Annotated in this window: 45 protein-coding genes and 1 tRNA gene; 15 read left to right on the forward strand and 31 right to left on the reverse strand. The window is 68.9% G+C overall.

The genetic code is table 11. The annotated features are described in order from the left end of the window. Positions 1-77 precede the first annotated feature (77 nt). Both MTBUT4_RS08155 and MTBUT4_RS08160 read right to left on the reverse strand, forming a co-directional pair. On the reverse strand, positions 78-299 hold the full coding sequence (locus MTBUT4_RS08155; RefSeq protein ID WP_173979182.1) for a ribbon-helix-helix domain-containing protein: 222 nt from the start codon (positions 297-299) through the stop codon (positions 78-80). A 50-nt stretch (positions 300-349) separates the two neighbouring features. Beyond that, positions 350-1,738: a lyase family protein gene (locus MTBUT4_RS08160; RefSeq protein ID WP_173979183.1), complete on the reverse strand. Its 1,389-nt coding sequence runs from the start codon at positions 1,736-1,738 to the stop codon at positions 350-352. 232 nt (positions 1,739-1,970) lie between these two features. On the opposite strand from MTBUT4_RS08160, the gene MTBUT4_RS08165 reads away from it, so the two are divergent. Then, entirely contained in the window at positions 1,971-2,402 is a 432-nt protein-coding gene (locus MTBUT4_RS08165) for a DUF2934 domain-containing protein (protein WP_173979184.1), read from the forward strand. Here the strand turns inward: MTBUT4_RS08165 and rodA are convergent. The 6 genes from rodA to MTBUT4_RS08195 form a co-directional block, all read right to left on the reverse strand. Next, complete coding sequence (rodA, locus tag MTBUT4_RS08170; protein ID WP_173979185.1) at positions 2,390-3,553, reverse strand: rod shape-determining protein RodA; 1,164 nt, start codon at positions 3,551-3,553, stop codon at positions 2,390-2,392. The two genes, MTBUT4_RS08165 and rodA, sit on opposite strands and share 13 nt — an antisense overlap. Continuing rightward, entirely contained in the window at positions 3,550-5,412 is a 1,863-nt protein-coding gene (mrdA, locus tag MTBUT4_RS08175) for a penicillin-binding protein 2 (RefSeq protein WP_173979186.1), read from the reverse strand. The genes rodA and mrdA overlap by 4 nt, the downstream gene beginning before the upstream one ends. Positions 5,413-5,419: 7 nt before the next feature. Further along, positions 5,420-5,935 (reverse strand): rod shape-determining protein MreD, encoded by a 516-nt coding sequence (gene mreD, locus MTBUT4_RS08180; RefSeq protein ID WP_173979187.1) that lies wholly within the window; start codon positions 5,933-5,935, stop codon positions 5,420-5,422. After that, positions 5,935-6,843: a rod shape-determining protein MreC gene (mreC, locus tag MTBUT4_RS08185; RefSeq protein ID WP_173979188.1), complete on the reverse strand. Its 909-nt coding sequence runs from the start codon at positions 6,841-6,843 to the stop codon at positions 5,935-5,937. Before mreC ends, mreD begins: the two co-directional genes overlap by 1 nt. 91 nt (positions 6,844-6,934) lie before the next feature. Then, positions 6,935-7,975 carry a rod shape-determining protein gene (locus MTBUT4_RS08190; protein WP_173979189.1) on the reverse strand — a complete coding sequence of 347 codons (1,041 nt, stop codon included), beginning with the start codon at positions 7,973-7,975 and terminating at the stop codon, positions 6,935-6,937. 55 nt (positions 7,976-8,030) lie between these two features. Beyond that, a complete protein-coding gene (locus MTBUT4_RS08195; protein WP_173979190.1) occupies positions 8,031-9,575 on the reverse strand; it encodes a 2-isopropylmalate synthase in 1,545 nt (514 codons plus the stop codon). A gap of 252 nt (positions 9,576-9,827) precedes the next feature. Between MTBUT4_RS08195 and MTBUT4_RS08200 the strand changes: the two genes are divergently transcribed. The 4 genes from MTBUT4_RS08200 (at position 9,828) to MTBUT4_RS08215 (ending at position 11,873) form a co-directional block, all read left to right on the forward strand. Then, complete coding sequence (locus tag MTBUT4_RS08200) at positions 9,828-10,412, forward strand: hypothetical protein (RefSeq protein ID WP_173979191.1); 585 nt, start codon at positions 9,828-9,830, stop codon at positions 10,410-10,412. 95 nt (positions 10,413-10,507) lie between these two features. After that, positions 10,508-11,047 carry a tyrosine phosphatase family protein gene (locus MTBUT4_RS08205; protein WP_173979192.1) on the forward strand — a complete coding sequence of 180 codons (540 nt, stop codon included), beginning with the start codon at positions 10,508-10,510 and terminating at the stop codon, positions 11,045-11,047. Positions 11,048-11,135: 88 nt separating this feature from the next. After that, the gene (locus tag MTBUT4_RS08210) at positions 11,136-11,561 is read left to right on the forward strand and encodes an NUDIX hydrolase (RefSeq protein ID WP_173979193.1); all 426 of its coding nucleotides are present in this window, start codon (positions 11,136-11,138) and stop codon (positions 11,559-11,561) included. Between the two features lie 120 nt (positions 11,562-11,681). Further along, the gene (locus MTBUT4_RS08215; protein ID WP_173979194.1) at positions 11,682-11,873 is read left to right on the forward strand and encodes a DUF1059 domain-containing protein; all 192 of its coding nucleotides are present in this window, start codon (positions 11,682-11,684) and stop codon (positions 11,871-11,873) included. A 289-nt stretch (positions 11,874-12,162) separates the two neighbouring features. Here MTBUT4_RS08215 and MTBUT4_RS08220 read toward each other — a convergent pair whose 3' ends face one another. Further along, the gene (locus tag MTBUT4_RS08220) at positions 12,163-13,521 is read right to left on the reverse strand and encodes a TrpB-like pyridoxal phosphate-dependent enzyme (protein ID WP_173979195.1); all 1,359 of its coding nucleotides are present in this window, start codon (positions 13,519-13,521) and stop codon (positions 12,163-12,165) included. Positions 13,522-13,713: 192 nt separating this feature from the next. Between MTBUT4_RS08220 and MTBUT4_RS08225 the strand changes: the two genes are divergently transcribed. Continuing rightward, a tRNA-Lys gene (locus MTBUT4_RS08225) sits at positions 13,714-13,789 on the forward strand. 80 nt (positions 13,790-13,869) lie between these two features. On the opposite strand, the gene MTBUT4_RS08230 is transcribed toward MTBUT4_RS08225, so the two are convergent. Then, positions 13,870-15,717, reverse strand: a complete 1,848-nt coding sequence (locus MTBUT4_RS08230; RefSeq protein WP_173979196.1) for an ATP-binding protein — start codon at positions 15,715-15,717, stop codon at positions 13,870-13,872. A gap of 134 nt (positions 15,718-15,851) precedes the next feature. Between MTBUT4_RS08230 and MTBUT4_RS08235 the strand changes: the two genes are divergently transcribed. The 4 genes from MTBUT4_RS08235 (at position 15,852) to MTBUT4_RS08250 (ending at position 21,738) form a co-directional block, all read left to right on the forward strand. Further along, positions 15,852-17,225 carry a sigma-54 dependent transcriptional regulator gene (locus tag MTBUT4_RS08235; protein ID WP_173979197.1) on the forward strand — a complete coding sequence of 458 codons (1,374 nt, stop codon included), beginning with the start codon at positions 15,852-15,854 and terminating at the stop codon, positions 17,223-17,225. Positions 17,226-17,315: 90 nt separating this feature from the next. Next, positions 17,316-20,102 (forward strand): molybdopterin-dependent oxidoreductase, encoded by a 2,787-nt coding sequence (locus MTBUT4_RS08240; RefSeq protein ID WP_173979198.1) that lies wholly within the window; start codon positions 17,316-17,318, stop codon positions 20,100-20,102. Between the two features lie 8 nt (positions 20,103-20,110). Continuing rightward, positions 20,111-21,118 carry a 4Fe-4S dicluster domain-containing protein gene (locus MTBUT4_RS08245; RefSeq protein WP_173979199.1) on the forward strand — a complete coding sequence of 336 codons (1,008 nt, stop codon included), beginning with the start codon at positions 20,111-20,113 and terminating at the stop codon, positions 21,116-21,118. A 2-nt stretch (positions 21,119-21,120) separates the two neighbouring features. Next, entirely contained in the window at positions 21,121-21,738 is a 618-nt protein-coding gene (locus tag MTBUT4_RS08250; protein ID WP_173979200.1) for a molecular chaperone TorD family protein, read from the forward strand. A gap of 48 nt (positions 21,739-21,786) precedes the next feature. Here the strand turns inward: MTBUT4_RS08250 and MTBUT4_RS08255 are convergent, their stop codons facing one another. The 7 genes from MTBUT4_RS08255 to moaA form a co-directional block, all read right to left on the reverse strand. Next, the gene (locus tag MTBUT4_RS08255; protein ID WP_173979201.1) at positions 21,787-22,644 is read right to left on the reverse strand and encodes a chlorite dismutase family protein; all 858 of its coding nucleotides are present in this window, start codon (positions 22,642-22,644) and stop codon (positions 21,787-21,789) included. A 29-nt stretch (positions 22,645-22,673) separates the two neighbouring features. Beyond that, the gene (locus MTBUT4_RS08260) at positions 22,674-23,255 is read right to left on the reverse strand and encodes a NapC/NirT family cytochrome c (protein ID WP_173979202.1); all 582 of its coding nucleotides are present in this window, start codon (positions 23,253-23,255) and stop codon (positions 22,674-22,676) included. Next, positions 23,252-23,929, reverse strand: a complete 678-nt coding sequence (locus tag MTBUT4_RS08265) for a molecular chaperone TorD family protein (RefSeq protein ID WP_173979203.1) — start codon at positions 23,927-23,929, stop codon at positions 23,252-23,254. Before MTBUT4_RS08265 ends, MTBUT4_RS08260 begins: the two co-directional genes overlap by 4 nt. Continuing rightward, positions 23,926-24,621 carry a cytochrome c family protein gene (locus MTBUT4_RS08270; RefSeq protein ID WP_173979204.1) on the reverse strand — a complete coding sequence of 232 codons (696 nt, stop codon included), beginning with the start codon at positions 24,619-24,621 and terminating at the stop codon, positions 23,926-23,928. Before MTBUT4_RS08270 ends, MTBUT4_RS08265 begins: the two co-directional genes overlap by 4 nt. Positions 24,622-24,632: 11 nt before the next feature. Further along, positions 24,633-25,637, reverse strand: a complete 1,005-nt coding sequence (locus tag MTBUT4_RS08275) for a 4Fe-4S dicluster domain-containing protein (protein ID WP_217424133.1) — start codon at positions 25,635-25,637, stop codon at positions 24,633-24,635. Positions 25,638-25,696: 59 nt separating this feature from the next. Continuing rightward, positions 25,697-28,492 carry a molybdopterin-dependent oxidoreductase gene (locus MTBUT4_RS08280; RefSeq protein ID WP_173979205.1) on the reverse strand — a complete coding sequence of 932 codons (2,796 nt, stop codon included), beginning with the start codon at positions 28,490-28,492 and terminating at the stop codon, positions 25,697-25,699. Positions 28,493-28,796: 304 nt separating this feature from the next. Continuing rightward, positions 28,797-29,783, reverse strand: coding sequence for a GTP 3',8-cyclase MoaA (moaA, locus tag MTBUT4_RS08285; protein ID WP_173979206.1), 987 nt, complete (start codon positions 29,781-29,783; stop codon positions 28,797-28,799). Positions 29,784-29,971: 188 nt separating this feature from the next. On the opposite strand from moaA, the gene MTBUT4_RS08290 reads away from it, so the two are divergent. After that, complete coding sequence (locus MTBUT4_RS08290; RefSeq protein ID WP_173979207.1) at positions 29,972-31,717, forward strand: DEAD/DEAH box helicase; 1,746 nt, start codon at positions 29,972-29,974, stop codon at positions 31,715-31,717. A gap of 114 nt (positions 31,718-31,831) precedes the next feature. Beyond that, positions 31,832-34,255: an EAL domain-containing protein gene (locus MTBUT4_RS08295; protein ID WP_173979208.1), complete on the forward strand. Its 2,424-nt coding sequence runs from the start codon at positions 31,832-31,834 to the stop codon at positions 34,253-34,255. Here MTBUT4_RS08295 and MTBUT4_RS08300 read toward each other — a convergent pair. The 7 genes from MTBUT4_RS08300 to MTBUT4_RS08330 form a co-directional block, all read right to left on the reverse strand. Continuing rightward, a complete protein-coding gene (locus tag MTBUT4_RS08300; RefSeq protein ID WP_173979209.1) occupies positions 34,252-34,776 on the reverse strand; it encodes a PleD family two-component system response regulator in 525 nt (174 codons plus the stop codon). The two genes, MTBUT4_RS08295 and MTBUT4_RS08300, sit on opposite strands and share 4 nt — an antisense overlap. A 52-nt stretch (positions 34,777-34,828) precedes the next feature. Beyond that, positions 34,829-35,212 (reverse strand): hemerythrin domain-containing protein, encoded by a 384-nt coding sequence (locus MTBUT4_RS08305; RefSeq protein ID WP_173979210.1) that lies wholly within the window; start codon positions 35,210-35,212, stop codon positions 34,829-34,831. An 88-nt stretch (positions 35,213-35,300) separates the two neighbouring features. Then, entirely contained in the window at positions 35,301-36,044 is a 744-nt protein-coding gene (locus MTBUT4_RS08310; protein WP_173979211.1) for an SDR family NAD(P)-dependent oxidoreductase, read from the reverse strand. Continuing rightward, positions 36,041-37,813, reverse strand: coding sequence for a signal peptide peptidase SppA (gene sppA / locus MTBUT4_RS08315; RefSeq protein WP_173979212.1), 1,773 nt, complete (start codon positions 37,811-37,813; stop codon positions 36,041-36,043). The genes MTBUT4_RS08310 and sppA overlap by 4 nt, the downstream gene beginning before the upstream one ends. A gap of 82 nt (positions 37,814-37,895) precedes the next feature. Continuing rightward, complete coding sequence (locus MTBUT4_RS08320) at positions 37,896-38,189, reverse strand: HigA family addiction module antitoxin (RefSeq protein WP_173979213.1); 294 nt, start codon at positions 38,187-38,189, stop codon at positions 37,896-37,898. 165 nt (positions 38,190-38,354) lie between these two features. Beyond that, positions 38,355-38,690 carry a rhodanese-like domain-containing protein gene (locus MTBUT4_RS08325; RefSeq protein WP_173979214.1) on the reverse strand — a complete coding sequence of 112 codons (336 nt, stop codon included), beginning with the start codon at positions 38,688-38,690 and terminating at the stop codon, positions 38,355-38,357. A gap of 728 nt (positions 38,691-39,418) precedes the next feature. Further along, positions 39,419-39,622 carry a DUF2892 domain-containing protein gene (locus MTBUT4_RS08330; protein ID WP_173979215.1) on the reverse strand — a complete coding sequence of 68 codons (204 nt, stop codon included), beginning with the start codon at positions 39,620-39,622 and terminating at the stop codon, positions 39,419-39,421. A 105-nt stretch (positions 39,623-39,727) separates the two neighbouring features. On the opposite strand from MTBUT4_RS08330, the gene MTBUT4_RS08335 reads away from it, so the two are divergent. After that, positions 39,728-40,687 (forward strand): efflux RND transporter periplasmic adaptor subunit, encoded by a 960-nt coding sequence (locus tag MTBUT4_RS08335; protein WP_173979216.1) that lies wholly within the window; start codon positions 39,728-39,730, stop codon positions 40,685-40,687. A 1-nt stretch (position 40,688) separates the two neighbouring features. After that, entirely contained in the window at positions 40,689-43,889 is a 3,201-nt protein-coding gene (locus MTBUT4_RS08340) for an efflux RND transporter permease subunit (RefSeq protein WP_173979217.1), read from the forward strand. 210 nt (positions 43,890-44,099) lie between these two features. Here MTBUT4_RS08340 and MTBUT4_RS08345 read toward each other — a convergent pair whose 3' ends face one another. From MTBUT4_RS08345 to MTBUT4_RS08355, 3 genes are all read right to left on the reverse strand, one after another. Further along, on the reverse strand, positions 44,100-44,915 hold the full coding sequence (locus MTBUT4_RS08345) for a S49 family peptidase (protein ID WP_173979218.1): 816 nt from the start codon (positions 44,913-44,915) through the stop codon (positions 44,100-44,102). Positions 44,916-44,979: 64 nt separating this feature from the next. Then, entirely contained in the window at positions 44,980-45,336 is a 357-nt protein-coding gene (locus tag MTBUT4_RS08350) for a DUF2795 domain-containing protein (protein WP_173979219.1), read from the reverse strand. Between the two features lie 61 nt (positions 45,337-45,397). Beyond that, a complete protein-coding gene (locus MTBUT4_RS08355; protein ID WP_173979220.1) occupies positions 45,398-46,150 on the reverse strand; it encodes a tRNA1(Val) (adenine(37)-N6)-methyltransferase in 753 nt (250 codons plus the stop codon). Between the two features lie 115 nt (positions 46,151-46,265). Between MTBUT4_RS08355 and MTBUT4_RS08360 the strand changes: the two genes are divergently transcribed. Continuing rightward, positions 46,266-47,285: a polyprenyl synthetase family protein gene (locus MTBUT4_RS08360; RefSeq protein ID WP_173979221.1), complete on the forward strand. Its 1,020-nt coding sequence runs from the start codon at positions 46,266-46,268 to the stop codon at positions 47,283-47,285. 135 nt (positions 47,286-47,420) lie between these two features. On the opposite strand, the gene ppdK is transcribed toward MTBUT4_RS08360, so the two are convergent. The 4 genes from ppdK to MTBUT4_RS08380 all read right to left on the reverse strand — a co-directional run bounded on the left by ppdK (position 47,421) and on the right by MTBUT4_RS08380 (position 54,859). Next, complete coding sequence (ppdK, locus tag MTBUT4_RS08365) at positions 47,421-50,105, reverse strand: pyruvate, phosphate dikinase (RefSeq protein ID WP_173979222.1); 2,685 nt, start codon at positions 50,103-50,105, stop codon at positions 47,421-47,423. A gap of 95 nt (positions 50,106-50,200) precedes the next feature. Beyond that, complete coding sequence (gene glyS / locus MTBUT4_RS08370) at positions 50,201-52,279, reverse strand: glycine--tRNA ligase subunit beta (protein ID WP_173979223.1); 2,079 nt, start codon at positions 52,277-52,279, stop codon at positions 50,201-50,203. 3 nt (positions 52,280-52,282) lie between these two features. After that, on the reverse strand, positions 52,283-53,203 hold the full coding sequence (locus tag MTBUT4_RS08375; protein WP_173979224.1) for a glycine--tRNA ligase subunit alpha: 921 nt from the start codon (positions 53,201-53,203) through the stop codon (positions 52,283-52,285). 66 nt (positions 53,204-53,269) lie between these two features. Next, the gene (locus MTBUT4_RS08380; RefSeq protein ID WP_173979225.1) at positions 53,270-54,859 is read right to left on the reverse strand and encodes a sensor histidine kinase; all 1,590 of its coding nucleotides are present in this window, start codon (positions 54,857-54,859) and stop codon (positions 53,270-53,272) included. Positions 54,860-54,914: the final 55 nt, after the last annotated feature.

A 54,914-nucleotide genomic window follows, 5' to 3' on the forward strand; every position in this document is an offset into this window, starting at 1 on the left:
AAAATTAAACCGGACAGCCGTGGATCAAGTCCGGGCATGACGAAAGTGGGGATGGCGCAAATATATAGCTCGGCGTTCTATTTCCCGCGCAGCTGCGCCAGCACGAACACCCGGATCGCCGAGGACAGGTTGCCCCGGCGGCTGCGGTCGATGTCCTCGATCAGCCGGTTGAGCGAAGTGCCGCGCGCCTCGGCCACACCCTTCAGTTCCTCCCAGAACGCCTCCTCCAGCGACACGCTGGTGGCGTGGCCGGCAATGGTGATTGAGCGCTTCCTGATCTCGCTGCCGGGAATGGTCATCAAACTCCTCCGTCCCGGCAATTGGCAGCCTTGAGCCACCGGCGTCAACGTCATTTCGGCCCCAGCATGTCCTCGGGCCTGACCCAGGCGTCGAAATCGGCGGCGTCGATGCCTGACGCGGTCGCCGCCTGACGCAGCGAGGTGCCTTCGGCGTGAGCCTTCTTGGCGATGGCGGCGGCCCGGTCATAGCCGATGCGGGGGGCCAGCGCGGTGACCAGCATCAGCGACCGCTCGACCGCCTCTTCCAGCCGCCGGGCATCGGCGGCCATGCCGTCGATGCAGCGGGCGGCGAAGCTGTCGCAGGCATCGGCCAGCAACCGCACCGATCCCAGCAGATTGACCGCAATCACCGGCTTCGAGACGTTGAGCTGCAACTGGCCCTGGGACCCGGCCACGGTGATGGCGACGTGATTGCCCATCACCTGGCAGCACACCATGGCCAGCGCCTCGGCCTGGGTCGGGTTGACCTTGCCCGGCATGATCGACGAGCCCGGCTCGTTGGCCGGCAGCACCAGTTCGCCCAGCCCGCTGCGCGGCCCCGAGGCCAGCAGGCGCACGTCGCCGGCGATCTTGGTCAGCGCCACCGCCAGGGTGTTGAGTGTTCCCGACACCGCCACCAGCGCGTCATGGGCGGCCAGAACGGCGAACTTGTCGTCGGCGGGGCGGAAGGCCAATCCGGTGAGGCCGGACAGCTCCTCGGCGAAGGCGACGTCGAAGCCGGGGGCGGTGTTGAGCCCGGTTCCCACCGCGGTGCCGCCCTGGGCCACGTCGAGAAGCTCGACGGCGGCGGCGGCGATGCGGGCGCGGCCCGCCCGCACCTGGGTGGCCCAGGCCCCGACCTCGTCGCCCAGACTGAGCGGAACCGCGTCCTGCAGATGGGTGCGGCCGATCTTGACCAGCCCCGCGAACTCCGCCGCCTTGACCGTCAGGGAACGGCCCAGGCGGTCGAGGACAGGCAGCAGGCGGTGGTGGATCTGCTCGGCGGCGGAAACGTGCATGGCGGTGGGGAAGCTGTCGTTGGACGACTGGCCCATGTTGACGTGATCGTTGGGATGGACCGGCGCCTTGGCTCCCGGCGCCGCCCCCAGCATCTGGTTGGCGCGGTTGGCGATCACCTCGTTGGCGTTCATGTTGCTCTGGGTGCCCGAGCCGGTCTGCCACGGCACCAGCGGGAAATGGGCCGACAGCCGCAGATCCGCCACCTCGGCGGCGGCGGCGGCGATGGTATCGGCAAGATTCGAATCGAGGCGCCCGAGCCGGCGGTTGGCCAGCGCCGCCGCCTGCTTGACCAGGCCCAGCGCGCGGATCAGAGGCGCCGGCAGGGTGTGCTCGCCGATCGGGAAGTTCTCCAGGCTGCGCTGGGTCTGCGCCCCCCACAGGCGATCGGCCGCAACCCGCACTTCGCCTGACGAATCACTCTCCAAACGGTATGCATCCATGATCGGGCCTCCTTACCGCGTCCCGCCGCCCCATATGGTGGAGATGTTGCGCCAAACCATCGCGACGCTTCCATGACAGCGCCATATCCATTTGGACTTATTACGTTTTTCCCACCAGGCCTTCAGAAAACAATAACCGTTGGACCGTTGCGCACCATTCGTCGCATCCATACCATGCCCGACGGTCGGAATGGTGGCGGACGAACAGCCTAAACCGACGCAGGAGAACGTCATGGCCCGCTTGGACAGCAGCTTGAGCCTCGCCGAGAGCAGTGCTCTCGCGCTTCACGAGGCCGCCCACCAGCTCGACCGGGCGGCCGATGCCGATACCTTCCTGCGCGCCCTCGAGCGCAACCGCGCGGTGTGGCAGACCCTCCGGGCGGTGGCCGACCGCGAGAACTGGCGGGTGCCCAGCCGCCGCCTCGCCGATTACGCCCTGGCCACCGCGCGCAAGATGGGCCGCGGCTGCGGCGACGACACGGTGACGACGCTGATCGACATCAACCGCCAGGTCTCGGCCGAACTGGCCGGCGGCGACATCGAGCACATCCGCCAGCGCGCCTATTTCATCTGGGAGAATTCCGGCCGGCCGCCGGGCCAGGATCTCGACCACTGGCTGATGGCCGAGATGGATCTCGGCTCGGGCGGCGTTCAGTCCTCGTAGGAGCCGCGCCGGCCGATGGGGTGGTCGCGGTGGATGTAGGTGCTCATCACCAGGCCCCAGCCGAACAGCAGTGACAGCATGGCGGTGCCGCCGTAGGAAATCAGCGGCAGCGGCACCCCCACCACCGGCACCAGCCCCATCACCATGGCCGTGTTGATGAAGAAATACAGGAAGAAGGTGGTGGTGATGCCCAGCCCGACCAGGCGGCCGAACTGGCTGCGGCAGCGCAGCGCGATGGCGTAGCCGTAGGCGATCAGCAGCACGTAGAGGCCCAGCAGGAACAGCCCCCCCATCATGCCCCATTCCTCGGCGAACATGGTGAAGATGAAGTCGGTCTGCTTCTCGGGCAGGAAGTTCAGGCCGGACTGGGTGCCCATCATGTAGCCCTTGCCGAACACCCCGCCCGAGCCCAGCGCGATCTTCGACTGGGTGATGTGATAGCCGGCCCCCAGCGGATCGGAATCCGGGCTGAGAAAGATCATCACCCGCTTCTTCTGGTAATCGTGCAGGAACTGCCAGGCCACCGGGATGGCGCCCAGGCCGGCGCCGATCAGCACGCCGAACTTCCACAGCCGCACGCCGGCCATGAAGAAGATGGCGCCCGAACTCATCAGCAGCATCATGGCGGTGCCCAGATCGGGCTGCTTCAGCACCAGGCCCACCGGCGCCAGCACCATGGCCAGCGGCGGCAGCAGGAAGACCGGCCGCCCGACATCCTGCAAGGTGGCGCCGTGGAAATAGCGGGCCAGCGACAGGATCAGCGCGATCTTCATGATCTCGGACGGCTGCAGCTGGATGAAGCCGAGATCGATCCAGCGCTGGGCGCCCATGCCGATGGTGCCCTTCACCTCGACCAGCACCAGCAGAACCATCGAGACCAGGTACAGCAGATAGGCATGGCGCATCCACACCCGCAGGTCGATCACCGCCACGCCGATCAGGATGCAGATCCCTAAGCCGAAGCGGATCATCTGCTTGACCGCCCAAGGCTCCAGCGAGCCGCCGGCGGCGGAATAGAGGTTGAGGAAGCCGACCGACGCAATGGCGGCGAGCAGCGCGATGAGCGTCCAGTTGATGTGCCAGAGCTTCTCGCGCCAGTTCATCTCGGTGCGGTTCAGGCGCGACGACAGGCGTTGCGTGGGTCGCATCATCCCTCCCGGCCTCCGGCGCTGCCGGCAACCCGGGCGCGCTCGCGCTTCTGCACTTCAATCATGATGTCGCGGGCGATGGGCGCGGCCACCGCCGAGCCGCCGCCGCCGTGCTCGACCACCACGGCGATGGCGAAGCGGGGATTCTCCTCGGGAGCATAGGCGACGAACAGCGCGTGGTCGCGTTCCTTCCACGGCAATTCCTCGTTCTTCTTCACCCCGGTCTCGCGCTCGCGCATGGTGATGCGCCGCACCTGTGCGGTGCCGGTCTTGCCCGACAGCCACATCCCCTCCTGGTCGATGCGGGCGCGGAAGGCGGTGCCGCCGGGTTCGTTGGAGACGGCGTTCATGCCCTTGCGGATCAGCGCCAGGTTCTTCTGCTGCACCCCGCAGGACGGCCAGTTGGGCGCCGAACGCGAAGTGGCGTCCTTGCCGTCGATGTGATCGCGGGCGACATGGGGCACCACCGCCAGCCCGCCATTGGCGATGCGGGCGGTCATGGTCGCCAGTTGCAGCGGCGTCGCCAGGCAATAGCCCTGGCCGATGCCGTTGATCAGGGTCTCGCCGGGATGCCAGGGCTGCTTCAGCGCCTTGCGCTTCCAGTCGCGGTCGGGCATCAGGCCGTTGCGCTCGTTGGGCAGGTCGATGCCGGTGGGCACCCCCAGCCCGAAGCGGCGCGCCACCTCGGCGATCTTGTCGATGCCGACGCGCCGGGCCACTTCGTAGAAATAGACGTCGCAGGAATGTTTGATGCCGGCGATCAGGTCGACCGAACCGTGGCCGCCCTTCTTCCAGCAATGGAACTTGATCGAGCCCATTTCGGTGTGGCCCTTGCAGAACACCGTCTGCGCCGGGTTGATCTGGCCGCTTTCCAGCGCCGCCAGGGCGACGATCAGCTTGAAGGTGGAGCCCGGCGCGAAGGTCCCCGAGATGGCCTTGTTCTGCAGCGGCGCGCGTGGATTGTTGATGAGGTCCTTCCACTCGTCGGGGGTCAGGCCGCGGTTGAAGGCATTGGGGTCGAAGGACGGCGTCGAGGCCATCACGATGACCTCGCCGCTATGGATGTCCATCACCACCGCCGCCGCCGATTCGTCGCCCAGGCGCTGGGCGGCGTATTCCTGCAGCCGGATGTCGAGGGTGAGCGTCAGGTCCACTCCGGGCTCGCCCTCCCTGCGCTCCAACTCGCGGATGACGCGGCCGACCGCGTTGACCTCCACCGAACTGGTGCCGCCGGCGCCGCGCAGGGCCAGGTCGTAGATCTTCTCGACGCCGGCCTTGCCGACCCGGAAGCCGGGCAGTTCCTCAAGCGGATCGTTGGTCAGGTCGGCCTCGGACACCGCCGCCACGTAGCCCAGGATGTGGGCGCCCAGGCTTTCCAGCGGATAGAACCGGCTTTGGCCGACGTCGATCAGCACCCCGGGCAAATCGGGGGCGTTGACCTCGATGCGGGCCACATCCTCCCACGACAGGTTCTCGCGCACGGTGATCGGCACGAACGAGCGCCGCCGCCGCGTCTCCTTGTGGATGCGGGCGCGGTCGTGGTCGGTCAGGGTGATGATCCGGGACAGGGCATCCAGGGTGTAGTCCAGCGACGGGCTCGCCTCGGCCACCACCAGCACCCGGTAATTGTGCTGGTTGATCGCCATGGCGATGCCGTTGCGGTCGAGGATGGGACCGCGCGGCGGCGCCAGCAGGCGCAAGCTGACCCGGTTGTCCTCGGCCAGCATGGTGTACTTGTCGCTTTCCACCACCTGCAGGTAGTACATGCGCCCGGCCAGCGCGCTGACCAGCGCCGCCTTGCCGCCGGCCAGCATCATGGCGCGGCGGCTGAAGGTCTTGGAGCGGTCGTTGTCGTGGTACATGCGGGCCTCAGACGTCCTTCAGGAAGGCCATCTGCGTGCGCGCCAGGGTCCACGTCATCAGCGGGAACAGGGCCAGCATGAGCAGGTATTCGAAGATCACCGGGCCGGCATCCGCCGCCCGCCCGTTCAGCACGGTGACCAGGACCCAGGTCAGTCCGGTGGCGCCCCCCGCCAGCAGCCCGAAGGCCCACCAGGTGACGATGAACGACTTGCCCAGGAAGAACTTGCGCTGGCTGGCGGCCACACCCTGGACCAGCAGCAGCACCAGCGCCACCGCGCCCAGCGGCGTGCCGGCGATGACGTCGTAAAGCAGCCCGATCAGGAACGCCGCCCACGCCGGCAGCAGGTCGGGCCGGTAGATGGCCCAGTAATAGACCCCCATCAGCGGCAGCATCGGCGCCACCGCGCCGAAGCCGGGCAGGTGGGTGGGCACCGCGGTCAGCAGCAGCAGCACCAAAGTGACGCCGAACGGCACCAGATGGCGCACCCAGGCATCCAGGCGAACCCAGACCGAGGGCTTCATCAATTCTCGGCCCCGGCGGCAGCGGCAACGGGGGCGCCGCGACGGCGGCGCTCGGGGACCGGAGGCTTGTCGAAGGGCAGGATGCCGCCCAGGCCGTAATCGACCACGGTGACGAACTCCAGTTCATGGCGCCGCACGAAGGGCTCGACGCGGATGATGCCGTCGGTGACGGAGCCGACCACGCCGATGGGGATGCCGGGGGGGAACGCCGCGCCCGAGGACGAGGTCACCACCCGGTCGCCCGCCGCGACCGGCGCACCGGCAAGGTAGTTGAGCTTGGGCCTCTCGCGGTTGTCGCCGGCCAGGATTGCGCGGGTGCGCGACGCCTCCAGCATCACCGGGATGCGGGCATTGATGTCGGTCAGGAGCAGCAGGCGCGAGGAGCGCTCGCCCACCTCGGCGACGTGACCGACCAGCACCTCGCCCGACAGCACCGCCAGGCCCTTGCGCACCCCGTCGCGGTTGCCGGCGCCCAGCAGCATGGAATGGCCGAAGGCCGAGCCGACGTCGCCGATCACCCGGGCGGTGACGAAGGACGGGTCGGGATCGGGAATGACGTTCAGCTGGTCGTGCAGCACCGACGTCTCGGCCTCCAGCCGGCGGGCCACCGTCTGCCAGTGCATCAGCCGCGCGTTCTCGGCCCTGAGGCGGACGTTCTCGGCGCGCAGGGAGGCCAGCTCACGCACGCTGTCCACCACCTCGGCGATGGAGGCGGCGGGACGGCTCATGACGTCGAGGACGGGGGCCAGCGCGTCGGCCACCAGGGTCCGGGTGCGCTCGACCAGCAGCACGTCGGCCTTGCCGACGATCATCAGGGCGACCGCGGCCACCACCAGGGAGACGAAGGCGAAACGCTGGGCCAGCAGCCGCAGCGTGGCAAAACGTCCGACCGCACCGGACTGTTTCACGAAGGCCCCCTCCGTTCCCGAATTGCCGCGGCACCGCCAAACCCCTGGCGGGCCGCGCTGGGCAAACCTACAACATCTGGACGCACCAATACTAGTACATGCTGGTCAGCACGTTCTTCAGCTTGGGCATCTCCTCCAGCGCGCGCCCGGTCCCCAGCGCCACGCAGGACAGCGGGTCGTCGGCGATGGACACCGGCAGGCCGGTGGCGTGGCGCAGCACGTAATCCAGGTTGGAGAGCAGGGCGCCGCCGCCGGTGAGCACGATGCCCTTGTCGACGATGTCGGCGGCCAGTTCCGGCGCGGTGTGCTCGAGCGCCACCTTGACCGCCTCGATGATGGCACCGACCGGCTCGGCCAGGCTCTCGGCGATCTGGCGTTCGGAGACGATGAGTTCCTTCGGCACGCCGTTCATCAGGTCGCGACCCTTGATCTCCATGGTGCGGCCCTCGCCGTCCTCGGGCGGGCAGGCGGAGCCGATCTCCTTCTTGATGCGCTCGGCCGAGCCTTCGCCGATCAGCAGGTTATGGTTGCGCCGGATATAGGCGATGATGGCTTCGTCCATCTTGTCGCCGCCGACGCGCACGCTGCGAGAATAGACGATGCCGCCCAGCGAAAGAACAGCCACCTCGGTGGTACCACCGCCGATATCGACCACCATGGAGCCGGTCGGCTCGGTGACCGGCAGGCCGGCGCCGATGGCCGCCGCCATCGGCTCCTCGATCAGGAACACCCGGCGGGCGCCGGCGCTTTCCGCCGATTCCTGAATGGCGCGGCGTTCCACCGCGGTCGAGCCCGAGGGGACGCAGACGATCACCAGCGGGCTGGCGAAGGAACGGCGGTTGTGCACCTTGCGGATGAAGTGCTTGATCATCTCCTCGGCGACTTCGAAGTCGGCGATGACGCCGTCGCGCAAGGGGCGGATGGCCTGGATGTAGCCGGGGGTGCGCCCCAGCATCATCTTGGCCTCGTCGCCGACGGCGAGCACCTTCTTCTTGCCCTTCTCCTCGGCGATGGCGACCACCGACGGTTCGTTCAGGACGATGCCGCGGCCCTTGACGTAGACCAGAGTATTGGCGGTCCCCAGATCGATCGCCATGTCGGCCGACATCCAACCCGTCAGTTTCGAAAACATAATCCCTCGCTCGAAAGGTCTCTCGTTGCCGTAAGGGGCGCTTGCCCGCTTTATATCAGGCCGTCAGCGCTGCCGGAGCGGTTTTTTGCCGCTTCACCAAAAGTTTGTTCAGGGCATTCACATATGCGCGGGCCGAAGCCACCATGGTGTCGGTGTCCGCACCCTGCCCGTTGACAGTCTTGCCATCTTCTTCCAAACGAACCGTTACCTCGGCCTGGGCATCGGTGCCCTGGGTCACCGCATGCACCTGGTACAACAGCAGCCGCGCCTCGTGCGGGACCAGCGCCTTGATGGCATTGAAGGTGGCGTCGACGGGGCCGTCGCCGGTGGCCTTCACGTTTCGCACCACGCCGTCGATCTCCAGGTCCAGTTCCGCCTTGGGCGGGTTGTGGCGGGTGCCGCACAGAACCTCCAGCCCGTGGAAGCGGATGCGGTCGTTCTCGCGGTACACAGCTTCGTCGATCAGAGCGACGATATCTTCGTCGAATATGTCCTTTTTGCGGTCGGCGAGGTCCTTGAAGCGGACGAAGGCGTCCTCGACGGCGGAATCGGCCAGGTCGTAGCCCAGATGCTTCAGCTTGTCCCTGAAGGCGGCGCGGCCCGAATGCTTGCCCATCACCAGGTTGGAGCGGGTCAGCCCGACCGATTCAGGTGTCATGATCTCGTAGGTCTGGGCGCATTTCAGCACGCCGTCCTGGTGGATGCCCGATTCGTGGGCGAAGGCGTTCTTGCCGACGATGGCCTTGTTGGGCTGCACCACGAAGCCGGTCACCGCCGAGACCAGGCGCGAGGCCCGGGTGATCTGCTCGGTCTTGATACCGGTGGTGAAGGGCATGCGGTCGGGGCGCGTCCGCAGGCTCATCACGATCTCTTCCATGGCGGCGTTGCCGGCGCGCTCGCCCAGGCCGTTGACGGTGCATTCGATCTGGCGGGCGCCGGCGGCCACCGCGGCCAGCGAATTGGCCACCGCCAGGCCGAGGTCGTTGTGGCAATGCACCGACAGGATCGCCTTGTCGATGTTGGGCACCCGGTTGACCAGCATGGCGATCAGCGCCGCGTATTCGTCGGGCACCGCATAGCCGACGGTGTCGGGAATGTTGATGGTGCGCGCCCCGGCATCGATGGCGGCCTCGACGCAACGGCACAGGAAGTCGTGCTCGGTGCGCGAGCCGTCCTCGGCCGACCATTCCACGTCGTCCACCAGGGTGCGGGCGAAGCTAACCGAATCCTTCACCTTCTGCAGCACCGCCTCGGGCTCCATCTGCAGCTTGTATTTCATGTGCAGCGGGCTGGTGGACAGGAAGGTGTGGATGCGGTGCCGGGGCGCGTCCCTGACCGCCTGGTGGCAGCGTTCGATGTCGCCCTTGGTGGCGCGGGCGAGGCCGGCGATTGTGGCGGTCTTGACCCGCCTGGCCACCGCGTTGACCGCCTCGAAGTCGCCGTTGGAGGCGATGGGGAACCCGGCCTCGATGACGTCGACGCCCATCTCTTCCAGCACCAGGGCGATCTTGACCTTCTCCTCCAGGTTCATGGAGGCGCCGGGCGACTGCTCGCCGTCGCGCAACGTGGTGTCGAAGATGATGACCCTGTTGTTGTCCATGCCTGTCGCCACTCGCAATCGGTAAACGGGCGCCCTGCCCCGGGTTCACGCCCGATGGCGCCCCGCCTTCGCGAGCCGGTTCAATCGCGGGCCGAAACAAGGGGAATCCGGGCGGGAGGCTGGCCGCCCACACACACCATAGGAAGTATGAGTCGCCCAGGCTTGTCAACAGGATCGTGGACCGATGGCGGCCTATCCATCGGCCGGGGGGCATGCTATGGAGTACTTTACGGTTTTCTGATGGAGGCCCGGATGAGCGAGCCGGTCAATGAAGTCGCCATGCTTGAGGCGGCGCTGGAACAGGGACTGCAGTTGCGCCGCGCCGGCGCCGGCGACGCGGCACTGGAAATGCTGGACCTGATCGTCTCGCATTTCGAGACCGCCGACCACCCCGTCGCCCATTTCGCGGTCAGCCGCGCCATGCTGGGCCGCGCCATGGCGCTGGTCGATCTCGACCGCGAGCCCGACGCGCTGGAGGCGCTGGACGGCCTGCTGGCCCGCATCCGCGGCTTCGACGACCAGGAATACCGCGAGCTGCGCATCCTTGCCGCCTACGAGGCGGCGATGCTGCTGGGCGGCCAGGGCGACCACGAAGGGGCGGCCGAGGGGCTCGCCTTCGCCATCGCCCAGGCGCTGGGCGACGAACCGGCCAAGGTGCAGCACATCCTCGCCGCCGCCCACGTCAAGCTGGCGGTGGCGCGCCTCAACCTGGACGACGGCGACGGCGCCAGGCGGGCGCTGGACCAGGTGCGGACCCGCTGGGGCGGCAGCGACGACCCGTCCCTGCGCCACTGGGTCGACGAGGCGGCGAAGATGCGCGACGGGATGGCCGGATAGGCGGCCGCGGCCACGCGCAGCGATCGGGTGATGCACGCGGCGGCGCCATGCTTTAGCCTGCGCGCCAGGATCCAACACGGAGCGGCGAAGTGTCCATGGTCCCCTACAAGATCACCATCTGCGGCCTGACCGAATTGTGCCTGCACGGCGAGGCCGGGATCACCCACGTCCTCACCATCCTTGATCCCGACCATCCCGATCCCGACGATTTCCGCGCCTATCCGCCCCACCGCCGCACGGTCTGGCGCTACCACGACATCGTCGCCGAGAAGGACGAGATGGTGGCGCCGCAGGCGGCCGACGTGTCGGCCATCCTGGCCTTCGGCGCGCAGACCTCCGGCATAGACCACCTGCTGATCCACTGCCACATGGGCATCTCCCGCTCCACCGCCACCGCGGTCATATTGATGGCGCAGAGCAACCCGGGGCAGGAGGAGGCCGCCTTCGCCGAGCTGCGCCGCATCCGTCCGCGCAGTTGGCCCAACAGCCGCATGATCGGCTTCGCCGACCGCCTGCTCGAGCGGAACGGGGCACTGGTGGCGGCGATGAAGGGCCATCACGCGACGGTCGCCGCCGCCGAGCCCGGGCTCGCCGATCTGTTGCGCCAGTCCGAACGGGCCGGCGAGGTTCCGTGACCCGAGGTTCCGTCACTGGAATCCTTGACTCCCGTCACAGTACTGTCACATTCCATTGGTTCTAAACCATGGACCGCGCGCCAGGGACATGCCCAGCCCCAAGACCCGTCTCCAGTTCGCGGCGTTTCCCTACCGTGTGGTCGATGGCCAGCCCATGGTGGCGCTGGTCACCTCGCGCGAGACCAGGCGCTGGATCCTGCCCAAGGGCCAGCCCGAGAAGCGCCTGAAGCCGCATCAGGTGGCCGAGGTCGAGGCCTATGAGGAGGCCGGGCTGATCGGCCGCATCGTGGAACGGCCGCTGTGTGCCTTCCCCAGCCTCAAGCGCCTGCGCAGCGGCCGCGAGGTCCCCACCGAGGTGGTGGTCTTCCTGCTTGAGGTCCAGCACGAACTGGATAATTGGCCGGAACGCCGCCAGCGCCAGCGGCGCTGGATGAGTCCGGGCGAGGCCGCGGCGGTGACCGGCGAGGCCGGCCTGGTGCCGGTGCTGCTGGAATTCGAGGCGCTGTGGGTGTGATATTGGCCGACGCACGCCTTGCGCCGTCGCCGTCAGGCCCCATGTGACACGCAAACCATAGGTTTGCGCCCGGCGAGGGGCAGACAGAACCTGCACAATTCCGCCACCCCGGAGGGTTCCATGGCGCGCAAATATATCGACTGCCGCGACTATCCCGGATCGCAATGCTCGGTAGCGCTGTCCGCCGACAACGAGGATGAACTGGTGGAGGCCGCGGTCGAGCACGGCGTCAAGGTCCACGGCTACCAGGACAGCCCGGACTTCCGCCGCCAGTTGAGGGAGCAGGCGAAAGAGGGCAATCCGCCTGCGTGAAGCGGGCGGCCGCGCGGATGCCCGAGTCAACTCCGGCGCCGTCCGGTTCCTTTCCCATCCGCTCCAACAGTAGCCTCATCCTGAGGAGCGGCCCGTCCGGGACGCGTCTCGAAGGACGAGGCGGGCCAAGGACGTGCGACGGGGGAGCGAGGGTGCGACGGGCCAGGCCCTTCGAGACGGCCGCTGGCGCGGCCTCCTCAGGGTGAGGCCCGAATGAGGCGTCGGACCGGGTTCCCGGGAACCCGGCCCGCAGCGACAATGGCCGCGCGGCACCGGCCGCGCCAACACCTCACACCTTGGGCAGCGCCGCCAGGGCGGTCTGCAGGTCGGCCTCGCCGTAATCCAGGTCCTGCAGCTTGCCGCCGAAATAGTCGGTATAGGCCTGCATGTCGAAATGGCCGTGGCCCGACAGGTTGAACAGGATCGAGCGGGCCTTGCCCTCGGCCTTGGCGGCCAGCGCCTCGTCCACCGCCGCCTTGACCGCATGCGAGGATTCGGGGGCCGGCACGATGCCCTCGGCGCGGGCGAAGGCCACCGCCGCCTTGAAGCACTCGGTCTGGGCGTAGGAGCGGGCCTCGATCAGGCCCAGTTCCTTGACGTGGCTGACCATGGGCGCCATGCCGTGGTACCTGAGGCCGCCGGCATGGGAGCCCGGCGGCATGAAGGTCGATCCCAGGGTGTGCATCTTGACCAGCGGCGTCAGGTGGCCGGTGTCGCCGAAATCGTAGGCGTAGGTGCCCTTGGTCAGGGTCGGGCACGACGACGGCTCGACCGCCACCACCCGCACCTGCTGGCCCTTCAGCTTCTCGCGGATATAGGGGAAGGCCAGGCCGGCGAAGTTGGAGCCGCCGCCGGTGCAGGCGATGACCACGTCGGGGGCGTCGTTGGCCATGGCCATCTGGGCCATGGCCTCCTCGCCGATCACCGTCTGGTGCAGGCAGACGTGGTTGAGCACGCTGCCCAGGGCGTATTTGGTGTCGTCGCGGGTGGCGGCGACCTCGACCGCCTCGGAGATGGCGATGCCCAGCGAGCCGTTGCTGTCGGGGTCCTTCTCCAGGATGGTGCGCCCGGCGTTGGTCAAAGTCGACGGCGAGGCGACGCATCGGGCGCCGTAGGTCTCCATCAGGGCGCGGCGATAGGGTTTCTGGTTGTACGAGATCTTGACCATGAAGACCTCGACCTCGAGCCCGAACAGCGAGCCGGCGAAGGCCAGGGACGAGCCCCACTGCCCCGCCCCGGTCTCGGTGGACAGCCGCTTCACCCCTTCCTGCTTGTTGTAGAAGGCCTGCGGCACCGCGGTGTTGGGCTTGTGGCTGCCGGCCGGCGAGACGCCCTCGTACTTGAAGTAGATGCGCGCCGGGGTGTCCAGCGCCTTCTCCAGCCCGCGGGCGCGGACCAGCGGGCTGGGCCGCCACAGACGGTAGATCTGGCGCACCGGCTCGGGGATGTCGACCCAGCGCTCGGACGTCATCTCCTGGGCGATCACCGCCATCGGGAAGATGGGGGCGAGGTCGTCGGGGCCGCAGGGCTGGCCGGTGCCCGGATGCAAGGGCGGCGGCGGCGGTGCCGGCAGATCGGCGGCCAGGTTGTACCAGGCCTTGGGCAACTGATCCTCGGGCAGCAGGTACTTGACGGTGTCGGAGCTCATCGGACGGGTCCCCCTTGGTGGCGGATCGGGTTGTTTCCCGGATGCGGCCCCTTTTGTAACCCCGCTGCAACCGAACGCCAAGCCCGCCCTCCCCGCCGCCCCGCCCCGGCGCCACGATTTTTCCCCTTGCCAGCCCAGGCCTATCCGACTATAAAGCCGGCCTCTCAGCCGGGGAGACCCGGATGACCCTGAGGGCGCTTAGCTCAGTTGGTAGAGCAGCTGACTCTTAATCAGCGGGCCGTAGGTTCGAATCCTACAGCGCCCACCAAGATTTTGGTGGACAAGACCCCCGGGAAGCCAGGCTTCCCGGGGGTTTTTGCTGGGTGGTGGCGGATCGCCGCTCCGCCCCTATTGCTCATCCTCCCAGTCGGCCGGCGACAGCGGCAGGATGACGCGGGCGACGGTGCCGCCCTCGGCGCCGGCTTCGAGGCGGATGTCGCCGCCGTGATCGACCACGATGCGGCGCACGATGGTCAGGCCCAGGCCCGTGCCCTTGGTGCGGGTGGTGAAGAACGGCTCGAACACCTTGGCCAGAACGTCCTCGGATATTCCGGGTCCGTTATCGGTGATCGCCACCTCGACCGCCGGGCGCGACCGGTGCAACGTCGATGAGGCGTCGATGCTGAGATGGCCGCCCTCGCCCATGGCCTGGATGGCGTTGGCCATCAGGTTCTGGAACACCTGGATCAGCCGGGTGCGGTCGCCGAACACCTTGGGCAGGCGCTCGTGCGATTGGCACAGGACGATGGACTTCTCGGAAATGTCCGGCAGCATGGACAGCGTGGCGATGCGGATGGCCTCGTCCAAATCCACCCAGTCCATCACCAGGCCGTTGGGCCGCGCGAAATCCAGCATGTCGGTGAGGATGTTCTCCATGTAGCCGATCTGCTCGAGGGCGATCTCGCAGCCCTCGGCCAGCTTGTCCTGCCCCCGGGTATGGTGGGTGTGCAGGATCTTCACGTTCATCTTCACCGAGGACAGCGCGTTGCGCACGTCATGGGCGATCATGGTGGCCATGCGGCCCATGGCGGCCTGCTCCTCGTTCTTGGCCGAATCGCGCAGGGCATCGAGCATGCGCATGATGGCGCGGGCCAGGACCCCGAACTCGTCACGGCGGCCGACCGACGCCGAGGTGAGGTTGCGTTCGCCGGCGGCGATGCGGTCGGCCACCTGGGTGAGGTCCTGGATCGGCCGCGTCAGGTGGTTGGTCGCCAGCGCCAGCGCCAGCGCCACCAGGGCACCGACGCCCAGGGCGGCCCCCACCAGCTGGGTGCGGTAGGCGCGGATCTCCGCCTCGATGTCGGCCAGCGAAGCCATGCCGCCGACGGCGATGACCTGGGTTCCGTCCTCTGCCAGGGGATCGGCCAGCAGCACCCGTTCCACCGCCACCGACAGCTTCCGCCCGGCATCGTCGAAGCGCAGCTGCGGGTCGCCGCCGCCCAGCCAGCGCCGCCAGCGCTCGCCCAGGCCGAACTCGGCGACCAGATCGTTGCTGCGGGCGACGTCTCCTTCCCCCTGCAGGACCGAGGGACGGTAGATGTAGCGGCCGTCGCGGTCGCCGAGAAAGAACGCGATGTCGTTGCGCGGCCGGCCGAAGCCGGTGATCAGCGCGTCGAAATCGATGGCGACCACGAAAAGGCCGCCGCCGCGCCCGTCCTCGCGCGGGGCGATGGCGGTGGCGGCCTGGATGACCCGGATGCGGGGACGATAGGCATCGGGGCCGTTGCGCTCGATCAGCTGCGAGAAATGCACGTTGCCGGGCCACAGTCCGCGCGCCAGCTCCCGCAAGCTTCCGGCGTTCAGGTTGGCCGTGGGCACCGGACGCACCCCCAGATCCGCCTGCTCGAAGGCCAGGACCCGGCCATCGGGCCCGGCCACCCGCACCTCGGCGGTGACGTAGGCCGGCTGCTTGCGCATCAGCATGGCCACCGCCTCGGTCACCTCGGCCTGGCCCGCCCCGCTCCGCGGGTCGATTCCGCGCCCGGCCTGCTCGGCCAGCATCCGCAGGTCGCTTTTCACCACGTCGAACAGGGTGCTGATGATGCGGGCCTCGCGGCTGACGCTTTCCTGCAGACGCTGCCGGGCCAGATCGTGCAGGGTGGCGTTGGTGCGCGCCAGCGTCAGCGTCGCCATGCCGGCGATGGCGATGCTGGAGATGAGGAACGTGATGGCGAATATCTTCCTTGAGATCTTCATTCCGGCGGCGCCCCCCTTTCGCGCGCGGGTCCGGTCTTCGAGGCCACATCGATGCAAGGCTCATGCTATCATGGCCATGGGCATGGCCGAGGTTTTGCAGGACATCGGCCGGCCACTGATTTCCGGGAAGGACCATGGCGCACATCCTGCTTGTCGATGACGACCGCGCGATCTGCCGCACGCTCAATCACCACTTCCAGCAGAGCGGCCACCGGGTCACGCTGGGCTATACGGCGGAAGAGGCGGTCGATCTGGCCGCCGGTCCCGACGTGGACGTGGTGGTGTCCGACGTGCGCCTGCCCGGCCGCGACGGCATGTGGCTGCTGTCCGAGATCAAGGCCGGGCGGCCCACCCTTCCGGTCATCATGATCACCGCCTTCCACGATTTCGAGACCACGGTGGCGGCCATGCAGGGCGGCGCGGTGGACTACGTCGCCAAGCCCATCGACCTGGACGAGCTGAACGCCGCCATCGAGCGCGCTCTCAGCCACGATTCGCAGGAAGAAGGCCTGGTCATCGGCCCGCCGGGCGGCGTCACCACCCAGATCGTCGGCCAGTCCACCGGCATGAAGCAGGTGTTCAAGAGCATCGGCCTGGTGGCGCAAAGCCGCATCACCGTGCTGGTGCTGGGCGAATCGGGTACCGGCAAGGAGCTGGTGGCCCGCGCCGTCCACAATGCCAGCCCAGACCGCCATCACCCCTTCGTCGCCGTCAATTGCGCCGCCCTGGTCGAGACCCTGCTGGAAAGCGAGATGTTCGGCCACGAGCGCGGCGCCTTCACCGGTGCCGTCACCGCCCACAAAGGCAAGGTCGAGCAGGTCGGCGAAGGCACCCTGTTCCTCGACGAGATCGCCGAGCTGTCGCCGCGCATGCAGTCCAAGCTGCTGCGCATCCTCGAGGAGCGCGAGTACAGCCCGGTCGGCAGCACCCAGGTCAAGCGGAGCAAGGCCCGCTTCATCACCGCCACCAACGTCGACCTGCGCGAGCGCGTGGCCAGCGGCCAGTTCCGCGAAGACCTGTACTACCGCCTCAACGTCGCCACCATCATGCTGCCGCCGCTGCGCACCCGCGCCTGCGACGTTCCGCTGCTGGTGGACTTCCTGCTCAGGAAGATCAACAAGGACCTGCGCAAGACCATCCGCCGGGTGTCGAGCGAGGCCATGGAATGCCTGCTGTCCTACGACTGGCCGGGCAATGTCCGCGAATTGGAGAACGTGCTGATGAAGTCGGCGGTGCTGGAGCGCGGCGATGCCCTGACCGTGGACAGCCTGCCGCTCGAGATCCGCCAGCTTCCCAAGGCCCCCAAGGCGCTGTTCGAATACGAATGCGACCGCCCCCTGTGTTCCCTGCGCGAGCTGGAGCGCCAGCACATCCAGCGCGTGCTGACCGGCACCAACTGGCACAAGGGCAAGACCTGCGACATCCTCGGCATTTCGCGTCCGCGCCTGGAGCGGCGTATCCGCGAATTCGGCCTGGTGCCGCCCCGGGACGAGAGGTCGATTGAATGAAACGTTCACATCGGCCACGGAGCGGACTGAACGAAACGTTCAATCGGCCGCCCCCCGGCGACGGTGCCGGCTCGGGAAGGAGGTCGCCCCATGGGCGCACCGAATAGGCGTAAATTCCTGAAGGGCGTGGCCGCAATCGCCGCGGCTCCGGTGCTCGGCAGCGGCCTGTCGCTGCGCAGCCTGGCCGCCGATCCCGCCATCAGGCCGGATTATCCCGGCTGGCAGGACCTGGTCCGGCGCGGCTGGACATGGGACCGGCGCACCCGCGGCGCCCATCTGGTCGGCTGCACCGGCGGCTGCCCGCACTGGGTCTACAGCCGCGACGGCATCGTCCTGCGCGACGAGCAATCGGGCGATCTGCCGGCGCTACCCGGCCTTCCCGACCCCAATCCGCGCGGCTGCGCCAAGGGCAGCTGCGCCATCGACTACATGTACGGCCCGTACCGGCTGAAACACCCGCTGATCCGCATGGGCGAGCGCGGCGACGGCAAATGGCGGCGGGCCAGTTGGGACGAGGCGCTGCAACTGATCGCCGACCGGGTGGTCGATGCCATGGTCCGCCACGGCCCCGACAGCGTCAGCGTGTTCTCGCCGGCCCCGGCGGTGGCGCCGGTGTCCTATGCCGCCGGCCACCGCTTCGCCCATCTGACCGGCGCCCATGCCCATACCTTCTTCGACTGGTACGGCGACCATGCGCCCGGCCAGACCCAGACCCTGGGGGTGCAGTGCGATGCCGCCGAGACCTCGGACTGGTTCAACGCCCGGCTGATCCTGCTGTGGGGCGCCAACCCGGTGCAGACCCGCATTCCCGACAGCCATTACCTGACCGAGGCGGCCCTCAACGGCACGCGGGTGGTGACCATCGCCCCCGATTACAGCAGCAGCGCCGCCAAGTCCGACCAGTGGCTGCATCCCAGGCCGGGAACCGACGCCGCCCTGGCGCTGGCCCTGGCCCATGTGATCGTCGAGGAGCGGCTGTTCGATGCCGCCTTCGTCGCCGAGCAGACCGACCTTCCGCTGCTGGTGCGCAGCGACACCAGGCGCTTCCTGCGCGAGGCCGACCTGGTCGAGGGCGGGGCCGAGGACCGCTTCTTCGCCCATGACCAGGCCAGCGGCCGGCCGGTGGCCATGCGCGGTTGCTGGGCCGACCAGCCCGACACCCGGGCCGCCCCGCGCCATGCCTATCTCGGCCGCGACACGCTGTCGTTTCCCGAGGGAACGCTGGCCCTGGGCGATCTCCGCCCGGCCCTGGAGGGCAGCTTCCGCGTCCGCACCAGGGACGGCGGCGACGTCGAGGTGCGCCCGGTCCTGGAGCTGCTGCGCCGGACCCTGGCCGATCATTCCCCGCGCAAGGCGGCGCGGATCACCGGGATACCGGCGGCCACCATCACCGCCCTGGCCCGCGAGCTGGCCGCCACCCGGCCGGCCACCATCATCACCGGCGCCGGCATCAATCACTGGTTCCACAGCGACGTGCTGTTCCGCGCGCTGCACCTGCTGATGGCCCTGACCGGCAATGTCGGCCGCCACGGCGGCGGCGTGAACCACTACGTCGGGCAATGGAAGCCGGTGCCCTCGGCCGGCATCAACGCCCTGGCCTTCCCCCGCGGCGTCTCCCGCCAGCGGTTCTGCCAGACCACCATCTGGACCTACCTGCATGCCGAGGCCCGGGACGGCATCGAGGGCATGGACATCCCCCGCCGCCTGCGCGATTCGCTGACCAGCGGCCAGATGCCGCTGTACCCGCGCGGCGGCCGCTCGCCCAAGGTCTTCATCTGCTATCGCGGCAACTACCTGAACCAGACCAAGAGCCAGGGCGACGTGCTGCGCACCCTGTGGCCGAAGCTGGACCTGGTGGTGAACATCAACATCCGCATGGACACCACGGCGCTCTATTCGGACGTGGTGCTGCCCTCGGCCCATTGGTACGAGAAGACCGACCTCAACTTCACCGAGGAACACACCTGGATCCACATGACCGAGCCGGCCATCCCGCCCATGTACGAGGCGCGCTCGGACTGGCGGATCTTCGTCGATCTGGCCGCCAAGGTGGAGGAGACGGCACGGCGGCGCGGCGTGACCACGCTGCACGACGACGAGTTCGGCTGGCACCGCGACCTCGGCCGCCTGCACGCCGAGATGACCGCCGACGGCCGCCTCGCCCGTGACGAGGACGCCGCCCAGTTCATCCTGGACAATGCGCCGGAGACCAAGGGCATGACCCTGGACGCCATACGCCGCAAGGGTCCCCAGCGGGTGGTGTCGAACTGGACCTCGCCCATGGAGGAGGGCGTTCCCTACACCCCGTTCCGCCACTTCACCCACGGCCGCAAGCCGTGGCCGACCCTGACCGGGCGGCAGCAATTCTACATCGACCACAGCCTGTTCCTGGAGCTGAGCCAGGAATTGCCGGCCTATCGCCCGCCGCTGGACTCGGACCAGTTCCCGTTGCGCTTCAACACCCCGCATTCGCGCCACGCCGTCCATTCCACCTTCAAGGACAACGACCTGATGCTGCGGCTGCAGCGCGGCGGCCCGGTGCTGGAAATGGCCCCCGCCGACGGGCGCCAGCGCGGCCTGGCCGACAACGACTGGGCCGAATTGTGGAACGACCACGGCCGGTTGATCTGCCGGGTCAAGCTGCGTCCCGGCGAACCGGCCGGCCGGGTGACCATGCACCACGCCCCCGAGCTGTACCAGGACCTGATCCAGGGCGGCTCGCAGAGCGTCTGCCCGATCCGCATCACCCCCACCCACCTGGTGGGCGATTACGGCCACCTGGTGTTCCGCCCCAATTATTACGGCCCTGGCGGCAGCCAGCGCGACGTGCGGGTCGAGGTGCGGCGCTACACCGGCCCCGTGCCGGCGGGCTTGTAGGTGCGGCCATGACCTCTTCCACCCGCCACCGCCAGATGGCCTTCGTCATCGACCTCAACAAATGCATCGGCTGCCAGGGCTGCACCATCGCCTGCAAGCGGCTGTGGACCACCGCCCCGGGCCTGGAGGCGGCCTACTGGATGAACGTCGAGACGGTGCCGGGCAGGGGCTATCCCCGCGACTGGGCCGGGCGCGGCGGCGGCTTCGACAAGGGACGGCCGAAGCCGGGGCGCGAGCCGACGCCCGAGGAATACGGCATCCCCTTCGAGTTCGACTACAGCGCCCGCCTGTTCTCGGGCAAGCGCGACCGCGGCCGCCCGCGCGCGGCGGCCGATTGGGCGCCGAACTGGGAAGAGGACCAGGGCGCCGGCGCCTATCCCAACACCTACTTCTTCTACCTGCCGCGCATGTGCAACCACTGCGACCGGCCGGCCTGCGCCGAGGCCTGCGAAGCCGGGGCGATCCGCAAGCGCCCCGAGGACGGGCTGGTGCTGCTGGACCCCGACCGCTGCGACGGCAGTCGCGCCTGCGTCGCCGCCTGCCCCTATGCCAAGACTTTCTTCGACGCCGCCAAGGCCAAGGCCCACAAGTGCCACGGCTGCTTTCCCCGTCTCGAGGCCGGCCTGGCCCCGGCCTGCGTCGCCCAGTGCACCGGCCGGGCCATGCATGTGGGCTTCCTCGACGACGGCGCCGCCTCGGTCCACAAGCTGGTGCGGCAGTGGGGGGTGGCGTTGCCGCTGATGGACGGCTTCGGCACCGGCCCCAACGTGTTCTACATCCCGCCCTTCATCGGTCCCGCCGTCGAGGGACCGGACGGCACCGCCGGCGCCGCCGCCAGGATTCCCGACAATTACCTGGCATCGCTGTTCGGTCCGGACGTGCGCACCGCGCTGCGCGTCCTGCGCGCCGAACGCCGGAAGCGCGGCAGGGGCGAGCCGTCCGAGCTGATGGACCTGCTGATCGGCCGCGACGCCCGCGCCCTGCTGGGCCACCTGCAGCCCCACCCCTCGCGCTGACCATGGCCCTCGCCGCCGCCCGCAGCCGCGCCTACACTCTGCTGGCCGCCGCGACCGCCTATCCCGACGAGGCCCTGTGGGAAACGCTGGCCGATGGCCGCTTCGCCGCGGCGCTGGCCGAGTCCATGGCCGAGGCCACCGGCGAGCCGGCGGTCGTCGCCGCCCCCGCCGGCAGCCTCGCCGAACTGCAGGCGGAGTATGTGGCGGCCTTCGACCTCGGGCGGGGCGGCCCCGGCCGCTCGCTGCACGAGGGCGACCATCGGCCGGCCGAGACGCGGCCGGACCTGCTGGTCGAACTGGCGGCGTTCTATCGCTGCTTCGGCCTGGGAACCCAGCATTGCACCGCCGGACTCGACCACCTGTCGGTCGCGCTGGAATTCATGCACTTCCTGGCCTTCCACGAAGCCGGCGGCGCTGCCGGTTCCGCCCCCTACCGCCACGCCCAGCGCGACTTCGTCGCCCGGCACCTTGCCGACTGGGTCCCGGCCGTGGCCGCCGCCCATGGCGAAAGCGGCTTCCACGGGTCGGTCCTGGCCGCCGCCGCCCGGCTGGTGGCGGCGGATGCGGGCCGGTATGAAACGGAACCCGCCGCCCCCGGGGGAGTGGGAGCGGCGGGGTAAACCCCGGACGGGGAGGACAGGGACGAGACTCGTCCGGGGGGGAGTGCGTCACATGCCAGACAGGGTCTTCACCAGCGACTCGGGGGTCTGGATGGTGCCCAGGACGGTGGGGTTGCCCCAGCGGGTGTGGTGCTTGTTCTCGGGCACCTTGGCCAGCGAGATCAGCAGGTTGTTGAAGGCGCCCAGGTCAGCGGTCTCGAAATAGGTGATGAAGTCGGTGTCGGCCAGGCCGGTCGAGTGATAGAGCTTGCGCTTCACGTTGACCAGGTACTGCAGCGTGGGAACGGTGTGGACCTCGATCTCCTTCAGGCGCTGCTCGTCCGACATGTTCCACCACGCGGCGTCCTTCTTCACCGGGATGACGATGGCGTAGCGCGGGGCCGGATCGGAGTAGGTGGCCGAGGTCAGGCCGGCGTTCAGGTCGGCCGACTTGTCCTTGGTGATGTAGTTCAGCGCCTTGGTGATGCCGACCAGGTTCTCGCCCACATCCGAGTGCATGCCGAGCCGGGTGGCCCGCCAGTCGAGCAGGAAGGCCTGCGTCGCCGCCATGTCGGTGGAGTGCACGCGCAGCAGATAGTCGCTGCTGGCGCCCAGGCCGCGGGTCAGGTAGGTATCGACGATCACCTTCTCCTTGTGCTTGTCGATGACCATGTGGGCCTCCGCCACGGCGGCCTTGCGCTCGGCGGCGCTCAGCTTCATGTAGTCGGGCCGCACCTTGTAGATGGAGAAGTTGCCGAACACGCCGGGCTGGGTCAGCAGCTTGGCGCGATCCGCCATCATCGGCGCCGCCATGGGCGCCTTCTGGTCCATCATCGGCGCCTGCTGGGCCGAGGCGGCACCGACGCCGCCGATCATCAGCGCCCCGATGGCGGCGCACAGAACCCGCTTGGTAACGAACTTAGACATCTTTCGCTCTCCTCTTTCAGACAACTCGGTTAATTCCCGTCCGTCGGCTCTTCCTCTTCGTGGAAGGCCGAGACGTCCTTGTGGGCGATGCCCTTGTGACAGTCGATGCAGGTCTTGCCCTTGGCGGCGGCGTTGGAATGCTGCCGCCATGCCGTCGCCTTCTGGGCGTCCTTGCTCATGGCGTCGAGGGTGTGGCAGTTGCGGCATTCGCGGGAATCGGTGGCCTTCATGGACGCCCACACCCGCTTGGCCAGTTCGACCCGCTTGGCCTCGAACTTCTCCGGGGTGTCCACCGTCCCCATCACCTTATGGTAGAGCTCGCCGCTGGCCTGGATCTTGCGCTGCAGCTTGTAGACCCACGGATGGGGCACGTGGCAGTCCGCGCACACCGCCCGCACCCCGCTGCGATTGGCGAAGTGCACGGTCTCGGTGTACTCCTTGTAGACGGTGTCCTTCATCTCGTGGCAGGTGATGCAGAAGCCCAGGGTGTTGGTGGCTTCCATGGCGGTGTTGAAGCCGCCCCAGAACACGATGCCGGTGACGAAGAAGACCACCGCCGCCAGCAGCGAGCTGCCCAGCAGCCAGGTCCGGGGCCGGGACAGCCGGATCATGGCGCGGCCTCTTCCGCGGGGGGGCAGACCGCGCCATGGTGGGCGGCGACGAAGCCGTTGGCCAGCCACGCCAGCGACCGGTAGAAATCGCTGTCCAGGTTGGCGGTGGCGGCGGTGAAGCGCGGCAGCCACCGGGCCAGGTGGCGGGACAGGAAGTCGCGCTGGGCCCGCAGATAGGGGCCGGCATCGGCGCCCTCGCTTTCGGCCAGCGCCTGCTTGGCGGTCAGGAACTGCATGAATTCCAGTTCGGCCGCCAGGTGGTCCTCGGCCTCGCGCATCTCGGCCGGCATGGACAGGCCGAAATGCTGGTAGAAGGCCTTCACCTCCAGCAGCACCTGGGCGCGGTCGCTGCCGCCGCCGTAGGACCCTTCGTAGAGCGACACCGGCGACGCCGGAAGGTCGAGCTCGAAGGCGGCCAGATACTGGCTTTCCAGTTCCCGCCGTTCGACTCCCTGGAAGGCGCCGCTCCACTGGGCGGCGATTTCGGCGAGGGCGGGCGAGGCCGCCCGGGACGCGGCCGCCATCTCGTCGCGGAACGCGCCCGAGGCGACGGCGTCGGCCAATTCGGCGCCGGGATAGGCGAAGGCGATGGCCAGCAGCTGGTAGCAGCGGGCCGCCGCATCGGCCGAGAACGCGGCCGCAGGGGCGGTGGCGGATGAGGTCACGGCGTTCATTCCGCGCCCTCCTTCGCCGTGCTCTGGAACTCGGCCCGCAGGCGGTGCACCGGCTGGCCCGAGAACACCCCGATCAGCTTGAAGTGGTCGTGGACGCCCTTGCCCTTGCCGGTGGTCCGCACCGCCTTGTCGAACTCGAAGGCGTATTTGGGATCGACCAGGGCGTTGAACGGGCTGCCGGGCTTGTTGGTGCCCACGCCGTGGCACTTCACGCAGGCCTTCTCGTAGTCGAAGGTCTGCCCGGCCTCGACCAGCACCTTGCGGTCGGTGGTGGCGCCGCCCTTCTTGAAGCGCCCCTCGGCGTCGCCGTGCTCCTTCTTGAACTGGCTGCCGGGGCCGTGGCACGACTCGCAGCCGACCCCGGCCAGGGCCTTGGCCTGGGCCGGCGGCATGGCGGGATCATAGCCGCCCGGCTCGCCATAGCCGGTGGTGTGGCAGCCCAGGCAGCCGGGATCGGCGGTGTAGTCCTTGTTGGGATCGACCTTGGCCTTGACCTTGGCCTCGGCGCGCTGGCCGGGCTTCAGGATGTCGAACGCCTTGGCGTGGCTGGTGGCCTGCCAGGCCTCCGCCTGCAGGTCGTGGCACTTGGCGCAGACCTTGAAGCCCTCGTAGGTCGCCTTGTCCGCCGCCTGGGCGGCGGACAAGGCCCACAACACCGAAAGGACCGAAAGAAACGGGAGGAAAATGTTCATTTCGGCCCCCTTCAGGTGAGCGGCGAGATCATCATGTCGGCCGAGCGGTGGCCGATCAGCGTGTCCATCAGTTCGGACGCGCTGCCGGCCATCCTGCGGCCGCGCTCGGCACGCAGAAGCGCCAGCGCCGCCCCCACCTCGGAACCGAACATCTTCTCGAGCAGGGCCTGCGGCAGCTTGGGCTTGCCGGTGGACAGACCCTGGGCATCCTCCTCCATCGGGCCGAAGGCCGGCGGCACGTAGAAGACGTTGGGCTTGGTCCCCAGCTCGGGATAAAGCGGCAGGGCCACCTTGAACACGTTGACCAGCTTGAACACCGAGCTGGCCTTGTCGTCGAGGAAGCCCACATGCATGGCGCGGCCGACGCACTGGGCGACGCAGGCCGAGGCCACGCCCTTCTCGATGCGCGGATAGCAGCCGATGCACTTGTTGCCCTTGAGGTCGTTGGCGTTGAAGAACGCCTTGCCGTAGGGGCAGGCCTCGACGCAGGCCGCCGTCCCCTTGCACTTGTCCAGGTTGATGACGTTGATGCCGTCCTGCAGACGCCGGTAGATGGCGTCGTTGGGGCAGGCCTCCAGGCAGGCCGGATTGCTGCAGTGGTTGCACATCCGGGGCATGAAGAAGAAGTGGTTGTTGGGATAGGCGCCGGCGCCCTGCTCCTCGTCCCAGTTGGGGGCGTTGCGGGGGGACGGGCTGGGGCGAACGCGGCCGGCCTTGCCCTCGAACAGACGGCCTTCGTAGTCGAACTCGAAGGGGATGCCGTAATCGGCCTCGGTGGGGCGCTTGCCCTTCTGCAGGTCGCCGTTCTTGTAGCCGCCGCCCTTGGCCGTCCAGTTGCGCGGATAGCCCTGGCCCGGCGCCGTCTCCACATTGCGCCAGTACATGAAGGCCTGGCCGGGATGCCCGGTCCACAGCCGCTTGCAGGCCACGGTGCAGGTCTGGCACCCGATGCACTTGTTGAGGTCCACGACAAAGGCGATCTGCCGCGACGGAACCGCCATCTTGCTGGTCGTCATAACGTAACTCCCGTTCTGTCAGAGGCGGCCGCCGGCGCTCCGGCGGCCGCCGGTTCCGTTCACAGCGGCGTCGGCACCGCGCCGGTGTACTTGCGCATCTCGACGCGGGTGTCGCGCTGGCTGCCGCCCGGCCCGTAATAGTTGGGCCGGAACAGCAGGTGGCCGTAATTGCCGACCAGGTGCGTCGGCGTGATGCGGATCGGGCAGACGCTCTGGGTGCTGCCCTCGATCAGGTCCATATACAACTCGGGCGTGTGATACATGGAGATGCGGCCGGGCTGCTCGCCGGGCTTGATGCGGATGCGGACGATGACGCGGCCGTGGTCGTTGAAGATCTCGGCCCAGTCGTTGTCCTTCAGCCCGCGGGCTTCGGCCTCGACCGGCGGCACCTCGACGATGGGGCCGCCGCGCTGCAGCCGGAGCATCAGCGGGTTGTCCTTGAAGGTCGAGTGGACGGAATGCCGGCTGTGCGGGGTGTTGAAGCGCAGCGGATACTTGTCGGCGTCGATGGGCGCCTTGTAGACCGGCAGCTCGACACCCATCTCGAAGAACACCGGATGGTCGATGTAGAACTGCTGGCGGCCGGTCAGGGTCGGCCACGGGCGCTTGTTGACGGCGAAGAACTGGAACGGCGTGTAGGGCACGCCCTCCTTCATCGGCGAGGTCCAGTTGGACTTGTAGCGCCGCGGCTTCTCGCGCAGCTCGGCCAGGGTGATGCCCTTGCTCTGCGGCGCGGTGTCGAGGATGAACTGGGCCGCCGCCTCCTCGTTGTCGAACTTGCCGTTGTCGGTGAACTGCGCCGACAGCGTCGATAGGTCGCGGTTCCACTTGAACTGGTCGTCGTAGAAGCGCGGGTAGCCCTTGGCCACCGCCGCCTCCTCCACCTTCTTGGCCAGGGCGCGGAAGATCTGCCAGTCGGTCTTGGACTCGAACATCGGCGGCACCGCCGGTTCGGTCATGTTGATGAAGGTGTGTTCCTCGGTGACGTTGAGGTCCAGCTTCTCGTACCAGTGGGCCGAGGGCAGGACGATGTCGGAATACAGCGCCTGGCTGTCCATGCGGATGTTGGCGGTGACGATCAGGTCCAGCTTCGGCCACAGGTTGCGCAGCATGTACTTCTGACCCTTGGCCTGGTTCAGGAAGTTGCCGCGGTAGACGATGAAGATCTTCGGGTCGCGGCCGTTGCGCGGGTAGAGCGGGAACTGCTTGCTGTCGAGCGCGTGGCGCAGGTACTTGCCGGTGTCGATGCCCACCTTGTCCATGCCGTCATAGGCCTCGGAATGGACGTAGCTCCAGATGGTGGTCTGGCAGAACCGCTGCTTGCCGGCGCCCTGGGGGAAGGACAGGGCGGCGACGCCGGGCACGAAGACCGGCTTCCACTGGCCGATGTAGTGGTTGACGCCGCCGCCCTGCTTGCCCTCGTTGGCGGTCAGCGACGACAGGAAGTGGAACACCCGCATCAGGATGTCGCTGTAGAACCAGTGGCCGGTGCCGCCGCCGGTGATGATCATCGCCGGCCTGGCCTTGGCGTAGTCCCGGGCGGTCTGGGCGATCAGCCCGGCATTGACGCCGGTGACCGCCGCCACCTTCTCGGGCGTGTATTCGGCCATGATGCGCTCGCGGTAGAGCTCGAACACCGGCCGGCATTCGACCATGGTGCCGTCCAGCAGCTTGACCCGGTAGCGGCCCTCGAGCGCCGGGTCCAGGTTGCCCAGGTCCAGCGTGCCGTCGGCGAAGGTCAGGGTGTTGCGGGCCAGGAACGGCGGCTGCACCGCCGGCTTGACGCCGGGCTCGTCGCCCCAGCTGCCGCGCATCAGAACCGGCCGCCCGGTCTTCAGGTCCCAGGCGTAGAAGCGGTTCTTCGAGCCGCCCTCGACCAGGTCGGATTCGCGCAGGAACAGCTTGTTGTCGCCGCGCACCAGCAGCGGCATGTCGGTCTGTTCCTTGAGATTGTGCGCGTCGAACAGGTTCTCCTTGATGATGACGTGGGCGAAGCCCAGGCCCAGGGCGACGTCGGTGCCCGGCTTGGGGTGCAGCCACGAATCGGCCTTGATGGTGGACGAGTTGTAGTCGGGCGCGATGCTGACGATCTTCGTCCCGTTCAGCTGCGCTTCCGAGATGTAGTGGGCGTCGGGGATGCGGGTCTGCGCCGGATTGGCGCCCCACAGCACGATGTAGCGGGCATTGTACCAGTCGGCGCTCTCGCAGGTTTCGCCCTGGACGCCGCAGGTCTGGGTCTGGCCGGGAGGCTGGTCGCCGTACCAGTCGAAGAAGGTGTGGGCATGGGCGCCGATCAGGTGGGCGAAGCGATGGCCGGCCGAGAACGACACCGGGGCGACCGCCGGCACCGGCGAATAGACGCTGATGGTGTCCGGGCCTTCGGTCCTCAGGGTATCGACGATCTTGTCGGCGATGATGCCCAGCGCCTCGTCCCAGCTGGCGCGCCGCCACTTGCCCTCGCCGCGCTCGCCGACCCGGATCAGCGGGTACTTCAGGCGGGTGGGGCTGTAGACGTAGTCGGTGCCGCACTCACCCTTGTTGCAGCCGCGCGGGTTCTGCTCCGGCACGCCGTTCAGCATGGGGGCGTCCTTGGACTGCTCCTCGCGCAGGATGACGCCGTTCTTGGAATAGACGAAGTGCGGGCAGGCGCCGGTGCAGTTGACCAGGTGGGCGCCGCGAGTCTTCCTGTCCCAGCTCCACTGGTCGCGGTGGAACTGCTCCCAGCTGGTGTAGTCGTAGGCCTTGCCGGGATCGGTGGCGGCCAGCGTCCGGAATGAAAACGGGCCGGCCAGGCCCACCCCCACGGAGGCGGCTCCGGCCGCCTTCAGGAAGTTGCGGCGGGATTGTCTTGCCATCATGCGCTCCCTTCTCTCTGGCGCCCGGGGCGGCGCCCATGCGTGTCCTATGCGGCAGAGAGAAAGGCAACAGCCGTGCCAACCCGAAGGAAGTAGCCGGAAATGCACAAAACCCTATATGGGGTGAGGGTTTGGCCCATTCCTTCGGTTTTACTAATTCACGCTCCCTTGGCGTCGTTTCGTTAAAGGACGAAGACATGCTGAACGAAACGTTCAATATGCGGCGCAGCGGCAAATGCGGCTTGGAATTCGTCTATTATTATGCCGTGACACAGTTCTTTGCTTGTCCATGGATCGGCCGCACTCAACCGCCGGTGACACTCATGGCGCGCGCCGGGGAGGCGGCGCTGCAGCCGGCGGCGAAGGCATGGTGGGCCGGCTTCAAGGCGATGCCGTCGCTCAGGTGGCGGTCCAGGTCGGAATCGCCGGCGCCGCTGCGCAGCACCGGCCGCAGGTCATGGGCGACCTCGCGGCCCAGGCAGGGATAGAGCAGGCCGGTGCAGGACATCCGCACCCGGTTGCATTCGTGGCAGAAGCCGTGGCCTTCGGGCGCGATGAAGCCGATGCGGCCGCCGGTTTCGGCGACCTGGACGTAGCGCGCCGGGCCGCCGCTGCGATAGGGACTGTCGGCCAGCGTCCAGCGCCGCTCCAGCAGGCCGCGCAATTCGGCCAGGGGCAGGCTGGCGGCATCCTGGACCGCCCGCCCCTCGCCCAGCGGCATCACCTCGATGAAGCAGAGGTCGAAGCCCTGGCCGTGGCACCATTCCACCAGCGCCGGGCCGTCCCGGTCGGTGACGCCGCGCAGGGCGACGGCATTGACGCGCACCCGCAATCCCGCGGCCCGGGCCGCCGCCAGGCCCTCCAGCACCCGCTCCAGCCGCCCGCCGCGGGTGAGCGCGGCGAAGCGTTCAGGGTCCAGGGTGTCCAGCGACACGTTGATGCGGCGGATGCCGGCGGCGGCCAGGTGGCCGGCGAATTCGGCCAGCCGGGTGCCGTTGGTGGTCAGGGTCAGCTCGCCCAGCCGGCCGTCGCGCACCCATTCGCCGAGAATGCCGATCAGGTGCAAGGCGTTGCGCCGCACCAGCGGCTCGCCGCCGGTCAGGCGGATCTTGCGCACCCCCAGGCGGATGAAGGCCGCGCAGACGCGTTCGATCTCCTCCAGCGACAGAATCTGGTCGTGGGGTTCGAAGCGCATCCGCTCCGACATGCAGTAGACGCAGCGAAGGTCGCAGCGGTCGGTGAGCGACAGCCGCAGATACTCGATGGGGCGCTTGAATGAATCGATCAACATGAGGGGTGTTTCCCGCGGTTGCCGACCAGGGATCAGCAAGAAGCGGGCCGGAATGGCCGACCCCAGTGGGGCCGGCGACCGGGACGCATGGGAGCACCCGCCCGGAAAGCCTTGCTTTCCGGGGGATTTTACTGGCCTTTGGGGGGCGATCCCGCCCTGCACGAGACCGAGAAGAAGCAACGCCCCCGATGGAACTCTTTTCCCCCAGCCACCCCCTCACCCGCGCCCTGACCGAGCGCGGCTATGCCGACCTCACCTCCGTCCAGTCGGCCGTGCTCGATCCACAGGCCGCCGAGCGCGACCTGCTGGTTTCCGCGCAGACCGGCTCGGGCAAAACGGTGGCCTATGGTCTGGCCATGGCCGACACCCTGCTGGGCGAGGCGCCGGCGCTGGAGCCGGCGGGCGAGCCGCTGGCCCTGGTGGTCGCCCCCACCCGCGAACTGGCGCTGCAGGTCCACGGCGAGCTTGGCTGGCTGTACCGCCATGCCGGCGGCCAGGTGGTGTCCTGCGTCGGCGGCATGGACCCGCGCGCCGAGGAGCGCCTGCTGGGCCGCGGCTGCCATATCGTCGTCGGCACCCCGGGCCGCCTGCGCGACCATCTCGAGCGCGGCGCCCTGCGCACCGGCAAACTGCGGGTGGCGGTGCTGGACGAGGCCGACGAGATGCTGGACATGGGCTTCCGCGAGGATCTGGAATTCATCCTCGAGGCCACCCCGCAGGACCGACGCACCCTGCTGTTCTCGGCCACCCTGCCGCACGAGATCACCGCCATGGCCCGGCGCTACCAGCGCGATGCCTGGCGCATCGCCCTGTCCGCCGGCCGCCAGGGCCACGCCGACATCGACCACCGGGCGGTCCGAGTCGCCCCCAACGAGATCGAGCACGCGGTGGTCAACCTGCTGCGCTACTTCGATTCGCCCACCGCCATGGTGTTCTGCGGCACCCGCGAGGCGGTCCGCCACCTGCAGGCCAGCCTGCTGGAACGCGGCTTCGGCGTGGTGGCGCTGTCGGGCGAGCTGAGCCAGAACGAGCGCAACCACGCGCTTCAGGCGCTGCGCGACGGCCGGGCGCGGGTCTGCGTCGCCACCGACGTGGCGGCCCGCGGCATCGACCTGCCCAGCCTGGACCTGGTCATCCATGCCGAGCTGCCGCGCACGGCGGAAACCCTGCAGCACCGCAGCGGTCGCACCGGCCGCGCCGGCCGCAAGGGGGTCAGCGTCCTGCTGGCGCCGCTGTCGCGCCGGCGCAAGGCCGAGCACCTGCTGCAGGCGGCCGGGCTGAAGGTGGAGTGGACCAGCGCCCCCAGCGCCGACGACATCGCCAGGCTGGACCAGCAGCGCCTGCTGCAGCACCCGGTGCTGACCGAGGAGACCACCGACGACGAGCGCGCCATGGCCCGCACCCTGCTGGAAAGCCGCGCGCCGGAAGAGATCGCCGCCGCCCTGGTGCGGCTGTACCGCGCCCAGCTGCCCGCCGCCGAGGAGGTGTTCGATCCCGGCTCCGGCCTGCCGGCGCGCGAGCCGCGCGACCGCGGCGAGCCGCGCCATCCGCGCGAGGCCGGGGGCGATCGCCAGGCCCGCCCCTCGGTGTGGTTCCGCCTCAATATCGGCCGCCTGAAGAACGCCGACCCGCGCTGGCTGATCCCGCTGATCTGCCGCCAGGGCAGGATCACCAAGCAGGAGATCGGTGCCATCCGCATCATGGAGCGCGAAACCCGCTTCGAGATCGACGCCGCCGCCGCCGAACGGTTCCAGGCCTCCCTCAGCCAGATCGACCGCCCGGAAGGCCGCATCGAGCCGCTGGGCGACGCGCCGCCCGGCGGCGACAGGCACGGCCCGACGGCCGACGCGTCCTCCCCGCGTTCCAAGAACAAGCCCGGCACCAAGCCCCACGCAAACGGCAAGTTTGCCGGCAAGGCGCGGCCGCGCCCATAGGAACGGCGGCGGCGACCGCCATTTCAACCGGGTGGAGAACGGTTGCTTGGTGGAATGACATACCCATGACATAGTCGCCCGGCACCCCCATCGGCCGGGCCGGACAGACATTTCATGGCATTCGAAGACCATTCGCACATCCTCGACCTGGCCCCGGTCCTGATCTGGCGGGCGAATACCTCGGGGGCCTGCGACTGGTTCAACCGCGCCTGGCTCGACTTCACCGGGCGGCCGCTGCAGGACGAGCTCGGCGAGGGATGGTTCGAGGGCGTACACGGCGACGACGCCACCTACGTCCTCGAGACCTACCGCGACGCCTTCGACCGGCGCCTGCCGTTCTCCATGCAGTACCGGCTGCGCCACCGCGACGGCGGCTTCCGCCCCATCGTCGACAACGGCTTTCCCCTGGTCGGCAGTGACGGCCGGTTCTCCGGCTATGTCGGCTACTGCTTCGACATCAGCGACCTGGCCTCGGCCCGCGAGGAGGCCGACGAGGGCCGGCGCCGGTTCGAGGACATGTTCGAGCAGTCCCCCGACCCCACCCTGATCGTCGATGACGGCCGTTTCACCGCCTGCAACGCGGCGGCGCTCCGGCAATTGGGCTGCTCGGCCAAGGAGCAGGTGCTGGGCCGGCACCCATGGGATCTGTCGCCCGGGCGCCAGCCCGGCGGCGAGCTGTCGTCGCTCCTCGCCGAGCGCATGATGGCGACCGCCCAGGACGCTGGCGTCCTTCGGTTCGAATGGGTCCACCAGCGGGCGGACGGATCGACCTTTCCGGCCGAGATCACCCTGTCGCCCATCCTCATGCAGGGGCGGCGGGTGCTGTACTGCACCTGGCGCGACATTTCCGAGCGCAAGCGCATCGAGGCGGAGATGCGCCTGGCCGCCAACGTGGTGCGCAACACCAGCGAGGGCGTGGTGGTCACCAACGGCGACGGCATCATCCTGTCGGTGAACCCCGCGTTCACCGACATCACCGGTTATCTGGAGAGCGAGGCCATCGGCCAGACCCCGCGCATCCTGCGCTCGGACCTGCACGAGGACGGGTTCTATGCGGACATGTGGAAATGCCTGAAGGAGGCCGGCGAGTGGCAGGGCGAAGTGTGGAACCGCCGCAAGAGCGGCGAGGTCTACGCCCAGTGGCTCACCATCAGTCCCATCCCCGGCGCCAATGGCCGTCCCGAGCAGTTCGTCGGGCTGTTCTCGGACCTCACCGAGCTGCGGCGCAAGGACGAGCAGATCCGCCACTACGCCTATCACGATCCGCTGACCGGCCTGCCCAACCGCCTGCTGCTGCAGGATCGCCTGTCCCACGCCATCGAGGTGGCGAAGCGCGAACGCACGCGGCTCGCGGTGCTGTTCATCGACCTCGACCGCTTCAAGATCGTCAACGACAGCCTGGGCCATGACGCCGGCGACACCCTGCTGGTCGAGATCACCGGCCGGCTCAAGGACGGGCTGCGGCGCAGCGACACCATCGCGCGCCTGGGCGGCGACGAATTCGTGGTCATCCTCACCGGCTTCACCAATGCCGCCGAGATCGCCGACATCGCCGCCAAGATCATCTCGTCGGTGGAGCGCCCGGTCGCCGTCAAGGGCCACAGCGTCAATGTCGGCGCCAGCATCGGCATCAGCCTGTACCCCCAGGACGGCGAGGACGGCGCCATCCTGATGCGCAGCGCCGACACCGCCATGTACGGGGCCAAGAACGCCGGACGCAGCACCTTCTCGTTCTTCGACGCCTCCATGAACGGCGCCGCGCTGGAGCGCCTCGAACTCGAGGAGGCGTTGCGGCGGGCGATCGAGCGCGGCGAGTTCGCGCTGCACTACCAGCCCAAGATCAACCTCGACGCCGGGCTGGCCGTCGGCGCCGAGGCGCTGATCCGCTGGCACACGCCGGACGGCCGGACGGTGCCGCCGACCCAGTTCATCCCCATCGCCGAGGAGACCGGCCTGATCGAGCACATCGGCGAATGGGTCATCGAAGAGGCGGTACGCCAGATCGCCGATTGGCGCCGCCGCGGACTGGGAGAGCTGAAGGTCGCCGTCAACGTGTCGGCCCGCCAGTTCCACAACGGCCTGCTGCCGGACCGCATCTCCGCCGTCCTCGACAAGCACGGCGTCCCCCCGTCGGCGCTGGAAGTGGAACTGACCGAATCCACGGTGATGGCCGATCCCGACAGCACCATCCGCCAGATGGGCCGGTTGCGCACCATCGGCATCGAAGTGTCCATCGACGATTTCGGCGTGGGCTATTCCAACCTGTCCAACCTGAAGATCCTGCCGCTGGGAACCGTCAAGATCGACCGCTCCTTCGTCACCGGCGTCGCCACCCATCCCCACAACGCCGCCATCGTCGAAGCCATCATCGGGCTGGCCGGAGCCCTGGGAATGAAGGTGGTGGCCGAAGGCGTCGAGAGCGATGCCGACGAGGCCCACCTGGTGGCCCGCAAGTGCCACATCGCCCAGGGCTTCAAGTACGCGCAGCCGCTTCCCGCCGACCAATTCGAGGCGTGGTTGGCGGGCGTGGCGGTTTAGCACACAATATAGGACGACCAGCCGCAGGCGCGGCAGGTGCCGACCGCGCCGAAATCGGAGGCCAGGCTGAGGTCCAGGCGGCCGCCGCAGCTGGGGCAGCGTTCCATCCAGGTCTCGTTGGGGGCGGCGGCCGGACTGGATGTCTTGCGCCCGGAATGGACGTACCTGCCGACGATGGAAACCAGCAGGTCCTTGTTGATGGGCTTGGTCAGGTAGTCGTCGGCCCCCACCGCCACCCCGGTGGCCTTGTCGCCGCTGCCCTCGCACCCCGTCAGCATGATGACGGCGATGCCCAGGCCGTAGCGGCCGCGCAGCTGTTCCGCCAGCGAGAACCCGTCCTCGCCCGGCATCATGACGTCCAGCAGGATGACCGGGGCGCGGTGGCGCTCCAGCCATTGCCACATCTCGACGCCGCCGGCGCAGGTGGCGACGGTCAGGCCGGCCTTCCGCAGATAGGCTGCGGCGATGGTCCTTCCGGTCTCGTCGTCATCGACGACCAAGACGTCGATGTGATCCTTCACGGGCCTTCGCCTCCACCGACTTGCGCCGCAAGAATACAGGCGACGCGCGAATTCACCGATTCAGGAAATTGACGAAATGGGCGTCGTCGAAGAACAGCCGGCGGGCGAAGGTGTCGATCAGGCCCTGCATGGCGTCGGCGGCGAGGCGCCCCTGCCGCGCCGCCTCGACCATGCCCTCGATCTCGGCCAGACCGCGACGATGACCCTGAGCGTGCTCCTCGGTGCGGTCGTAGTGCGCCTCGCTCATCAAGTCGATCTCACGGGCGAAATGGGCGGCCACCTCCACCCTCAGGTCGGCCATGGCCGCCGCGGCGTCCGCCTGCCGCCCATCCCGCAGGGCGAGGTCGCAGTTACGGATGATGCCGAGAACGGTCTTGTGGTCCCGGTCGATCCCGGCATGCCCGAGTTCCATGCTGGAAAGCCAGACGATAGACATAGGTGCACCTGCGCCGAAGGTATTGCCCGCCGCACCGTAGCCACAGGCAGCGGTTGAATGCAAACGAATTGATGTTGCGCTTGCGAAGTTAATACAGGTGCTGGCCGCCGGTGACGAAGACCTCGGTGCCGGTGACGTAGGCGAAGTCGTCGGTGCACAGGCGGAACACCGTGCCGGCGACGTCGTCGGTGGTGCCCATGCGCTCCAGCGGGATGCGCGGCACCAGCGCCTCGTATTCGGCGGAAATCATCTCGGTGCGGATTTCGCCCGGGGCCACCGCGTTGACCCGCACCCCGAGCTGGGCGAATTCCACCGCCATCTCGCGGGTCAGCCCGGACAGCGCCGCCTTCGAGGTGGAATAGGCCGAGCCGGCGAAGGGATGGACGTAATGGCCGGCGATGGAGGTGATGTTGACGATGGAGCCCCGGCCCCGGTGCAGCGCCGCGCCGAAACCGCGCGCCAGGCGCAGCGGCGCGAAGAAGTTCAGCTCGAACACCTGCTTCCAGCCGTCGATGGAGCCGTTCAGCACCCCCAGGCGCTCGCGGTAGGGGGTCTTGGGGCTGACGCCCGCGTTGTTGACCAGGGCATGCAGGGGGGAATCGCCCAGCAGGCGGGTGACCTCGGCGACGAAGGCCTCGGCCCCGGCCGGATCGGCCAGGTCGGCGACCACGTGATGGGCCCAGTTGGGGTCGCGGCGGCACTCGGGCGGCACCTCGGCGCGGGCGCAGGTGAACACCCGCCAGCCCTCGGCCAGGAAGCGCCGGGCGATGGCATGGCCGATGCCGCGGCTGGCGCCGGTGACGACGACGGTGTGGACCTCGCCTCCGCTCACGGCCGCACCGGCGGCAGGCCCGGCGCGCGCAGGGCCTGGCCGGCGGGGTCGAGGGCCTGCAGCCGCTCGGCCAGCGGGGCGAGGACACGGGCGGCGCCCAGCAGCGTCCGCAGGTTCTCGTCCTCGGCCATGGATCCGCCGCCGCCCAGCACCTTGGCCACCATCTCCAGGGGCGACTTGGGCGCCGGGAATGCAACCAGATCCAGCGCCGCGTCGGGGGCCAGCTTCAGCAGCGCCCGCAGCTCGGCCTCGGCCTCGGGGTAGCCGCCCAGGGTATCGACCAGGCCCACCGCCTTGGCCTCGGCGCCGCTCCACACCCGGCCGCGGGCCACCTGCTCCAGCTTCTCCGGGGCCATGCGGCGGCCCTCGGCGGCCTTGCCGGTGAAATCGGCATAGATGCGGTCGAGCATGGCGTTGACCCGGTCCCAGGCCTGCGGCGGGAAGGGGCGGTTCATGCTCCACATGGTGGCGTTGTCGCCGCGGTGCATCTCGTCCCAGGTGATTCCCAGCTTCTGCCAGAATTCGGCCAGCACCACCTTGCCGGTGAAAACGCCGATGGAGCCGGTGATGGTGCCGGGCTGGGCGACGATGCGGTCGGCCGCCATGGCGACGAAATAGCCGCCCGAGGCGGCGGCGGCGCCCATGCTGGCGACCACCGGCTTTCCGGCCGCCCGGGCGCGGCGGACCTCGTTCCAGATGGTGTCCGAGGCGACGTAGGAGCCGCCGGGGCTGTCGATGCGGAACAGGATGGCCTTGACCTCGGGATCGTCGATGGCGTCGCGGAAGGCCTGGCCGATGAGTTCGGAGCCGAAGCCCTCGGGCTTGCCCAGCGGCCCCTCGGCCTCGCCGCGCATGATGGCGCCCTCGCCGACGATGAGGGCGATCCTGGTCCCCTTCCCCTTGGGCGCATGGTCGGCGTAATCGGCGATGTCCACGGTCTCGGGCTTCGGCCCGGCCCCGGCCGCCGCCGCCCAGGCCTGGTCGCGGTAGCCCAGCTTGTCCACCAGCCCGGCCGACAGCGCCTCGGCGGCCAGGAACGGGCCGTTGCCGAACAGCGCGCGGACCTTCTCGGCCGGCAGCCGGCGCCCCTGGGCGATGCCGTCCACCGCCTGGCGGGTCCACGAATCCAGCAGCCCGGCCAGGGTCTCGGCATGGGCGGGGGAATAGGCCTTCTCGGTGAAGGTCTCGATGGCGGTCTTGTATTCCTTGCGGGCGGCGAACTGGGTGTCGATGCCCAGCATCTCCAGGGTGCCCTTGAGGAACGGGCTCTCGACCATGAAGCCGGTCAGCCCGACATCGCCCGAGGGCTGCAGCCAGACCTCGCCGAAGGCCGAGGCGATGTAGGTCTCGACCGTGCCGTTGCCGAATTCGCCCATGGTCTCGGCGAACACCACGGTGGGCTTGTCCGAGGCGCGGAAGCGCGCCACCGCGTCGCGCAGCTCCTGGGCGCCGGCCATGCCCAGCTGGGCATGGCCAAGGGTGGCGAACAGGCCGACGACATGCTCATCCGCGGCGGCGCGGTCGAGAGCGGCGACGACGCGGCGCAGCACGTAGCTCTTCTCGCCGGACAGGCGGGTGAAGGGATCGGAACTTTCCGCCTCGCGGAATTCGTTCTCCAGGTCCAGCTCCAGCACCATGCGGCGCGGCAAAGGCGGCTGGGCGCGGTCGTGAAGGGCGCTGGCCGCCCAGATGGACAACCCGAGGCCGACCACCACCAGCAGTCCGAGCGTGGCGAGGAAACCGACGATGATGCGGACGAACCGGCGCATGGGGAGGTTGCCTTGTTGGCGAGAGATACCCTCCCCTGGGTGTAAGCGCCCGCCCGCCCCGGGTCAAGGGCGCCGGGGAGAGTCAGCCGGCGCCCAGCGGGCGCACCTCGGCCTGGATGCGGCCATGCTCGGCCCGCGCCCGTTCGAGATCGTAGGACAGCTGCATTTCCAGCCAGAACCGTTCCGTGGTGCCGAAATAGCGCGACAGCCGCAGCGCCGTGTCGGTGCAGACCTGGCCGTCGCCGGCGACCAGGGCGGTAACCCGCTCCACCGGCATGTTGAGGTCGCGGGCCAGCCGCTCGACATCGACGCCGCAGGGCTTCAGGAACTCCTCGCGCAGCATCTCGCCCGGATGGATGTTTGGTCGCACGTCCATCATGCCGTTTCCTCCTCCCGCCTGATTGCCTCGGCAGGAGCGGCCGCCACCGCTCCACCGGGGCCGGAACCATCGCCGAAACCAGGGTGTCGGCTCAACGGGACGTGTGCGGTAGACGCGACCTTCGGGATTATGCCGGAGGGGGGAGGACGCACCGACGGATGGTCAGGCCCCCACCTCGGTGGCGAAGCCGGCATCCTTCCAGGCATTGAGACCACCCTTCATGTGGATGACCCAGGGCTGGCCGGCCTGCAGCAGCTTGCGCCCGATGGCGGCGGAGCGGACCCCGCCCAGGCAGGAGATGATGATCTTGCGGTCGGTGGCGACGGGGAAGGTCTCGATCTCGAAGTCGCTCATCGGGCTGAGGATCGAGCCGGCGATGCGCTCGGCAGCGAACTCCTCCTCCTCGCGGACATCGACCAGGATCGCCTCGCCGGCATCCAGCATGGCACGGACGACCGAGGGCTCCAGTTCGATGAGGCCGGCGTTCAGGATGCTCATGTCTGCTCTCCGCTTCAGGAGGATTTCACGTCGTTGAAGACATGTAATCCCATTTCGCAGGTGCATTCAACACAAATCTTCTGTGTGGAAATGTGTCTTTTGCTTTATTAACATATTTGGCGTGTTGTTTTCAGTCATGGCCAAGTGAAACCCGCGGCTGTCCGGTTTAATTTTCGGATTGCCTTCTGGAGCCCTTGGTGACGGCTGCGTCCAGGGTGACGCTGGCCGAAGTAGACAGGATTACCCTCGCCCGCTTGCGGGAGAGGGAGGGGCCCGTCGCGACAGCGACGGGAGGGAGAGGGTGCGCGCCGCGAGGTGCGCTTCGCGACAGCGAAAGCGCTGGTTTCTCCAGGTCTTGGGCGCGCCGACGCGCGCCGCCCTCACCCCGGCTCGCTGGCGCTCGCCCCCCTCTCCCGCAAGCGGGCGAGGGGGNGAGGTGCGCTTCGCGACAGCGAAAGCGCTGGTTTCTCCAGGTCTTGGGCGGGCCGACGCGCGCCGCCCTCACCCCGGCTCGCTGGCGCTCGCCCCCCTCTCCCGCAAGCGGGCGAGGGGGGCAATTGCCTGCCGAAATTTAAACCGGACATAAGTGGGCTTGACCCGGGCATCCACGTGGCACCTCTTAACCCACTGTTTCGAAACGCTTTTTGGCGGACCCGCGTGGATCGCCGGGTCAAGCCCGGCGATGACGGGTGGGAGAGGGCGAAAAAGGGAAGCGGGAAAGAAGCGCCCTACTCGAAGGCGCAGCCCGGCTTGACGCCCACCTTCTTCAGGATCAGGGCCATCGGGCAGAAGCCGGTGAAGGCGGCCTGCAGCATGTTGAGGCCGACGAAGGCGGTGAAACCCAGCCAGTAGACCGAATGCAGCTGCGACAGCGCGACGGTCAGCAGGATGAAGGTGCCGGCAACGGCGAAGACGACACGATCGATGCTCATTGATACACTTCTCCGGTGGCGCGCGGGGAGGAACGGTTGCCGCGACCGCTTGTAAATTAGACTACACTAATATATATGTCAACGGTCCTGATCGCGGAGACCACCATGCGCCTGCCCTTTGCCGCCCTTATGCTGACCCTCGCCGCCTTTCCCACTCTCGCCGGCGAGGTCGAGGTCAAGGCCCGCTCGGTCGATGACTTGAAGGCGGTGTTCGCCACGGTGGAGAGCGTCGATCAGGTGCTGGCCCGGGCGCGCATCCCCGGCACGGTGTCGGGCCTGCTGGTGGACGAGGGCAGCCAGGTCAGGGCCGGCGACCGCATCGCCAATGTGGGCGACCCCAAGCTGGCGCTGGCCACCGCCGGCGTCGATGCCAAGCTGAAGGCGGCCGAGGCCGAACGCGATCTGGCCGCCATCGAATCGCGCCGCGCCGCCGAACTGCTGGCCAAGGGCGCCGCCACCACCGCCCGCGTCGATGACGCCCGCACCCGCCTGGAAGTGGCCGAGCGCACCATCTCCGCGCTCCGGGCGGAAAAGCAGGTGACGGCCGAGCGAACCGGCGAGGGCGCGGTGCTGGCCCCCACCTCGGGCCGGGTGCTCAAGGTCCACATCACCGAGGGCAGCGTGGTGCTGGCCGGCGAGACCATCGCCACCATCGCCGCCGAGACCTATGTGCTGCGCATGGCCCTGCCCGAGCGCCACGCCCGCTTCCTCAAGGTCGGCGACGCCGTGCTGGTCGGCCAGCGCGAGATGGCGCCGGGCGACGCGCCGCGGCGCCAGGGCACGGTGCGCCAGGTCTATCCCCGCATCGAGGACGGCCGCGTCATCGCCGACGTGGCGGTCGAGCGCCTGGACGGCTTCTTCGTCGGCGAGCGGGTCCCGGTCCACGTCGCCACCGGCAGCCGCACCGCCTTCATCATCCCGCGCGAGGCGGTCAGCCGCCGCTTCGGCGTCGATTACGTCCGCCTCAAGGACGGCGCCACCGTGGTGGTGCAGCTGGGCCAGGCCACCGGCGACGAGGTCGAGGTGCTGTCCGGCCTGAAGAACGGCGACCAGGTGGTGTGGTAACATGAAGCTCGGCATCTCGGGCGGCATCGCCCAGTTCTTCATCAAGTCGCCGCTGACCCCGCTGCTGCTGCTGTTCTCGCTGATGGTCGGCGCCATCGCGCTGTCGGCCCTGCCGCGCGAGGAGGAACCGCAGATCAGCGTGCCCATGGTCGACATCATGGTCGAGGCCAACGGCTTCAAGGCCGCCGACGCCGCCGAGCTGGTGACCAAGCCGCTGGAGGACATCGTCAAGGGCATCGACGCGGTCGAGCACGTCTATTCCCAGACCTGGGACGACCGCGTGGTGGTGACCGCCCGCTTCGACGTCGGCACCTCCGAGGATGCCGCCATCCTGCGCGTCCACCAGGAGGTGCGCGCCAACATGCGCGCCATCCCCACCGGCATCCCCGAGCCCCTGATCATCGGGCGCGGCATCAACGACGTGGCGGTGGTGGTGCTCACCCTGTCGCCCCGCCCGGAGCGGGCCGACAACTGGAACGACAACGCCCTGTTCGCCATCGCCGAGCAGCTCCAGCACGAGCTGGTCAAGGTCAACGACGTCGGCCTGTCGTACATCGTCGGCGGCCGCAAGGACGAGATCCGGGTCGAGCCCGATCCCGAGAAGCTGGCCCTTTACGGCGTCACCCTCAACCAGCTGGTCGAGAAGGTCGAGAACGCCAACCGCTCGTTCATGGTCGGCGCGGTGCGCCAGGCCGGGCGCGAGCTGCCGGTGGTCGGCGGCCAGACCCTGAAAGGTGTGCCCGACATCGGCAACCTGCTGCTGATGACCCGCGACGGCCGCCCGGTCTACGTCAAGGACGTGGCCGCCGTGGTGGTCGGCGGCGAGCAGCCCCGCCACCGCGCCTGGCATGCCGCCAAGACCGCCGAGGGCAAGCTGGAGGCGGTGCCCACCGTCAGCCTGGCCATCGCCAAGCGGGCCGGCGCCAACGCGGTCACCGTCGCCGACGAGATCCTGGCCCGCCTGGACCACGTCCACGGCAGCCTGATCCCCGAGGACATTGCGGTCGATGTCACCCGCAATTACGGCGCCACCGCGCTGGACAAGGCCGACGAGCTGCTGTTCCACCTCGGCCTCGCCACCCTGTCCATCGTGCTGCTGATCACCTGGGCGCTGGGCTGGCGCGAGGGCGTGGTGGTGGCGCTGGTGGTGCCGACCACCATCCTGCTGACCCTGTTCGCGTCGTGGCTGATGGGCTACACCATCAACCGGGTCAGCCTGTTCGCACTGATCTTCTCCATCGGCATCCTGGTGGACGACGCCATCGTGGTGGTCGAGAACATCGTCCGCCACTGGCTGATGCGCAAGGGCGAGCACCCCATGGACGTGGCGGTGGAGGCGGTCGCCGAGGTCGGCAACCCGACCATCGTGGCCACCCTGACCATCGTCGCCGCGCTGCTGCCGATGATGTTCGTCTCGGGCCTGATGGGCCCCTACATGAGCCCCATCCCGGCCAACGCCTCGTCGGCCATGCTGTTCTCGTTCTTCGTCGCGGTCATCATCACCCCCTGGCTGCTGCTGAAGGTGGCCGGCAAGGCGCGCGGCGAGCACCACGGCCACGGCGACAATCTGGGCGACTTCTATCGCCGCATCGCCACCCCCATCGTCGCCGACAAGCGCCGGGCCAAGAAGCTGCTGCTGTGGGTGGCCATCGGCACCGTGCTGGCGATGATGATGTTCCCGCTGAAGGCGGTGACGGTGAAGCTGCTGCCCTTCGACAACAAGTCGGAGCTGCAGGTGATGGTCGACCTGCCCGAGGGCTCGACCCTGGAAGCCACCGAGCGGGTGCTGCTGGACGCGGTCGGGCGCCTCAGGGACGTGCCCGAGCTGGTCTCGGTGCAGGCCTATGCCGGCACCGCGGCGCCGTTCAACTTCAACGGCCTGGTCCGCCATTCCTACCTGCGCGCCTCGCCCGAGCTGGGCGACCTGCAGATCAACCTGACCTCGCGCCATGACCGCGACCGCGCCAGTCACGCCATCGCGCTGGACGTGCGCGAGCGCCTGAAGGGCATCGCCCTGCCCGAGGGCGCCGCCCTCAAGGTGGTCGAGGTGCCGCCCGGCCCGCCGGTGCTCTCCACCCTGCTGGCCGAGATCTACGGCCCCGATTCCGAAACCCGCCGCCGCACCGCGGCCGAAGTGCGCGAAGCCTTCGCCAAGGTCGACTTCGTGGTCGACGTCGACGACACCCTGTCCCATCCCTGGCAGCGCCTGCGGGTCGCCATCGACCAGGAGCGGCTGGAATATTTCGGCGTCGAGCAGGAGGCGGTCTACGACACCATCCAGGCGCTGATGGGCGGCGTCTCGGTCGGCTATTCCCATCGCGGCGAGGGCGCCACGCCCAAGCAGATCGTGGTGGCCCTGGCCCGCGCCGACCAGCGCCCGGGCGAGCTGCTGGCGACCACGCCGGTGCCGGCCCGCGGGCGGAGCCCGCATGACGTTGAGGCCGGCTCCGCCGGCACGGGCACGGTGGAACTGGGCGACGTGGTGGAAATCTCGGTCGAGCCGGCCTCGCCGCCCATCTTCCGCCGCGACGGCCGCTATGCCGAGATGGTCACCGCCGATCTGGCCGGCCGCTTCGAGGCCCCCATCTACGGCATGTTCGCAGTCGAGGACCACCTGCCCGCCGGCATCGAGGTCAAGTACCACGGCCAGCCGCTGGACGAGAGCAGGCCGACCCTGTTGTGGGACGGCGAGTGGGAGATCACCTACGTCACCTTCCGCGACATGGGCGCGGCGTTCGGCGTCGCCATCCTCGGCATCTACCTGCTGGTGGTGGCCCAGTTCGGCAGCTTCCGCCTGCCGCTGGTGATCCTGGTGCCGGTGCCGCTGACGCTGATCGGCATCGTCATCGGCCACATGCTGTTCAACGCCCCCTTCTCCGCCACCTCGATGATCGGCTTCATCGCCCTGGCCGGCATCATCGTGCGCAACTCCATCCTGCTGGTGGACTTCATTCGCGGCCGCCTGCGCGAGGGGGCGAGCATCCGCGAGGCGGTGCTGGATTCGGGGGCCACCCGCTTCAAGCCCATCGCGCTGACCGCCGCCGCGGCGATGATCGGCGCCGCCTTCATCCTGGCCGACCCCATCTTCCAGGGCCTGGCCATCAGCCTGGTATTCGGCCTGCTGTCCTCGACGGCGCTGACCCTGCTGGTGATCCCGGCGCTGTACGTGTGGCTGCGGGACGACGGGCGCGAGCTGAAATAGGGGGGGGCTGCTACACACAGGCATTAACTTAGGTCATTCCGTATCCGTAGCCTCATCCTGAGGAGCCCCCTTGGGGGCGTCTCTAAGGGTGCGGCGGGCCACGGACGCCGTGCCACGGGCCTGGTCCTTCGAGACGCCGCCCTCGGCGGCTCCTCAGGATGAGGCCCGAATGAGGCGCAGCTCCGGCCTAGGTTAACGCCTATGAGGCTTCTACAACCCCCACCTGGCCCAGGCCAGGCGTTCCTCCAGCGCCGCCAAGGCGTGGTCGGCGGCGCCCCGGAACAGGCCGCGCCACGGCCAGGCGCGGCGGCGGCCGACCGGGAGGATGCGCACCTTGTCGCCGAACCGGGCGCGCACGGTCGAGCGCAGGTCGCCGATGGCATCGGCCAAGCCCAGCTCCACCGCCCGCCGTCCGGTCCAGATGTCGCCGTCGAACAGGGTCGCCTCGTCGGCCTTCAGGCGGCCGGCCCGGCGCTCGCGCACCCAGGCCTTGAATTCCTCGTGGATGTCGCCCTGCAGCGCCTCCAGCCGCGCCACGTCCTCGGGCTTCTCGGGCAGGAAGGGGTCGAGCAGGCGCTTCCGCTCGCCCTGGGTGTGCAGCCGGCGCTCGATGCCGAGGCGGGCGATGGCGTCGTGGAAGCCGAAGCCGGCCGACACCACGCCGATGGAGCCGAGTATGGAGGCGGGATCGACCACGATCTCGTCGGCCGCCGCCGCCAGCCAGTAGCCGCCCGAGGCGGCGACGTCCTCGACGAAGGCGATCACCGGCACCTTGCGTTCCTCGGCATGGGCGCGGATGCGCCGGCCGAGCAGCGACGACTGCACCGGCGAGCCGCCCGGCGAATTGATCGCCAGCGCCACCGCCGCCAGCCGCCGGGGGGCGAAGGCCGCCTTCAGCACGCCGGCCTGGCCGGCCAGGTTGAGGCCGCCGCGCAGCATGCCGCCGCCGGCCGCGATGAGGCCGGCCAGCCGCACCACCGTCACCACCGGCGGCGGGTTGGAGAAGCGCTCGACCCACTCGTTCATGCTATCCGAGATGTCCATGGCGCCAAGATAGAAAGCGCCGGCCGGCCTGCCAAGCCCCGGAACCCTAACGCCCCCCCGGCGGCGGCCACCAAAGCCCGATCAGGCGGCCGACGAACTGCCAGTAGCGCAGGGTGCCCTCGGCCATCCACAGCCACGGATTCAGCACTTCGGAGCGGACGTCGGAGGCGGGAATGACGAAAGGCGGCGGCTCGCCGCCGGTGTCGTCGCCGCCGCCCAGACCATGCAGGATGTCGGCCATGGATTCGTAGCGCCGCGGCGCCAGCCGGGCGAGCACATCGACCGCGCCCTCGTCGGCCTGGCGATCGCGGGCATACTGCACCAGCATGTCGCGGTCGCAGGGAAAGTCCACGCCCTTCAGCGCCTGGGCGATGACGGTGGTGTCGGGAGGGGGAGCGGCCATGGCATGTTCTCCTTGCCGGACGGAACCTGCATAGGGGAACAGGCGAAGCACCCGGACGGGTTCACCACAATGGCGAGGCGCCGCGCAGCACGGACTCGGCGCCGGCGGTGTAGCTGCCGTCGGCGTGGTGCAGCACCAGGCCGGGCAGGACCTCCAGCGGCGTGCGCACGTCCTTGCGCGCCGCCACCACCACCCGGGTCGCCGGCTGCCCGGCCTTCGGCCACAGCGGGAAGACCCGCACCCCGCCCACCCTCAGCGGCGCCAGGGCGGCCAGGATGTCGCCCAGCCGGTCGGCGCGGTGCACCACCCACAGATGCCCGCGCGGGCGCACCCGGCGCAGCGCCGCCGCCAGCCACGCCGCCAGATCCACCTCGCCCTCGACGTGGCCGATGCGCTTGCTGTCGGCCTCGGGGTCCTGGACGCTGCCGGGCTCGTACCACGGCGGATTGGTCAGCACGTGGTGGAAGGCCGCCCCCTTCAGCTCGGGCGGCGGCGTCCCCAGGCAGCCCTCGACCACGCGGAAGCGGTCGGCGAGGCCGTTGGCCTCGGCATTGCGCCGCGCCAGGGCCGCCAGTTCCGGCTGCAGCTCCAGCCCGGTCGCCCGCACCCCCGCCGCCCGTGCCAGCAGCGCCAGCGCCGCGGTGCCGACGCCGCAGCCCAGATCGAGCGCCGTCTCGCCCGCTTGCGCCGTCACCGCCGCCGCCAGGAACAGCGGGTCCGAACCGGCGCGGTAGCCGCGCACCGGCTGGGCGATCACCAGCCGCCCGCCCAGAAAGTGATCCGTGGTGGTGGCTTCCATCCCCCCCGTCGGCATGGGACCGTTCCTTAAGTTCGAAACCGTTGCGGATGTAAGCTTGACCGCCCTTTCACCGCAACACTATGTTCGTCCGCGCGGACGGGGAACAGCCGCATCAAGGGAGTGGGCAGGCGTGGCGATCGTGGTCAGTCTCGAAGGGGAGCGCAGCCGCAAGGCGAAAAGCTTCGATGCCCTGGTGGCTCTGGTCAAGGACGACCTGGAAAAGGTCAACCGCACCATCGTGGAGCGCATGCACAGCCCGGTGGCTCTGATCCCGCAGCTGGCCGGCCACCTCATCGCCGCCGGCGGCAAGCGCCTGCGCCCGGTGCTGACCCTGGCCTCGGCCCGGCTGGCCGGACATACCGGCGAACGCCACGTCAAGCTGGCCGCCTGCGTCGAGTTCATCCACACCGCCACCCTGCTGCACGACGACGTGGTCGATGAATCCGAATTGCGGCGCGGCCAGGCCTCGGCCAACGCGCTGTTCGGCAACAAGCCCAGCGTGCTGGTGGGCGACTTCCTGTTCTCGCGCTCGTTCGAGCTGATGGTCGAGGACGGCTCGCTGTCGGTGCTGGCCATCCTGTCGCGCGCCTCGTCGGTGATCGCCGAGGGCGAGGTGCTGCAGCTCATCACCGCCAACGACACCGACACCAGCGAGGATGCCTATCTCGAGGTGATCCGCTCCAAGACCGCCGCCCTGTTCGCCGCCGCCTGCCGCATCGGCGCGGTGGTCGCCGAGCGCCCGCGCGCCGAGGAGGAGGCGCTGGATTCCTACGGCCTCAACCTGGGTGTCGCCTTCCAGCTGATCGACGACGTGCTCGACTACTCGGCCAAGCAGGCGGTGTTGGGCAAGACCGTCGGCGACGATTTCCGCGAGGGCAAGATCACCCTGCCGATCATCCTCGCCTTCCGCCGCGGCAGCGAGGAGGAGCGCGAGTTCTGGCGCCGCACCGTCGAGCGCCTGGAGCAGCAGGACGGCGACCTGGAAAAGGCCATCGCGCTGATGGAGAAGCACGGCTCGCTGGCCGACACCGTCGCCCGCGCCCGCCATTACGGCGAGGTCGCCCGCGACGCCCTGGGCATCTTCCCCGATACGCCGGTCAAGCAGGCGATGATCGACGTCATCGATTTCTGCATCGAGCGGGCCTACTGAGCATCTGTCCGGTGCGGACGCCCCAAGGATCACGTCGGGACATGACGGCGTGAGGTGCCGCAGCCATGCGCTGCGTCACCCCATCCACGCTCCCTCCCCGTCAAGGGAGGGAGCCGAAAAGAACCACACTCCTCATCAATGCATGCCGCTGCCCTTGGTGTCGCCCAGGGCGGCCTGGGCGGCAGAGAGGCGGGCGATCGGCACGCGATAGGGCGAGCACGACACGTAGTCGAGACCGACCTTCTGGCAGAAGCCGATGGAGCTGGGGTCGCCGCCGTGCTCGCCGCAGATGCCGAGCTTGAGGCCCGGGCGGGTGGCGCGGCCGCGTTCGCCGGCGATCTTGACCAGTTCGCCCACACCCTGCTGATCGAGCTGGGCGAAGGGGTCGTGGTCGTAGATGCCCTTGGCCCGGTAGACCTCGAGGAACGGCCCCGAATCGTCGCGGCTCATGCCGAAGGTGGTCTGGGTCAGGTCGTTGGTGCCGAACGAGAAGAACTCGGCGCTTTCCGCGATCTCACCGGCCAGCAGGGCGGCGCGCGGCAGCTCGATCATGGTGCCGACGTGGTACTTCACCGCATAGCTCTGCTCGGCGAAGACCTCGGCCGCCACCTTGTCGATGCTGGCCTTCATCAGGTCCAGCTCCTTCTTGGCGCCGACCAGCGGGATCATGATCTCGGGGGTCACGGTGCGGCCGGTATCCCGGGACACATGCACCGCCGCCTCGAAGATGGCGCGGGCCTGCATCTCGTAGATTTCCGGATAGGTGATGCCGAGGCGGCAGCCGCGATGGCCCAGCATCGGGTTGGATTCGTGCAGGGACGCGTTGCGCTGCTTGACGGTGTCCACGTCCACCCCGGCGGCCTTGGCGATCTCGGCGATCTCGACCTCGGTGTGGGGCAGGAATTCGTGCAGCGGCGGGTCGAGCAGGCGGATGGTCACCGGCAGGCCCTGCATGATCAGGAACAGGTCGATGAAGTCCTGGCGCTGGAACGGGATCAGCTTGGCCAGGGCGACCTTGCGCCCGGCCTCGTCCGAGGCCAGGATCATCTCGCGCACCGCCAGGATGCGCTGGGGATCGAAGAACATGTGCTCGGTGCGGCACAGGCCGATGCCTTCGGCGCCGAACTTGCGCGCGGTGGCGGCGTCGGTCGGGGTCTCGGCATTGGCCCGCACCTTCAGGGTGCGGATGGTGTCCACCCATTCCATCAGGGTGGCGAAGTCGCCGGTCAGCTCGGGCTGCACGGTGGGAACCGAGCCCATGAACACCTCGCCGGTGCCGCCGTCGATGGTGATGACGTCGCCTTCCGACACCACCTTGCCGGCCACCTTCATCTGCTTGGCGGCGTAATCGACGCGGATCTCGCCGCAGCCGGCGACGCAGGGGGTGCCCATGCCGCGGGCGACCACGGCGGCGTGGCTGGTCATGCCGCCGCGGGTGGTGAGGATGCCTTCCGAGACGTGCATGCCGCCGATGTCCTCGGGCGAGGTCTCGATGCGGACCAGGATGACCTTTTCCTTCTTGTCCTTGACCCAAACCTCGGCCTCGTCGGCCGAGAACACGATCCTGCCCGAGGCGGCGCCCGGGCTGGCCGGCAGGCCGCGGGCCAGCAGCTGGCGCGGTGCCTTGGGGTCGAGGGTGGGATGCAGCAGCTGGTCGAGCGCCGCCGGATCGATGCGGCCGATGGCGTCCTTGCGGGTGATCAGGCCTTCGCGCGCCATGTCGACGGCGATCTTCAGCGCCGCCTTGGTGGTGCGCTTGCCGGTGCGGGTCTGGAGCATCCACAGGCGCTTCTGCTGCACCGTGAACTCCATGTCCTGCATGTCGCGGTAATGGGCCTCCAGCTTGTGGCGGATGGCGTTCAGCTCCTTGAACACGTCCGGCATGACCTCTTCCATGGAGGGCAGGTCGGAATGCTGCAGCTCGCGGCCGTGCAGGGTCAGCTGCTGCGGCGTGCGGATGCCGGCCACCACGTCCTCGCCCTGGGCGTTGACCAGGAATTCGCCGTAGAAGGCGTTCTCGCCGGTCGAGGGATCGCGGGTGAAGCAGACGCCGGTGCAGCAATCGTCGCCCATGTTGCCGAACACCATGGCCTGGACGTTGACGGCGGTGCCCCAGCTTGCCGGGATCTCGTGCAGGCGGCGATAGGTGATGGCGCGCTGATTCATCCACGAGCCGAACACCGCGCCGACGGCGCCCCACAGCTGGTCCTGGACGTTCTGCGGGAAGGGCTTGCCGAGCTGGGCCTTGACCTTCTCCTTGTACTGGGCGACCACCTTCTTCCAGTCGTCGGCGGTCAGTTCGGTGTCGAGCTTGATGCCGCGGTCGTCCTTGACCGATTCCAGGATCTCCTCGAAGTGGTGGTGGTCGACGCCCAGCACCACGTCGGAATACATCTGGATGAAGCGGCGATAGGAATCATAGGCGAAGCGGGGGTCGCCCGACTTCTTGGCCAGACCCTCGACCGACAGGTCGTTGAGGCCGAGGTTGAGGATGGTGTCCATCATGCCCGGCATGGACGCCCGGGCGCCCGAGCGGACCGACACCAGCAGCGGGTCGGCATTGTCGCCGAAGGTCTTGCCCATGATCTCCTCGATCCGGGACATGGCCTCGCTCACCTGCTCCTTGATGTCGGCGGGATAGGTCTCGCCGTTCTCGTAGTAGTAGGTGCAGACCTCGGTGGTGATGGTGAATCCGGGCGGCACCGGGATGCCCAGATTGGCCATCTCCGCCAGGTTGGCGCCCTTGCCGCCCAGCAGGTTCTTCATGTCGGCGCGCCCCTCGGCGCGGCCGCCGCCGAAACCGTAAACCCATTTGCTCATGGCTCGTCCCTCACCTCTTGACCCCGGACCGGCGCCCGCAGACGCACCCGATCCCATTGCGCGGAACGGGGGTTGGCTCCCCCGCGTTTGTTCGATCAGCCTTCCACCTTGGAGAAGTCCGCCACCGCGCCCATGGCCGCGCCGATCTCGGCCAGCAGCTTCAGGCGGTTGGCGCGCAGGTTCCCCTCCTCGGCATTCACCGTCACCTTGTCGAAGAAGGCGTCCACCGGCCGGCGCAGGCCCGCCAGGGCGGCCATGGCCTCGGCGAAGCGTTCGCCCTCGAGGGCCGCCGCGGCCGCCGGCCGGACCTCGGCCAGGGCGGCGAACAGGGCCTTCTCCTCGGGCTCGCGCAGCACCGCCGGGTCGGCGGGGCCGGCATGGGCCGTCCCGTCCTTCTTCTCCTCGATCCTCACGATATTCGCCGCACGGCGATAAGCAACCAGAAGATTCGCGCCGTCGTCGCTGCCCAGGAATGCGCCCAGCGCATCGACGCGGGCCAGCAGGCGGACCAGGTCGTCCTCATGCCCCAGGGACAGGACCGCATCGATGAGGTCGTGGCGCACCCCCTTCTCCTTCAGCGCCACCTTCAGGCGGTCGGCGAAGAAGTCGAGCAGGTCGGGCATGGCGCCGCCATCGCCGGAACGGGCGGCCACCGCCGGATGGCCCTGCTTCAGGTACTGGGCCAGGGCCGAGGCGAACAGCGGCCGCAGCGGCAGCCGCAACCCGTTCTCCACCACCAGGCGGATGACGCCCAGGGCGGCGCGGCGCAGCGCGAAGGGGTCCTTCGAGCCGGTCGGCTTCTCGTCGATGGCGAAGAACCCGACCAGGCTGTCGATGCGGTCGGCCAGGGCCACCGCCACGCTGACCGGCGCGGTCGGGCAGCGGTCCGAGGGGCCGGCCGGCGAATAATGCTCGGCGACGGCATCGGCGACCACAGCCGGCAGGCCGTCGTTGAGGGCGTAATAGCGGCCCATGATTCCCTGCAGCTCGGGGAACTCGCCCACCATTTCAGAGGACAGGTCGGCCTTGCACAGGGTGGCGGCGGTCAGCGCCGCGCCCTTCTCCTCCAGCGACAGGAAGGGCAGCTCCGACACCAGGGTCTGGATGCGCTCGACCTTGTCGGCCAGGGTGCCCAGGCTGGCATAGAAGGTGCGCTCGTACAGCTTGGGCAGGCGGCTTTGCAGGGAATGCTTGCGGTCGGTCTCCCAGAAGAAGGCGGCGTCGGACAGCCGGGCCCGCAGCACCCGCTGGTTGCCGGCGACGATGGCCGCGCCCTCACCCTCCATATTGGAGACCACCAGGAAGCGGGGCGCCAGCGAACCGTCGGCCCGCAGCAGCGAGAAATACTTCTGGTGCGAGCGCATGGAGGTGATCAGCACCTCGGACGGCACCGCCATGAAGCGGTCGTCGATGGTGCCGACCAGCACGTTGGGCCATTCCACCAGGCCGGTGACCTCGGCCAGCAGGCCGTCATCGGCCCGCACCTGGAGCCCCTCGCGCACCGCCGCCTCTTCCGCCTGCTTCCTGATGGCGTGGCGGCGCTCAAGCGGGTCGAGCACCACCTTGGCCGCCGCCAGCCGGGCGGCGTAATCGGCGAAATCCTTGACCGCGAAGCGGGCGGGCGCCAGGAAGCGATGGCCGGCGGTGGTGTCGCCGGCCGTCACCGGACCGAACGCCACCGGCACCACGGCGCCGTCGAACAGGCACAGGATGGACTGGATCGGGCGCACCCAACGCACCGCGTTGGCGCCCCAGCGCTGCGACTTGGGCCAGGGGAACTCGGCCATGGCGGCCTCGATGGCCTCCTTGGCGACCTCGGGGGTGGCGCGGCCCTTCCGCTCGATGAGGGCGAACCAGAACTCGCCCTTGCCGGTGTCGCGCTTCTCCAGCTGCTCCAGGCTCAGCCCGGTGGAGGCGAGGAAGCCGGCCATGGCCTGGTCGGGGGCGCCGACACGGGGGCCGCGGCGTTCCTCGGAGACGTCGGGGGCGGCGGCCGGCAGGCCCTCGACCACCAGGGTCAGGCGGCGCGGGGTGACGTAGGCGCGTGCCGCGTCGAAGGCCAGGCCGTTCTTCTTCAGGCCCTCGGCGACCAGGCGGTACAGCGCCTCGGCGGCGCCGGCCTGCATGCGGGCGGGGATTTCCTCGGAGAGTATTTCCAGCAGCAGCTCGGCCATCGCCTAGGCCTCCTTTCCGCCAGAGGCGGAAGTTTGGCCAATGCCGCCTCCGGCGGCGCCGCGGCTGGCGAGCCAGCCTTCGCAGCAGGCCTTGGCCAGGGCGCGGACGCGGCCGATATAGCTCTGGCGTTCGGTCACCGAGATGACGCCCCGGGCGTCGAGCAGATTGAAGCGATGGCTGGCCTTGATGCACTGGTCATAGGCCGGCAGCGCCAGCCCGGCCTTCAGCAGGGCCTCGCATTCCGTCTCGGCGTCGAGGAAGTGGCGCAGCAGCATGTCGGTGTCGGCCGCCTCGAAATTGTGGGCCGAGTATTCCTTCTCGGCCTGCAGGAAGACGTCGCCGTAGGTGACGCCGTCCCCGTTGAAGTCGAGATCATAGACGTTCTCGACGCCCTGGATATACATGGCCAGGCGCTCCAGGCCGTAGGTCAGCTCCACCGCCACCGGGTCGCACTCGATGCCGCCGACCTGCTGGAAATAGGTGAATTGGGTCACCTCCATGCCGTCGCACCACACCTCCCAGCCCAGGCCCCAGGCGCCCAGGGTCGGGCTTTCCCAGTCGTCCTCGACGAAGCGGATGTCGTGGGCCAGCGGGTCGATGCCCAGTGCCCTTAAGGAGTCCAGGTAGAGCTCCTGCGAATTGGGCGGGCTCGGCTTCAGCAGTACCTGGTACTGGTAGTAGTGCTGCAGCCGGTTGGGATTCTCGCCGTAGCGGCCGTCCTTGGGCCGGCGCGAGGGCTGGACATAGGCGCACTTCCACGGCTCCGGCCCCAGCGCGCGCAGGGTGGTGGCGGGATGGAAGGTGCCGGCCCCCACTTCCATGTCGTAGGGCTGCAGGATGACGCAGCCCTTTTCGGCCCAGAAGTTCTGCAGCGTCAGGATCAGATGCTGGAAGCTGGGCTTCCTGGTGGCGCCGTGGCCCATGGGTTTCCGCCGTCTGGCAAGGTCTCGCGGGAAGGTGCGCAACCCTAACCAGCGCCCCGGTCCCGGTCAAGGCGTTGCGGCACCGCACACCGAGGGAAATCGCAAGGTGACGGTGGTGCCCGCCCCGCTTGCGAACGCGACGCTGCCGCCCAGCTGCGCCGCCAGGCCGCGCAGCAGGCGAAGCCCCATGTTGCCGCCCTTCTCGGGATCGAAGCCGGCGGGCAGGCCGGGGCCATTGTCGGCCACCGACACCACGATCTCGCCGCCGCTCCGCTCGAGGCCGATGCGCAGGCGTCCCGGCCGCTGGTCTGGGAAGGCGTGCTTCAGGCAATTGCTGATCATCTCGTTCACCGCCATGGCGAAGGGCACGGCGCGATCGACGTCGATGTCACCGGCCGAGCCGTCGATGCCGAAGGCGATCTCGGGGCGGTCGCGCAGCAGCAGGGCGCACAGCCGTTCCAGATAGGTGCGGCAGCCGACCCGGCCGAACTCGCCCGAGGCATAGAGCAGCTCGTGCACCATGCCCATGGCGACCAGCCGTCCCTGGCTTTCCTCGTAGCCGCCGCGGCAGGGCGTGGGGGCGCTCAAGGCCTCCATGGTCAGCAGCGACTGGACGATCTGCAGGTTGTTCTTGACCCGGTGGTGGACCTCGGCCAGCAACACCTCGCGGTCGGCGAGGGCGCGGACCAGCGCCGTGGTGGCGCCGGCTTCGTGGCGGAAACCGCGCAGGGTCAGCCACACCAGCCCCAGCACCGCCATTATCAGCGGGCTGAGACTGAGCACCATGCGGGTCTGGTCGGCCCGCCAGGCCTGGCGGATGTCGGCCAGCGGCCGCCCGACGATGGCCACCATGGGCATGGCGGCGAACTTGCGATAGGCCACCAGCCGCTCGACCCCGTCCACCGGACAGACATAGGTGACGGTGCCGATGGGCCGCGCCGCCAGGTCCGACATGGGGAAGGCGGCGCGCAGGGGGCCGTTTGCCGCGGCAAGACGCTCCGCCGGCAGGGGATGGCGGGCGATCACCATGCCGTCCGTTCCCACCACGGTGACCATGCTGCCGCGCCCCATATGCAGGGTGTGCACGATGTCGGTCAGGGTCTCGGGCGGCAGCGCCATCGCCACCACCCCAAGGAAAGTGCCGTCGGCGCCGGCAATGCGGCGGCCGACGGTGACCACCGGCTGGCCCGACAGCCGCCCCAGCGCCAACGCTCCGATATGCATCTCCTGGCCGGAGCGGGCGGCCTGGAAATAGGGCTGGTCGGCGACGCTGACGGCCTCGTCCGCCTGAAGGGTGCCGGCGAGCACCGTCCCGGCCGCATCCGCCACCCAAAGCCGCCGGCCCTCCGGCAGGCCGGCCTTCATCCGGGCCAGGGCGGCCGCAAGCCCGGCCCGGCCCGGCAGGGCGCCGTCGCCTTCCATCAGCAGGTGGTGTTCGAACTCCCGCAGCAGGTTCATGGCCGCCACCAGCTGGGCCCCGGCATGCTGCCCGACGACGCCCGCCATGTCGCGCAGTTCGAACTCGGCCTGGACCCGGGCGGCGCGGAAGTCGCTCCAGGCTCCGTAGCCCAGCGCCGCCGCGCAGGTGGCCAGCAGCAGAAGGATCAACGTCCAGGCGCGATGCCTGGCTGCGAAGGGAACGCTGATGACGCGCAATCGGAAAACTCCAATTCCCAGTTTGGTGCGTGACTATTCACTCTAGCCCGTCCTA

Source organism: Magnetospirillum sp. UT-4 (assembly GCF_902729435.1).
Taxonomy (GTDB): Bacteria; Pseudomonadota; Alphaproteobacteria; order Rhodospirillales; family Magnetospirillaceae; genus Magnetospirillum.

Coding starts and splice junctions, on each gene's coding strand:
- MTBUT4_RS08155 (WP_173979182.1), bottom strand. CDS start 299: ATGACCATTCCCGGCAGCGAGATCAGGAAGCGCTCAATCACCATTGCC.
- MTBUT4_RS08160 (WP_173979183.1), bottom strand. CDS start 1,738: ATGGATGCATACCGTTTGGAGAGTGATTCGTCAGGCGAAGTGCGGGTT.
- MTBUT4_RS08165 (WP_173979184.1), top strand. CDS start 1,971: ATGGCCCGCTTGGACAGCAGCTTGAGCCTCGCCGAGAGCAGTGCTCTC.
- rodA (WP_173979185.1), bottom strand. CDS start 3,553: ATGATGCGACCCACGCAACGCCTGTCGTCGCGCCTGAACCGCACCGAG.
- mrdA (WP_173979186.1), bottom strand. CDS start 5,412: ATGTACCACGACAACGACCGCTCCAAGACCTTCAGCCGCCGCGCCATG.
- mreD (WP_173979187.1), bottom strand. CDS start 5,935: ATGAAGCCCTCGGTCTGGGTTCGCCTGGATGCCTGGGTGCGCCATCTG.
- MTBUT4_RS08190 (WP_173979189.1), bottom strand. CDS start 7,975: ATGTTTTCGAAACTGACGGGTTGGATGTCGGCCGACATGGCGATCGAT.
- MTBUT4_RS08195 (WP_173979190.1), bottom strand. CDS start 9,575: ATGGACAACAACAGGGTCATCATCTTCGACACCACGTTGCGCGACGGC.
- MTBUT4_RS08200 (WP_173979191.1), top strand. CDS start 9,828: ATGAGCGAGCCGGTCAATGAAGTCGCCATGCTTGAGGCGGCGCTGGAA.
- MTBUT4_RS08205 (WP_173979192.1), top strand. CDS start 10,508: ATGGTCCCCTACAAGATCACCATCTGCGGCCTGACCGAATTGTGCCTG.
- MTBUT4_RS08210 (WP_173979193.1), top strand. CDS start 11,136: ATGCCCAGCCCCAAGACCCGTCTCCAGTTCGCGGCGTTTCCCTACCGT.
- MTBUT4_RS08215 (WP_173979194.1), top strand. CDS start 11,682: ATGGCGCGCAAATATATCGACTGCCGCGACTATCCCGGATCGCAATGC.
- MTBUT4_RS08220 (WP_173979195.1), bottom strand. CDS start 13,521: ATGAGCTCCGACACCGTCAAGTACCTGCTGCCCGAGGATCAGTTGCCC.
- MTBUT4_RS08230 (WP_173979196.1), bottom strand. CDS start 15,717: ATGAAGATCTCAAGGAAGATATTCGCCATCACGTTCCTCATCTCCAGC.
- MTBUT4_RS08235 (WP_173979197.1), top strand. CDS start 15,852: ATGGCGCACATCCTGCTTGTCGATGACGACCGCGCGATCTGCCGCACG.
- MTBUT4_RS08240 (WP_173979198.1), top strand. CDS start 17,316: ATGGGCGCACCGAATAGGCGTAAATTCCTGAAGGGCGTGGCCGCAATC.
- MTBUT4_RS08245 (WP_173979199.1), top strand. CDS start 20,111: ATGACCTCTTCCACCCGCCACCGCCAGATGGCCTTCGTCATCGACCTC.
- MTBUT4_RS08250 (WP_173979200.1), top strand. CDS start 21,121: ATGGCCCTCGCCGCCGCCCGCAGCCGCGCCTACACTCTGCTGGCCGCC.
- MTBUT4_RS08255 (WP_173979201.1), bottom strand. CDS start 22,644: ATGTCTAAGTTCGTTACCAAGCGGGTTCTGTGCGCCGCCATCGGGGCG.
- MTBUT4_RS08260 (WP_173979202.1), bottom strand. CDS start 23,255: ATGATCCGGCTGTCCCGGCCCCGGACCTGGCTGCTGGGCAGCTCGCTG.
- MTBUT4_RS08265 (WP_173979203.1), bottom strand. CDS start 23,929: ATGAACGCCGTGACCTCATCCGCCACCGCCCCTGCGGCCGCGTTCTCG.
- MTBUT4_RS08270 (WP_173979204.1), bottom strand. CDS start 24,621: ATGAACATTTTCCTCCCGTTTCTTTCGGTCCTTTCGGTGTTGTGGGCC.
- MTBUT4_RS08275 (WP_217424133.1), bottom strand. CDS start 25,637: ATGACGACCAGCAAGATGGCGGTTCCGTCGCGGCAGATCGCCTTTGTC.
- MTBUT4_RS08280 (WP_173979205.1), bottom strand. CDS start 28,492: ATGGCAAGACAATCCCGCCGCAACTTCCTGAAGGCGGCCGGAGCCGCC.
- moaA (WP_173979206.1), bottom strand. CDS start 29,783: ATGTTGATCGATTCATTCAAGCGCCCCATCGAGTATCTGCGGCTGTCG.
- MTBUT4_RS08290 (WP_173979207.1), top strand. CDS start 29,972: ATGGAACTCTTTTCCCCCAGCCACCCCCTCACCCGCGCCCTGACCGAG.
- MTBUT4_RS08295 (WP_173979208.1), top strand. CDS start 31,832: ATGGCATTCGAAGACCATTCGCACATCCTCGACCTGGCCCCGGTCCTG.
- MTBUT4_RS08305 (WP_173979210.1), bottom strand. CDS start 35,212: ATGTCTATCGTCTGGCTTTCCAGCATGGAACTCGGGCATGCCGGGATC.
- sppA (WP_173979212.1), bottom strand. CDS start 37,813: ATGCGCCGGTTCGTCCGCATCATCGTCGGTTTCCTCGCCACGCTCGGA.
- MTBUT4_RS08320 (WP_173979213.1), bottom strand. CDS start 38,189: ATGGACGTGCGACCAAACATCCATCCGGGCGAGATGCTGCGCGAGGAG.
- MTBUT4_RS08325 (WP_173979214.1), bottom strand. CDS start 38,690: ATGAGCATCCTGAACGCCGGCCTCATCGAACTGGAGCCCTCGGTCGTC.
- MTBUT4_RS08330 (WP_173979215.1), bottom strand. CDS start 39,622: ATGAGCATCGATCGTGTCGTCTTCGCCGTTGCCGGCACCTTCATCCTG.
- MTBUT4_RS08335 (WP_173979216.1), top strand. CDS start 39,728: ATGCGCCTGCCCTTTGCCGCCCTTATGCTGACCCTCGCCGCCTTTCCC.
- MTBUT4_RS08340 (WP_173979217.1), top strand. CDS start 40,689: ATGAAGCTCGGCATCTCGGGCGGCATCGCCCAGTTCTTCATCAAGTCG.
- MTBUT4_RS08345 (WP_173979218.1), bottom strand. CDS start 44,915: ATGAACGAGTGGGTCGAGCGCTTCTCCAACCCGCCGCCGGTGGTGACG.
- MTBUT4_RS08350 (WP_173979219.1), bottom strand. CDS start 45,336: ATGGCCGCTCCCCCTCCCGACACCACCGTCATCGCCCAGGCGCTGAAG.
- MTBUT4_RS08355 (WP_173979220.1), bottom strand. CDS start 46,150: ATGCCGACGGGGGGGATGGAAGCCACCACCACGGATCACTTTCTGGGC.
- ppdK (WP_173979222.1), bottom strand. CDS start 50,105: ATGAGCAAATGGGTTTACGGTTTCGGCGGCGGCCGCGCCGAGGGGCGC.
- glyS (WP_173979223.1), bottom strand. CDS start 52,279: ATGGCCGAGCTGCTGCTGGAAATACTCTCCGAGGAAATCCCCGCCCGC.
- MTBUT4_RS08375 (WP_173979224.1), bottom strand. CDS start 53,203: ATGGGCCACGGCGCCACCAGGAAGCCCAGCTTCCAGCATCTGATCCTG.